Genomic DNA, 57,671 nt, shown 5'->3' with positions numbered 1-57,671 from the left:
CTGATGATATCGACATCATCCTGCGCCGTCGCATCCAGTCCTTTTTCATCAAAGGTTATGGCGCCTTTTTTCACTTCTAAAGCCGCTAATGCTCCCTCTTTATCAAACACCGGTTTCCCAGTCGATAAGGTGACCGCCGGGGTATTGATAAAGCCACAGCCATGACAGGTTATGCCGTTCGGGTTAGCGATGAAGACCGAAGCTCTTTGCCCCACCACTTCCAACAGGCCCTGTAGATCTGAGGCTAAAGTCCCCACCACTTCATTAATAATCAACTCAGCCGATTTACCGTTAAAATGAGGGTTTTCCCCAATTTGTCCCGCCAATACGGACTGGGTAGCATCGGTAGCGTTATTTAACACCAGCCCCGAAGCCCCAACATTAAACTCCCGATAACGGTTATGTGAAACCCCGCGGGAATTAGGGGCCGCAATATGGATAATAGGCAGGTTATTTCTCACGGCAATTCGCGCTCGTTTATCCGCAAGTTGAATCCCGGGTATTCCACCGGCTATTTCTGGGATATTGATTGCCAACTGGGGGGCATTGCCTAATGCGAGGTCAATCAACCCAGCAGTCACCGGGGTATATTTCCCGTCAGCTAAGTGCAACGCCGTGCTATTTTTGGCAACCGCGGTCGCCCCTTCTGCCGATAATGTCGTCTCCGTCATATTACCACCAGCAATCAAGGTTAAATTGTTGCCGGCGGTGACGTTACCAACATAAAGCGAGTTACCACTTGTCAGGCTAATATCTTTCCCAGCGGTCAGGGAAATGCCACCCAAATTTATCCCGCCACCAGCGTGAAGATCAATATTCTCATCCGCAGCCAAATGCTGATTAATACCAATCCACTCATTACTCGCCACAAAGATATTTTTTGCCCGGTTAATTAGCGTATCTGAAAGAGATATTCCGCGTTCAGACAGAATACGCAACGTATTAACCGCAGAAATAAGGGATAATGCCCGTGTGCCTTTCTGCGTGTCACTGCCGCCAGGTAAAACAGCAGTACTATAACCGTTGGAAATCAAGGTAATGTTAAGACCTGAGATATCCGTGCCACGCATCGTAAAACTGTTCTCGCCCTGTAGCAGGATATGGTTCCCGGCGTTGACATTTCCCCCATTTAAAGACAATGCTTTCGCTTTAATGGCGACATCGCCGGCGGCACGAATTCGTCCCTGATTCTGCAATGTATCGGTTGTCAATATCAGATGTTGACCGGCTTGCATATGGCTCTGTTTCGCCATTTCAATGCCTTTACCGCTCATGTTGATGTCCGTTTTGGCCTGCACATCCCCCAGAATAACCTTACCGTCGGCGGTCAAATTGATGTCGCCTTGCGTTGCCGTCAGGTTGGTGAGATTGACAACCTTACCCGGCTCGGTACTCACCAGACGAATTTTATTGGCATACATTCCCCCCAATGACCCGGTATCAATCGCTTCCCAGGGGGTATAACCTTCCCCTGTAATCGGAACAATCGTCCCGCGTTTTAAATCAATCTGGTTGGGGCCTTGTGTCAATGTCAGGTTTTTCGCCTGTAGTCTACCGTTAAGCTTAGTGGTCCGGCTGATAATATCGACATTATCCTGTGCCGTCGCATCCAGCCCTTTTTCACCCAAGATGATGACGCCTTTTTTCACGGCTAAGGCTTCTAATGCCCCGTCTTTATCAAACACCGGTTTACCTGTCGATAATGTGACAGCTGGGACATTGATAAAGCCGCAACCATTACAGGTTACGCCATTCGGGTTGACAATGAAGACAGGGGCTTTTTGCCCTACCACTTCCAACAGACCTTGCAGATTTGAGGCAAAAGTCCCTATCACTTCATTAATAATCAGTTCAGCCGATTGACCGTTGAAGTTCAGATTCGCGCCAATTTGCCCCGCCAGTAGAGACTGCGTATCATGGGTCGCGTTATTCAATACCAGTCCTGATGTCCCAACATTAAACGTCTGATAATGGTTATGTGAAACACCACGGGCGTTAGGTGCCGCAATATGAATAATAGGGCGATTGTTTTTCGAGGTGATCCGGGTTTGCTTATCCGCAAGTTTAATCCCCGGTACTTCTCCTTCTATTTCGGAGAAGTTCATTGTCAGTTCAGGACTATGCCTTAACGCACTTTCAATCAGCGCAGAAGTTACCGGCGTATACTTTCCTTCAACTGAATTATACTTTCCTTCAGGTGAGTGCAATTCTGCATTGTTCTTGGCAACTGTCGTTGTCCCTTTTGCCGACAACGTCGCCTCAGTGTCAATAATGTCACCGCCAGCATTCAGGGTTAAATTATTGCCGGCAGTAATGACACTTTTCGCTATTGGGAATTGAAATTGTGGGTAAGATTGTTCGTCTTCCTCGTTACTGGCATTTTCATATTCGTAATGTTTTTCATAACTATCTCCATGTTCATTTTCATATTCATAGGGGTCCTCTGCTGTTATTTTACTAATATCAAGCGTACCGCCACTGGTCAGAGTGATATCCTTCCCTGCCGTCAAGGAAATGCTTCTTAGATCGACAATCTTTCCTGCATGGATCTCAATATTTTCATCCGCTTGCAATTGACTGAGCTGGCGCAGACGCTGATTAATTAACTCTTGTTTAGCGTCGTCATTTAATGGGCTCTGCTCATCAGTTAAATCAGCAGATACATAAATCTCAAGCTTATCATTGGTTGCCAAAAAGATATTTTTCGCCCGGTTAATCAGGGTATCGACGATATTAATAGGACCATCGGCGATAATGCGTAATATGTTATCAGCAGAAAGCGTGGTTAATGCGCTTATTCCTTCCGGGGTATAGTCGTCTCCAGAGACAACAGAAAGAGGCCCCCGGCTAGCTAGCAAGGTGACATCACGACCGGAGATATCATAGCCATTCACATCAAGATGTGACCTTCCCTCCAGCATGACATGGTTCCCGGCTTTTAAATTCCCCTGGCCTAAATAGATTGTTTCTGCGTCAACGGTTAGGTTTTGTTCTGCCATCATTGACGCACGATTCGCTAAATCTCTGGCAGTGAGAGAAATGTTTTTCCCGGTGATTAAAGCCAGATCAGTGGGTTTCTTTCCCTCTTTAAAATGTTCTTTATCAAAATTAAAACTAAATCCATCTTTAAAGACAGCCGTCAGATCCCCGCCAGCACTCAGTTTACCGATGATATTCTCCTGACTGTCTTTTATCGCCTGCGTTGAAAAATTTTTGCCTGTCAGGGTGAGATTTTGTACCGCACTTAACTCTCCAACATTATTTATCTCGTTAGCGGTAATGTTGTTATTTTTATTCGCGGTAATAATCGGGTGACTTCGTCTGGTCGGGTTTACGTTATCAAGTTTAGTCGCTTTAATGGTGACATCACCACCCGCACGGATTTGGCCTTGATTCCGCAATGTTTCGGTGGTTAATTTCAGATGTTGACCCGCTTGCACATGGCTTTGTGCCGCCGTTTCAATGGTTTTGCTGTTGATATTAATGTCCGTCCTGGCCTGAACCTCCCCCAGGATAATTTTACCCTCAGCAGTTAAACTGATAGCATCTTGGGTTGTGGTTAAGTTGGTGAGATTAACCCCAACCCCCTCTTCAGTCGCTACCAGTCGGATTTTATTGGCATACATACCGCCTAAGGCTTTGGTATCAACCGCTAATTGCGGTTTTGCCCCTTCTCCTGCGATAGGTTTAACCGTGCCGTCTTTCAAGCTGATACGGTTAGCCCCCTGAGTCATCGACAGGGTGTTAGCCTGAATTTTTCCATTCAATTCCGTTGCGCGGCTGATGATATCGACATAATCCGTCGCCTTGCCGTCCAGCCCTTTGCCACCAATGGTAATCTGGCCTTTTTTCACTTCCAGTGCTTCCAGTGCACCCTGTTTATCAAATTGAGGTTTACCGGTGGTCAAAGTTGCGTTAGCGGTATTAATAAAACCACAGCCATCACAGGTAATGCCGTTAGGGTTGGCAATCATCACATTGGCTTTATTGCCAGCAATTTCCAACTGGCCTTGCAGGTCAGAGCGGCCGCTGCCAGTGACTTCGTTAATAATCAGTGCCGCCGCTTTTCCATGCAGGTTAGGGTTCGCGTTAAGTTGTCCTGCCAGTTGTGATTGAGCCGCCTGTGTCGCGTTATTGAGTACGGCCCCCTGAGTGGCAACATTGAACTCTTGATAGGTATTGTGAGATACCCCTGCGTCATTCGGCGTGGCGATATTCACCACCGGCACATTGCCCTGATTTTGTACCTGTGTACGGTTGTTATCCGGTGTTATGCCGACAGCCATAGCCGGGTGCAATGGCTGGATTGCCGTCAGGTAAATTAAAAGATAACTCGTAACCTTGGCCATTGAGTTGTAGCGTTTATCCATCGTACTGTCCCTTTTCCTAATTTAAGTGTGACAAAGTCAGTAATGCTGACTAATAAGCGATCACGTTATCCTCAGTCTGGCTTTGGTGATAAAATGGTCATCTTCCCACAGAGAATATTGATGATTTAATAGTGACAACATTAAACTATTCTAATTTGCAATTAATTGACCGTCTGAATAGGTAGCGCAAAATGTGATCATCATTCAATTTTTTAATCCTGATAATGGGGAATCTGTTATATTAAATGCTAGGAAATCGCGATAAGGCTGGAGATATTAAATGGCGCGGGGTATATACCCTATAGATTTCAAGATGCATCGCGGCGGCAAGGGAGCGAATCCCCGGGAGCATAGATAACGATGTGACCGGGGTGAGTGAGTGCAGCCAACAAAGAGGCAACTTGAAAGATGACGGGTATAAAAGGAAAAGAATCAATCTCGTACTACTCGCCGTGTTTCCCTTCTTCAACAGAAGAGACACTTATAGGAAAACTTAATTCATGAAATTTTTAAATATACAATAATAATAAAGTATTATATTAATAATAGTTTCAATTTTTTATTAATGAAATATCATTACCCATAAAAACTTATTTAAATAAAATATCAATAAAAACAATTTATTAAATAATAATAGCAATAATGAAAGGTACTGTTAGATTAGAAATAGAATGTAAAATTTGGAAGGAAAAGGCATTAAATATATAAAATAATTTTATATTTAAACCGACTTCGCCAATAAATATAAATAATAGCAACACCAGTTATTATACTGGTGTTGACTATTATATTAGTAATTATTGGTAATCACTGACAGGTGCACAAGAGCAGTGCAAATTACGATCACCGTAAACATCATCGAGACGTTTAACCGCAGGCCAATATTTATTGGCTTTGGTTTCTAAGGTTGGGAAAACCGCGGTTTCACGGCTGTAACTATGGCTCCAGTCAGAAACCAGTTCAGCTTGTACGTGAGGCGCATTGACCAATGGGTTATCTTCTAATGACCACTCACCTTGCGCCACTTTGCCAATTTCAGCACGAATTGCCAGCATAGCATCCACAAAGCGGTCAATTTCTACTTTACTTTCTGATTCTGTAGGCTCCACCATTAGCGTGCCAGCAACCGGGAATGACATAGTTGGTGCATGGAAACCATAGTCAATCAAGCGTTTGGCAATATCCATCTCGCTGATACCAAATGCTTCTTTCAACGGTCTAATATCCAGAATACACTCATGCGCCACATAACCGTTATGACCCGTATACAACACGTCATAATCATTCTTTAGGCGGGCAGCAATATAGTTAGCATTCAAAATCGCCGTCTGGCTTGCCTGTTTCAGCCCTTGCGAGCCCATCATACGGATATACATCCAGCTAATCGGCAGAATAGAAGCGCTACCAAATGGTGCCGCTGAGACGGCTCTCTGTTCAGTAATGGCATCCATTTGAACTACCGAGTGCCCCGGTAAGAATGGCGCCAAATGGGCTTTTACGCCAATTGGCCCCATTCCCGGGCCACCACCGCCATGTGGAATACAGAATGTTTTGTGAAGGTTGAGGTGTGAAACATCAGCGCCAATAAAACCCGGCGCGGTGATGCCAACCTGCGCGTTCATATTTGCACCATCAAGGTAAACCTGACCACCATACTGATGAATGATTTCACACACCTGACGGATAGTTTCTTCATATACGCCGTGGGTTGATGGGTAAGTCACCATGATGCAGGAAAGCTCACCACCTGATTCTTCCGCTTTTTCACGCAGATCTGCCAGATCAATGTTGCCCTCTTTATCGCAACTCACCACCACAACCGTCATACCCGCCATATGAGCAGAAGCTGGGTTAGTACCATGAGCAGAACTTGGGATTAAACAGATATGACGATGCCCTTCTCCACGACTTTCGTGGTAACGGCGAATAGCAAGCAGACCCGCATATTCACCCTGCGCACCGGAGTTTGGTTGCATACAAACGGCATCATAACCTGTCAGTTGCACCAGCCAGTGAGATAATTGGCTGATCATTTGCTGATAACCCTGTGCTTGCTCTGGCGGACAGAATGGGTGTAGTTCATTAAATTCAGGCCAAGAGATCGGTAACATTTCTGCCGCAGCATTAAGTTTCATAGTGCAAGAACCCAATGGGATCATTGCCTGATTCAGTGCCAAATCTCGGCGCTCAAGACGATGCATATAGCGCATCATATCCGTTTCGCTGTGATAACGGTTGAAATTTGCATGCAGAAGGATTTCATCACTGCGCAACATTGATGCAGGAATGGAGAGACTTTCCGTCATCAGCTCTTTATCCAGTGCTTCAACATCTAGCTTGTCATCCGTGCCTGTCAGCACAGAGAATAATTTGACCAGATCATCACGACCAGTAGCCTCACTCAATGTGATACCCACTGCGCCATAAATATCGGTACGCAAATTGATTTCAGCTTTCTCTGCCCAGGCTAATACTGCTGCTTTATCAGCAACTTCAACAGTCAGAGTATCAAACCAAGTTTTGTAACGTAGAGTAAATCCCGCTTTCTGTAACCCAACCGCCAGAATGTCAGTCAGACGATGAATACGGCTCGCAATGCGTTTCAGCCCCTTCGAACCATGATATACCGCATACATCGCCGCGATATTTGCCAACAACACCTGAGCAGTACAGATGTTGGAATTCGCTTTCTCACGACGGATATGCTGCTCACGGGTCTGCATTGCCATGCGCAGTGCCGTATTACCTGCCGCATCAAGGGAAACGCCGATAATACGTCCCGGCATAGAACGTTTGAATTCATCACGGCTGGCAAAAAATGCTGCGTGGGGACCGCCATAACCCATCGGTACCCCAAAGCGCTGGGCAGAACCAAACACAATGTCAGCTCCTTGTTTACCCGGCGCAGTTAACAGCACCAACGCCATCAAGTCAGCGGCAACACTGACAATGATTTTGCGCTGTTTCAGTTGTGTAATCAGATCAGCATAATCATGAACTTCACCTGTCGTGCCAACCTGTTGTAACAACACACCAAATACACCGTCCAGCTCCAAGACTTTTTCTGCTTTATCTACAATCACATCAAAGCCAAAGGTTTCCGCACGGGTACGAACAACGTCTAATGTTTGAGGATGGATATCATCAGCAACAAAGAAACGGTCAGCATTTTTCAGTTTGCTAGTACGTTTTGCCATTGCCATTGCTTCAGCCGCCGCGGTAGCTTCATCCAGCAAAGAAGCAGAAGCAATATCCAAACCCGTCAAATCGATCGTCACTTGTTGGAAATTCAACAGTGATTCAAGGCGACCTTGAGAAACTTCCGGTTGATAAGGTGTATAAGCGGTATACCAGCCAGGATTTTCTAATAAATTACGCAAAATAACCGGCGGAAGTACAGCAGGCACATATCCCATACCAATATAGGATTGGTAACGTTTATTTTGGCTGGCAATCGCTTTCAGTTCAGCTAGTGCTTGCTGTTCAGTTGCACCACCGCCAACATCGGGTGGCTCTGGTAACGCGATATCACGGGGAACAATTTTCTGTGTTAAATCATTAAGGGAATTTGCCCCCACTGTCGCCAGCATCTCTTTTTGCTGTTCGGCGGAAGAGCCTATATGACGGCGGATAAACTCACCCTGGTTCTCAAGTTGGCTTAATGTCTGGGTCATTTGTTACTAATTCCTGAAGCTGGCCAGAAATGGCATACAAATAAAAACGCCCTGTTCATCATGTGAGACAGGGCGGCGGTAAGCATATTATTCTTCTTCGTCCAGAAGTGCCTGATATCCTTCGGCATTCAGCAAACTCGAAAGTTCACTTTCATCAGAGGCTTTAATACGGAACAGCCAGCCTTCATTATAAGGCTCACTGTTAACCAATTCAGGCGCGTCATTTAGCGCTTCATTAACGGCAATAATTTCACCACTCAGTGGCGCATAGATATCAGAAGCCGCTTTTACTGATTCAACAACCGCGCAATCATCGCCAAGATTGATTTCATTACCTACTTCTGGCAAATCAACAAAGACCATATCGCCGAGCAGCTCCTGTGCATGCTCGGTAATACCTACCGTGTATTCACCATTACCTTCTGCACGAACCCACTCATGTGATTCAGCATATCTTAACTCTGCGGGTACATTACTCATTACCATTATCTCCTTCAATCCTAGAATTTACCCCTATCAAGCTATTTTGCGCTTCTGCACCAATCATGCCTACCGGGATAAATTGCTATTTACTCATCAAGTTATTATTCGATAAAAATGACTATACGAGAGGTTTACCCGCCCGTACAAAGCTAGGTTTGACTACCTGAACCGGCATTTCACGATTGCGGATTTGGACAACCGCCTGTTCACCAATCCCCTGTGGCACACGGGCAAGGGCAATGCTGAATCCTAATGTTGGAGAGAACGTACCACTGGTAATAACGCCAGAATGTAAGGCGCCCATCTCATCAGTAAAACTAACCGCTAAGCCACCGCGTAACACACCCTTTTCTCTCATCACCAAGCCAACCAATTGCTCAGTGCCCTTTTCACGCTGTTTTTCTAGCGCTTCACGGCCGATAAACTGGCGATCTTCGGGTTTCCAAGCGATTGTCCAGCCCATGTTAGCCGCAAGGGGAGAAATGGTTTCATCCATTTCCTGTCCATAGAGGTTCATACCGGCTTCAAGTCGCAACGTATCACGCGCACCTAATCCCGCGGGCTTAACGCCGACACTCAGTAATTTTTGCCAGAAATCCGCTGCTTGCGCTTTTGGTAATGCCACTTCATAACCCGCCTCACCGGTATAACCCGTTGTTGCGATAAACAGATCCCCCGCCTGGACACCAAAGAAAGGTTTAATTCCAGCAATAGTCTGTTTCTGTTCATCATTCAATAGAGACTGTACTTTTGCCTGAGCTTCAGGCCCCTGAACCGCAATTAATGCCAGATCATCACGAACCTGAATATCAACCGGGTAACTGGCTACATGTTCATCAATCCAAGCCAGATCTTTCTCACGAGTCGCAGAATTGACCACCAACCGATAAAAATCATTGCTAAGGTAATAAACAATCAGGTCATCAATTACACCACCAGAAGCATTAAGCATCCCGGTGTATAAGGCTTTACCCTTTTCTGTCAGTTTAGCAATGTCATTTGCCAACAAATAACGCAGGAAATCACGGCAACCAGTACCATGCAGATCCACAATCGTCATGTGGGAAACATCAAACATACCGGCATGAGTGCGGACAATATGATGTTCATCCATTTGTGAACCATAATGCAAAGGCATCATCCAGCCATGAAAATCTACCATACGTGCACCACAAGCCAGATGCTGGTCATACAATGGAGTTTGTTTTGCCATTATTTCCCTCTTTTCATTTCCTACATGAAAACATACCGCGTATTAACCGACAGATACTGTGAATCATGAACAAAAAGCGGCTAAAAAACGCGACGCAAACGATATCTTAAAATGAAAGTTATCACTGAAAACCCAAATGAACCATAAGTAAAAATAGGGTTCAATCCAGTGACATCAAAAAACGAGTTATAAGTATGCAGAATTTTCAACTATTAAAATGAGTCATAATACTCAAAATTAACAATTAACTTTAGAAAACACTCATTTTCTGTTACAAACCAACTGAAATATGAATAAAATCACCTATTCATATTTCAGCAAGGTATGAGAAAAAGTTATCGATAAGCAGAGGCTAAATTAGATTTTTTCAGCCGAATAGGATTTAGAAGAGAGCCAGTCCGGTAAGTCATTCAATCCCATTGCCTGACGAAGTAATTTAGGTTTAATTCCCGGTAAATTATCTGCCAGAGACAACCCGACATCCCGCAAAAGTTTTTTCGCCGGATTATTGCCATCAAATAATTGACGAAAACCTTGCATCCCGGCCAGCATCACAGCAGCACCATGTTTACGTCGGCGCTCATAGCGACGTAAATAAAAGTACTGACCAATATCTTTTCCCTGACCATGCAAACGACGCAATTCACCTATCAGCTCAGCGACATCCATAAAGCCCAAATTCACTCCCTGGCCAGCCAATGGGTGAATGGTATGAGCGGCATCTCCCAACAAGGCCAGACGATGAGCCGCAAAATTACGGGCATAACGACCGGTCAGTGGAATTGTCAGACGTTCACTCATCAGTTCACATTGACCAAGGCGCAGATCAAAATCTACCGCCAATTGCTGGTTGAAACGCTTATGATCAAATTGTTTATACTGTTCAGCAACTTCACCCGGTAGTGACCAGACGATAGAACACAAATGGGGATCGGCAAGGGGTAAAAACGCCAAAATACCATCACCATAAAAGACCTGACGGGCAACCCGGCCGTGCGGCTCTTCGGTGCGAATAGTGGCTACCAACGCATGATGTTCATAATCCCAGAATGTGAGAGGGATATCAGCATGCTGACGCAACCATGAGTGAGCGCCATCAGCACCAACAACTAAACGAGCCGTTAACATGCGACCATCGGATAAAGTCATAAAAGCTTCATTTTCACCCCAGGCAACCTGTTGCAAAGCCGCAGGCGCCAAAATAGTCACGTCAGATAAGCTGTCTGCTTTTTTCCATAATGTTTCACGGATAACCCAGTTTTCAATGATATGACCAAGATATTCCATCCCGTATTCAGCCGCGCTGAACTGAATACGGCCAAAGCTATCCCGCTCCCAAACCTCCATTTCTTGATAAGGACTAGTGCGCATATCCAGAATCTGTTGCCACACACCAAGATGCTGTAACAGGCGCTCACTGGCCGCATTAATCGCAGAAACCCGCAAAGCATACTCTTCTCCAGCAATAACGGGGTGAGTAGGCGGATAGCTCTCCACCACAGCCACCCGCAAACCACTGCCTTGTAAACCACAGGCAAGCGCCAAACCAACCATGCCGCCACCAGCGATAACCACATCAAATGATTGCATAATATAACGTCCTCTTATTTTGTCTGCTTTATCTGCGGTTATCTTTGGGCGACCCAACCCAGAGTCTGACGGGCCAGCATATCCCGCACAGGAGAGAATTTTTCCATTATCATCAAGCCCAAGTTACGCCCGATTTGTAATGGGAAATAACGATTGGCAAATATTCGTATCAATCCATCGGTAATATCGATGGTGTTTTCCCGATCTAAAATCCGTTGCTGTTGATAATTAGCCAAAACCTGATAAGTACCAATATCCTGACCAGCAGCAAAAGCCTCAGAAACAATCTGCGCCAGTGTCATAACATCTCGCATTCCAAGATTAAAACCCTGACCGGCAATTGGATGTAATGTTTGCGCGGCATTTCCCACCAGCGCCAATCGGTGGCTAATTTGTTGATTTGCAGTAGATAGTGTCAATGGATAGCTATGACGCTGGCCGGTTTCCAATATTTTCCCCAATCTCCAGCCAAATGCTCGCTGTAACTGCCTAAGAAATTGCGCATCACTCCAACCCGCTATCTCCTTTCTCCGCGCCAACTGATGGCACCATACCAGCGAGCTCCGCCCCTCAGACATTGGTAGCAAAGCCAGTGGACCATATTCCGTGAAACGCTCAAATGCACTGCCTCGCGGATGCTCTGAAGTCAGTACATTTGTAATCACGGCAACCTGTTCATAAGCGTGCCGTTGCCACTGAATATTACAGGTGTGACCAATGGCAGAATGGCTGCCATCAGCCGCTACCAGCAATTCACCTTGCAGTCGTTCTCCGCTGTCCAGAGTAACAGTTACCGATGACAGAGTTCTTTCAACAGCCATAACCCTGGATGGACAATACAGCGTTACACCAGGCGCATTTTTCAGTAATCCGAACAAACCCTGCCCTGCATCATACAATTCGACAACATGACCTAGAGCGGAAATGTTATATTCTTTTGCATAAAGGTTCACAAACCCTGCATGACCACGATCACTAACATGAACGTGAGTTATCGGTATCACATAATCTTCCAGAGCAGACCAAACGCCAATCTGTTGTAAACGCTGACAAGTACCGTAAGCCAGCGCTATCGCTCTGGCATCAAAGCCGGGATGTTTCTGCTCCGGCTCTGCTGCTTCAATCAGGGACACATGAATCTGCCCCTTACTCAGGGAAGATATCGCCAGCGCAAGCGTCGCGCCGGTCATGCCTCCACCAACGATAATCACGTTCATTCTTAACTTAACCCTGTTTTGCTTTCGCCATCAGAGCTTCAATCTCATCAGCTTCTTTAACGACACTGGCTGTCAGGTTTTCATTACCTGTTTCAGTGATCAAAATGTCATCTTCAATACGGATACCGATACCCCGATATTCCAACGGCACATCTGCATCCGGCGCAATATAAATCCCCGGTTCAACCGTCAATACCATTCCCGGTTGCAGAATACGATCGCGTTCTACACCATAATCACCGACATCGTGTACATCCAATCCTAACCAGTGACCGAGGCCATGCATAAAGAACTGACGATAGGCTTTAGTTTCGATTAAATGTTCAATTTCGCCGTGCATAATGCCTAGTTTCACCAGCTCTTCCACCATAATCCGCACGACATGTTCTGTAACTTTGTTGATGCTGGTGCCTGGCTTATACAATTCCAATGAAACATTTAATGTTTTCAGTACGATATTGTAAATTTCACGCTGAGCACGAGTAAACTTGCCATTGACAGGGAAAGTCCGGGTGATATCTCCGGCATACCCCAGATATTCACAACCTGCGTCAACCAACACCAAGTCACCTTCTTTCATCCTGCTTTCATTCTCGGTGTAGTGCAGAATACAGCTATTTTCACCGCTCCCTACAATCGTGTTGTAAGCAGGATGGCGAGTCCCTTGATGAGTAAATTCGTGATGAATTTCAGCTTCCAGTTGATATTCAAACATTCCTGGGCGGCAAATTTTCATCGCTCGCATATGGGCCTGAGCACTGATTCTACCCGCCCGGCGCATAGCCTCAATTTCTGCCTTAGATTTGAATAACCGCATTTCATGTACCCAAGGGCGCCAATCAATTATCGATAAAGGCGCTGAAAGATTACGGCGACCGCCTTTTCTTAATTTATCCAGCGCATGGAAGACAATTTCATCTGCGTAGGCAAATTCGCCTCGGGCGTGATAAACCACATCCAAACCATTCAGTAACAGGTAAAGCTCTTCTTTGATATCATCAAAAGGCAAAGCGCGATCAATACCCAGTTTTTCCGGTGCTGCTTCTTGCCCAAGACGACGCCCAAACCAAATTTCCGCAGTCAAGTCACTCGCTCGATTAAAAAGAACACTATGATTATGCGTATCATCACTCTTAATTAATATCAGCACCGCTTCCGGTTCATTAAACCCCGTCAAATAAAGAAAATCGCTATGCTGACGATAGGGATATTCATTATCTGAATTTCGTGGCGCAGGCGGGGCAGAAAAAATAATCGCTGCGCTGGCCGGAGCCATTTTTGCCAGTAAAGCCTGACGGCGGGATAAATATTCTTGTTTGATCATACCCTCTCCTGCGACTTAGTTAATTATACCCGTTATCTTTCAAGTTGCCTCTTTGTTGGCGGCACTCGCTCACCCCAGTCACATCGTTACCTATGCTCCCGGGGATTCACTCCCTTGCCGCCGCGATCCATCTTGAAATCCATAGGGTATATTTTGCGCTCAATAAACACCAATTAATGCAATGTTGGTTTATCATTTTTTGCGATTAAAACGGTTTTAGGTTCAGTAAAGGCAATATAGCAAAGCTGCGCAGCCACCCGCACATATTCAAGGACCTCTTCCAGTGCCTGAGCCAACTCTTCCTGATCATCACCTTCTTCATAACCAAGCAGACCGATATTGCGCAAATCACCAATAATCTCATTGATCTCTTTTTTATCCGCGAACTTCGGTTGAGCAACACCTAATCCCAGCAAAAAATGGTTAACCCATCCAGCTAATGCATCTGCTCGTTCATATACATTATCTTCCTCATCTGGCAGCAATAAACCAAATGCAAAATTACTGTCATCCAATGATTCGAATGTGATTTCACGTAATTCACGCAATTGTTGGGCTAATGGATGGGAAAAAGCTAGCCCATCATTAGCTAAGTCATGAACTAAGACCTGCCAACTACTGTCGCGATTACCGCCGCACAGCAGGCCGCTAATCAACCCATGCATCTCCGCTGCCGTCAGTGCCACTGACTGTTGATGCAATATTTCGTCAAAAGATTGATAATCTGGTAATGAATTCTGTATAGACATGTGTATTGGTCATCGTTGACGGTGTAAGTTCATGCTATGCTACCACCAAGGGGAGTCGCTATACCATACAACAACCTTCGCTAATTGTGAGTTGTCTGTTGGTATGGCGTTATAATGATTGGCGCCGGTTTCAATTCTATAATTCAGAATTAAAACCAGGGCGCAGCAATAAGTCAGGAAGGGGTCATGTCTGCACAACCGGTAGATATCCAGATTTTTGGGCGGTCACTACGTGTCAATTGTCCATCAGAGCAAAAAGAAGCATTGCTGGCTGCGGCTGTGGAACTTGAGCAACGTTTAGACGATTTAAAAGAGCGCACCAGAGTAACCAATACTGAACAACTGATTTTTATTGTGGCACTGAATATCTGTCACGAATTGGCACAAGAAAAAGTGAAAACCCGTGATTATGCCTATAATATGGAACAGAAAATAAAGATGCTTCAGCAGACTATAGAACAAGCATTAGTGGAACAAGGTCGCATCACTGAGAGCACAATTGCACCAACTAAATGAATTCTATTGATAAATCATGCATTAGTGAGTGAATCATTCGAGAATTAGTTGCTTTCTGTATTTAGTTTCATACAATAGGGTTCATAAAGTTGCTTAACAAGCGCTGAATAAATTTCTCTGAGATGTTCGTGAACGGGGAAAGTCCCCTGAGCCGATATTTCATACATTATAGAATGTGGTGCTCCGTAGTCTGGTGTGCATGCTCGGTCTGGCCGAGAAGCCTTAAAGCTGCGACACTATGTTCACCTTGAACCAAGGGTTCAAGGGTTACTACCTGTAACGACATCTTGGAGAATCTCAATTTTAATCGCTGCTGCTATCCACTGGCAGGTTCTATGCAATCAGAGTCCCTATTACCACTCAGACAAAGCATTAGAAAGAAAATACGCCAACAACGCCGTGAACTCACCCCTGAACAACAATCTCTTTTTGCAAGACGGGCTGCTAAGCGAGCAATCAACCACCCCAAAATTCACCAAGCCAGCAAAATCGCACTATTCCTTTCGTTTGATGGTGAACTCGATACCCGTCCACTGATTAACCAACTCTGGCAACAAAATAAACAGATCTATCTGCCGGTATTGCATCCTTTCCGTCATCACCATCTGCTATTTTTAAACTATCAACCCGATACCCCACTCATCAGAAATCGCTTCAATATAGAAGAACCACCGCTGAATGTTGAGCAGGTTCTACCATTATCAGAACTGGATATCATGATGATCCCGCTGGTTGCTTTTGACCGCACAGGGCAACGGCTTGGCATGGGTGGTGGCTTTTACGATCGTACATTGAGGCAATGGCGACAAAAAAATTTCTATCCGATAGGTCTGGCGCATAACTGTCAGTTAGTCGATACACTGCCCATAGCCGAATGGGATATCCCATTACCCGAAATCATCACACCTGAAAAAATCTGGCAATGGCAGTAAAAAATGGGCGCCTTACACAAAGCACCCATTTTTGATATATCAAAATAATCAGTAAAGCAGGCGAGAACGGATAGTACCCGGCAATGCTTTCAGTTTCTGAAATACCATTTCAGCTTGAGCAGGATTTTCAGTCACAATATCAATAACCACATAACCCATATCCCCACTGGTACGCAGATACTGAGCAGCAATATTGATATCCTGTTCAGCAAACACTTGGTTAATACTGTTCAATATACCGGGACGATTTTCATGAATATGTAAAAACCGGTTGGTATCATCAGCATGAACAGGAAGAGACACTTCTGGGAAGTTTACTGCGGATAAGGTAGAACCATTATCAGAATATTTCGCTAACTTTCCTCCGACTTCATAACCAATGTTTTCCTGCGCTTCCTGGGTAGAACCACCAATATGTGGGGTCAGCAACACGTTATCAAATTTACGTAACGGTGACTCAAATGGATCATTATTGGTTGCCGGTTCAACAGGGAACACATCCACAGCCGCCCCTGACAGATGTTCACTTTCCAATGCATCACATAATGCCGGGATATCCACCACCGTCCCGCGTGAAGCATTAATCAGGATAGAACCCGGTTTCATCAGAGTCAGTTCAGTTGCACCAATCATATTTTTAGTTGATGGCGTTTCTGGTACATGCAAACTAACCACATCACTCATATTTAGTAATTCTGACAAATGACGTACCTGATGAGCGTTACCTAACGGCAATTTGTTTTCAATATCGTAAAAGTAGACATCCATACCAATATTTTCAGCCAGAATACCAAGCTGAGTGCCAATATGACCGTAACCGATAATGCCCAGTTTTTTACCACGGACTTCATAGCAGCCTTTAGCCTGCTTATCCCACACTCCACGATGAGCTTTCGCATTCGCCAAAGGGATACGACGCAGCAATAACAACAACTCACCAAGGACCATTTCAGCAACAGAACGGGTATTAGAAAATGGCGCATTAAAGACAGGGATACCACGTTTTGCAGCCGCTTTCAGATCAACCTGATTGGTACCAATACAAAAACAGCCTACAGCAACCAATTTTTCAGCTGCCTGAAAAATGTCTTCAGTCAGTTGTGTGCGGGAACGGATACCAACAAAATGGGTATCACGAATTGCCTCTTTTAACTCTTTGGAATCTAATGCTCCCTTATGATATTCGATATTGCTATAACCGGCTGCTCGTAGATTTTCTACCGTGCTCTGATGCACACCTTCTAATAGCAAAAATTTAATCTTATCTTTTTCCAGAGATACCTTAACCATTTATCCTGCCTATTGTTACGCTTCGTTACATTTAAGATTCATTCTCTCAACATAACAAAAAAAACGAACACAGCAATATAAACGATTGCTATTCCCGTCACATAAGTCTTAATAAAGTAGTTATTATGTGGAATAAAATGATCTGAAAAAGAACAAAATTAGGATTTAGATTAAATAACAATCAGAGATATGAAATATATCACTAAATTCTCCACCTATTTTAAAAGTGAAAAAATTTTTAAGGGCGAAAAACTCCGCCCCTGTAAATAATATTATTGAGTGATGGTTTCCACTCCATCAAGTGTTCCCATCAATACAATATCCGCGCCACGGTTAGCAAATAGGCCCACAGTCACCACACCTGAGATACGATTAATTTTATTCTCTAACTCAACAGGATCGAGTATGGCTAGATTATGCACATCAAGAATCACATTGCCGTTATCAGTCACAACATTCTGACGATATTTTGGTACTCCTCCCAATTTAACCAACTCACGAGCAACATAAGTCCGAGCCATTGGAATCACTTCAACCGGCAGAGGGAATTTACCCAATACATCAACTTTTTTAGAGGCATCAACAATACAAACGAATTTTTTTGCTATTGCAGCAATGATTTTTTCACGCGTCAATGCAGCACCACCGCCTTTAATCATCTGCATATTGCCATTGATTTCATCCGCACCATCAACGTAGATATCAAGGGAATCCACTTCATTACAATCGAATACAGGAATTCCCAAACTTTTTAACTTCTCAGTAGAAGCCTCAGAGCTGGATACTGCCCCTTCAATCTGATCTTTAATGGAACCAAGGGCATCAATAAAGTGTGAAGCCGTTGAACCTGTCCCCACACCCACAACTGTTCCTGGTGTAACAAATTCGAGTGCTGCCCAACCTACTGCTTTTTTTAGTTCGTCCTGAGTCATATCAATTCATTGCCTATATCAGTTACAAGGAAAGCCTGTCGACTAGTATAAACCTTGATAGCAACAAAGAAACCGCAATTAAGTTGAGTGAAATGAATCATGAAAAATTAAGAGTGAATGATGTGAAAAACCCGCCATACTAGCGGGCTACAATAAAGAGTGATGTCTATGCAGCCTCTTTGTTACGACGACGACCTTGCTTTTCTTGGCTTGGTGCCTGTGCATGATCTTCCAAAACCGGACCTACTTTCATGAGAAAATCTAAGATCTCTCCAGCTTTTTTATAAGTTTGAATGGTATCGAACATCGGTTCTTTTTGTGTTCTCATAGCAACACCTCTAAAACGACTTCACATTACTGAACTGATTTAGTCATACAGGACAAAAAATTCCCGACAAAATCTCTCTGTTATGGCCATAGCAACAAATTTAGTAAGATTTCACCTTCAACAAATCTAAATGAACAAAATAACTATCCCACTTGGTCTACCAGGATACTATAACATGCATATAAATGCCGAGAGGTCAAAGAACTAACTCCTTAGACCGACGCTTCAACTTTGCCGTTAATGTCTTAATATCACATGACATTACATATCCACAACGTTCTAGCTCAAAACCAAACGAACGATAGTAAGCTATTTTATCCTTAACGGGTTCATGAATCCTGACGTCTTCACCATCAGCCACATTCATGAAAATCAATGTTGCATACAGAGTATACAAAAGCATCTTTCTATGCAACGGATGATTTTCTATATCCTTCACAAAATTTTCCAATACATGGATGTTAAAACTCTTATCGTTCAAATCATATGTGGATAAAGCGACTCCAGCCGGAGCAGATTCAATTTGGAGATTTTCCCTTGATATGACAAATTTTATACATAAGCTGAAGCAATCATGTCGATTACCGACCTCTGTAATATAATATTCCCAGTTAAGCTCACCATACGCTTTTGTTAGCGTGTTTGCATCGCTGTCAGAGATAGGACCAACCGCCAAATCTATTCCTCTCTGATCCATGTATAACTGCAAAGTATTATATGTTAATTGTGCAACATGTTTCAGTGACAGCATAAAAAGCAACCTTACTTACATTGTTATTAAATAGCCAAAATGACAATTGTTTAACAATTTTATTGAAAGACTACACTTAAGTGAAACATGCAAACAATCTTTAGCCAGATCAAAAATTCATCATCAAGCTATCAAAAACAGCTTCACCCAGTGCTTTCTCCTGAGCATATCGCCTATTCAACCACGTCAACACACTCAACCTTCAAAAATGGAACCCCCTTCCCAAAGGTGACCAACCAACAAAAATTTATCCAAATTGGGTATAACATGCGTAATTTCTGAAAGGTAGGATTTTACGGCCCACCAGACAAATTGCCTCATACATCAGAAAAATATGGCATAGTGATATTCAGAAAAATAAATGGAGAATCTTTCTATAATGAAACGCCCTGACTACCGAACACTACAAGCTCTGGATGCGGTGATCCGAGAACGCGGCTTCGAGCGTGCTGCTCAGAAACTCTGTATCACTCAATCCGCGGTTTCTCAACGTATCAAACAGTTGGAAAATCTGTTTGGTCAGCCTCTATTAGTGCGCACCGTTCCTCCGCGCCCCACCGAACAAGGACAAAAACTACTGGCACTATTACATCAGGTAGAGTTGTTGGAAGAACAATGGCTAGGCGATGAACAGGGGACCGATACCCCATTGCTGCTTTCATTAGCAGTCAACGCTGACAGCTTAGCAACCTGGCTATTACCGGCTCTACACCCGGTACTCGCTGATTTACCTATCCGACTCAATATTCAAGTTGAAGATGAAACTCGGACTCAAGAACAGTTAAGGAGAGGTGAAGTCGTTGGCGCAGTCAGTATTCAACCACAACCTTTACCCAGTTGTCTGATTGATAAACTAGGCGCACTGGATTATCTGTTTGTCGCCTCACCAGAATTTGCTACCCGCTATTTCCCAAATGGGGTTACCCGTTCAGCGTTACTAAAAGCCCCAGCGGTTGCATTCGACCATCTGGATGATATGCATCAGGTATTTTTACAACAGAACTTCGAGTTGTCACCGGGCAGCGTTCCATGTCATATCGTCAATTCATCTGAAGCCTTTGTACAACTGGCAAAACAGGGTTCCACTTGTTGTATGATCCCACATTTACAGATTGATCAAGAATTGAAAAATGGTGAACTGATCGACCTGACACCGGGTTTATGTCAACGCCGGATGCTCTATTGGCATCGTTTTGCACCGGAAAGCAGGACCATGAAAAAAGTGACTGACGCCCTGTTGAAACTTGGGCGTCAGATGTTAAGACAAGATGACATTAATTAAGGTCTTAGCTCAAAAACCACATCAACCTGATCACTGAAATTGATGCTATCCTGCTGGTAAGTTTCACCCACTCCAGCAGCAGCACCTCCCGACATCATCACATCAGTATTGCGATACTTCATGTGATCAATCGCCTCTGGTGCTCGGTAATTGATACTGTATATCGAACCAACTTTGCTACTAAAGCCTTTCGCCAGTGCATCAGCTTGTTCAATTGCATTCTCAATCGCTTTCTGGCGGGCTTCATCACGATATTTTTGCGGATTGTCCACACCAAACTGAACAGATACGATTTCGTTCAAACCCGCTTTTAATGCACCATCTAGCAGATCATTAAGTTGATCTAACTTACGGACCTTCACCTCCACTGAACGGATCGCACGATAGCCTTTCAGCACCGATTTGCCAGACACATTATCGTACTCATAATCAGGCTGAGTACGCAAATTCGCTGCATCAATATCTTTCTTTTCAATACCGTGATTTTTCAGAAAATCAAAATATTTAGCAACCAGCTCATCAACCTGCTTTTTAGCCCCAGAAGCATCTTTAGCAGAAATATTGACGTTAATCATCAATGTTGCTATATCCGGTTCTGCTTTCACTACCGCATTACCAGAAGTAATAACATGAGGGACTCCGGGTAAATCAGCAGCCTGTGCAGCAAGTGGCACCCCGGCACTTAACATGGCGGCCAACCCTAATGATTTCAATTTCACACAACCTCCGAAGAAAACCTGTTACAGAAAATGTTCATCCCACGGAAAAACCGAAATATACATGGGATAAATGAAACACTAACACAGAGACTGTATGCAAAGAAGTGTTCAGCTTAATCAGAAATTAGCAATCCCTGCTTAGCAAGTTGCCATGCGATATACCACATTATGATACAAATAAACCCATTAATAATCCGTTGAGAAAGCGGCTTACTTAGCACAGGGGAAAACCATGCAGCTAGTAATGACAGAGAGAAAAACCAACTAACAGAAGCAGTTGCCGCCCCAAAAGTAAACCAAGGTCTGAGTTCTGAAGATAACTGACCACCAATACTACCCAGAACAACAATGGTATCTAAATAAACATGCGGATTTAACCAAGTGACCGCAAAGATGATCGCAATTACCCGCCAACGGTTTTTTACTGAATTATTTACCTGTGCCAGTTCAACATTAGCAAACAAAACCACACGTAAGGCCCCCCATCCATACCAGAATAAAAAAGCAACACCTCCCCAGGTGACGAATTGTAAGAGTAAAGTTGACTGACTAAGTAATGCACTACCACCAAATACACCGACACCAATCAAAAAACCATCACTGATCGCGCACAAAGTTGCACTCATTAGATGAAATTGTCTCCTACTGCCTTGCTGCATAACAAAGGCATTTTGTGGGCCAAGAGGCAAAATCATTGCTGCGCTAAGAAAAAAACCCTGCACAAATGTCGATAACATAAAAAAATTCCTCAATAATTATTCACTTTGCTATTTCAATGTTCAGAATATTAAGAAGAATAGCTCATTAGAGGAAATAAATGCTTCTAATCGATCATAAGAAATTTTAATAACCAACCAAAAAGCAGATTTTTACAGGAAAATTATTTGATTAATTCAAAGAAAATCAAGCTAATACACACTAAAAGTATTAATGAATCTATCAATTCTATGAAAAATAAGAGGAAGGGGTTATTTTGAAAAAAATTATGGGTTTCATGCTACTAGTCATCATTATTATTGCTGCTCTTACTGTCAGAAACTACTATTTGCTTCGAAATGATGTTGAAGAGACATTAAACCACTATGAAATAATTGAATACTATATTGGTACAGCCAATATTACAGATGTAGATCTCAGTAATTATCAGCCTTTCTTATGTAAAAAAGGCTGTGAACGTTTCATTCTTAAAATACAGGGTGAAAAAGGTGATGGGATAGTCACTGCTGATATTAATTTCCATACTTCAGATGTTTCATCCGCTGTCCTTTGCTTATCAGATAACAAGAAAATAGCACTGACAGAAGATATCAACGATGATTTTATTAAAAACAACTTTAATACCTTATGTCAATAAAGTAGACTTGGGGAATAGAGCGCCCGCGCTATTGACAGCGCGGCGCTGATTTACTGGTAAAAATTTACGGTTTATTCACATAATCAGAAGGTTATTATCCAATCCCTCTGATTAATCACTCATTTTATTCCGCGCCATAGCTTGATTCTGATGCAAATAAACATCCATTTGTGGATAAGGAATACTGATATTGTGTTTATCCAATGTGCGTTTAAAGTTCTCCATCAAATCCCAATAAACCTCCCAAGCATCACCATTGGTGGTCCATACACGCACAATAAAATTCAGTGAAGAAGGTGCCATTTCATGCAAACGAATCGTCACGCCTTTATCATGCTGAATACGATTGTCTGCGGCAATAACATCACCTAATACTTTTTTAACTTCGTCAATATCCGCATTATACGCAACACCGACCATGATCTGGGTTCGACGATTCGGTTCACGGCTGGTATTAATAACATTATCTGCAATAATTTTCCCATTCGGGATCACGATAATTCTGTCATCTGCTGTACGCAATGTAGTAGAAAAAATCTGCACCTGAACAACAGTGCCTTCAACCGCGCCGAGAATAACATATTCACCCGCACGGATTGGACGAAAAGCCACCAGCAATACCCCTGCGGCAAAGTTGGACAAAGAACCCTGTAAAGCTAAACCAACAGCTAAACCAGCAGCACCGATAACCGCAATGACGGAAGCCGTCTGAACACCTAATTTGCCCAAAACTGCAATAATAGTGAACGCAATAATCAAATAACGAACAACAGCAGCCAGGAAATCCGATACCGTTACATCAATGCCACGCAATGACATAACTCTTTTCACGCCCTTACTAATGAGTTTCGCCGCCATTAATCCCAGAACAAGAATGAGAATAGCAGCAACAGTATTGACCAGATATTGAATGATTAAATCCTGATGATTAATGAGCCAGCTTGTAGCTTCATTAATGCCACCAGACAGATTGATATCTTCCATTAAAACCACCTTGATTCTTTAGCTACTTAAACTATCATTGAGTAAAATTACTCGATGATTATCCTTCATAGCAACCATTAACAGTAAGAAAAAGCCTATCGTGCCAGAGAATTATTTCTGTCTATATACAGCTTCTTACCAATCGTACTTTTGTAAAATAAAATCCCGATAATCGGCCAACATATCAATAAAATCCTTGGTACCGCAAAAAGCCAGGCTCTCATTATCGTAATAACTCATGCCCTCCTCCATCGAATCAGTTTCAAACTCAAGCTGATTGGCGCGAACCATAACTTCTTCGTCATCCATTAACAGCGTATATTCATGACCTACAAGTTGCCATTGACGTTCACTACCTTTAATTTCGGCCAACGCTGAGGCAATCTTATCTATCACCGCCAAATCACCTTTAACTTCTTCATTCAGCCACTGACCAATAGCTTCGTGATCCATTGAGAACCGGCTAGTCACCAGTCCAGTGACATCCAGCAAAAATTCGTATTCCATCATTACCTCCGGTGCGTTCTTTCCATTTTAATATTTCCTAGCAATTCCGCCCCAGAATCAGCCCACAAACTGCCAAGAAGTGGGAGATTAAAGCCTCTATGCTGACACAACGGTATAGTTTTCACCTAGATAACCGAAATATACACCCCCAAGTTATTCTTGAGGTTTGTGTCCGCTACGGCTTTCATCGGAGGAGAGTTCAGCCTCAGTGCAAATATAGACAAATACACTATAATTAATAGTATCTCAGAGAAACAAAAACAGCAAAATCGAACATACATCCACTAATTGATGAGATATATTCAAGGATCTTGCAATAGAACAATTTATTTTCTATTTTGTCAGCAAAAACAAAGACACCTTTCAGGAACCATTATGATACGCCATATTCTTTTGCTAAAATTCACATCCGAGATAAAACAACAACAATTAACGACGATAAGAGATACCGCTATTTCCATGCAGCATCAGATCAAAGGTATTTCTTCTATCGAATTGGGAAATAATGAAAACAAAAATAAAGGTTTTACATATGCTATCACCATGACATTTGATGATCATAAAGCTATTTAAAACTATTTGTCTCACTCAGCGCATGACGAATTAAAAGATCTCCTTATAGATTATGTCAACGATATCATCGTATTTGATTATGAAGTGTAATTTTCATTTCTGGGGAATAATCATCTATTAACCAATATTCAACATAACGAATATTATCGGCGCACCTGAGAATAATTAGACACGCCGATTATCGGTAGAAATATGTTTATACCCGTCATCTTTCAAGTTGCCTCTTTGTTGGCTGCACTCGCTCACCCCGGTCACATCGTTATCTATGCTCCCGGGGATTCTCTCCCTTGCCGTCGCGATGCATCTTGAAATCCATTGGGTATATATGAATTATCGTGAAAAATCCAAATATTTAACCAATAATTAAATACTATATAAAAACTTTTTAACCTTGCTTATTTGCTAATAATTTTATTTAAAATCATGTGGTTGGGGGTTTTTATAGCGATAATTAAGTTTCTTCTATTTTGATTTTTTTAGGTTTAAAACCAGAAAGAGTAACAGCTCTGTTAATATTATTAAAACCAAAATCCATTTTTTAATAGTTTTTAATGCCACTAACCGTTTTTTTACTACTAATTTTTTAATACGGTTAACAGCGTTATTTTGTCACCTTATTAACCAATTTAAAATCCGTTTTTCCTAATGTTTTATCTTTTAATGTCAGTTATAACATCGAAATTTTCACTCACTTTAAAAAATTCTTAATCATTACTTTTTACCTTTAATGATTAAAGTTTTTATCTTTTTTTTCATTATACGTTTGCCTTTTCTCCAGATTTTAAAACCACACTAACAGGAAAAAAACGACTTTTCTTAACTAACACTTGTTTTATCATTGATAAAAACTCAACAGTGATAGTCGAAACACTAAAAGCCAGCAATCTAATATGGGAGGTTTTTACCTCCCATTCGTTCATATTGCAATATACCCGTTATCTTTCAAGTTGCCTCTTTGTTGGCTGCACTCGCTCACCCCGGTCACATCGTTACCTATGCTCCCGGGGATTCACTCCCTTGCCGTCGCGATGCATCTTGAAATCCATTGGGTATATATCGGAATTACACCGCAGTTTGGAAAATCACATCATCCGCTTTTTCAGTGTATTGGTTCAGTTGATCAAAATTGAGATAACGGTAAGTATCTTCCGCAGTCTCATCAACTTTAGCCATAAATTGCTGATACTCTTCTGGCGTAGGCAGACGTCCCAACAGAGAAGCTACAGCCGCCAGTTCAGCCGATGCCAGGTAAACATTCGCACCCGTCCCCAAACGATTTGGGAAGTTACGAGTCGAAGTGGAGACCACAGTTACACCGTCAGCAACGCGTGCTTGGTTACCCATGCACAAGGAACAACCAGGAATTTCAACCCGTGCTCCACTCTTGCCAAAGATGCTGTAATAACCTTCCTCTGTGAGTTGAGCCGCATCCATTTTCGTTGGCGGAGCAACCCATAAACGAGTCGGTAATTGACCTTTATGTTGATCCAATAACTTACCGGCTGCACGGAAATGACCAATGTTAGTCATACAAGAACCGATAAAAACCTCATCGATCTTACTGTTAGCCACATCAGACAGTAAACGGGCATCATCTGGATCATTCGGCGCGCATAGAATAGGCTCTTTAATTTCAGCCAGATCGATTTCGATAACTGCGGCATATTCTGCATCAGCATCAGCTTCCAACAATTGAGGATCTTTCAGCCAATTCTCCATGCCTGTTACACGACGTTCTAAAGTACGGCGATCACCATAACCTTCAGCAATCATCCATTTCAGCAGTACAATATTGGATTGCAGATATTCAATAATCGGTGCTTTATCCAATTTAATGGTACAACCCGCCGCAGAGCGCTCCGCAGAAGCATCCGCCAGCTCAAATGCCTGCTCGACTTTCAGATCTGGCAAACCTTCAATTTCGAGGATACGGCCAGAGAAGATGTTTTTCTTACCTTTCTTTTCAACCGTCAGAAGGCCTTGCTGAATCGCATAGTAAGGAATCGCATGAACCAAATCACGCAAAGTAATACCGGGCTGCATCTGCCCTTTAAAACGAACCAGCACAGATTCTGGCATATCCAAAGGCATCACCCCCGTCGCAGCAGCAAACGCTACCAGACCAGAACCAGCCGGGAAGGAAATACCAATCGGGAAACGCGTATGAGAATCACCGCCCGTACCAACGGTATCAGGCAACAGCATACGGTTCAGCCATGAGTGAATAATGCCATCACCCGGACGCAGAGAAACCCCACCACGATTCATGATGAAGTCAGGCAAGGTATGGTGAGTGGTGACGTCAACTGGCTTAGGATAAGCCGCCGTATGGCAGAATGACTGCATTACCAGATCCGCAGAGAAACCCAAACACGCCAGATCTTTCAGTTCGTCACGGGTCATGGGGCCAGTTGTATCCTGAGAACCAACAGAGGTCATTTTAGGTTCACAGTATTCACCAGGGCGAATACCCACCGTGCCACATGCCCGACCGACCATTTTCTGAGCCAGGGAGAAACCGCGACTACTTTCTTCAACCGCTTTCGCCTGACGGAAGACATCACTGGGTGGTAAACCAAGAGACTCACGCGCCTTACTGGTCAAACCACGGCCGATAATCAGTGGAATACGGCCACCCGCACGCACTTCATCCAACAATACATCTGTTTTCAGTTCAAATTCAGCCAGTAACTCATTGGTTTCGTGGTGACGTACTTCCCCTTTATATGGGTAGATATCAATTACCTCCCCCATATTTAATTTGTTCACATCCAGCTCAATTGGCAGCGCACCGGCATCTTCCATCGTATTGAAGAAGATTGGTGCAATTTTACCGCCCAGAACAACACCACCACCACGTTTGTTTGGCACAAATGGAATATCATCGCCCATAAACCATAACACTGAGTTAGTGGCTGATTTGCGGGAAGAACCTGTACCAACCACATCACCGACATAAGCCAGCGGATAGCCTTTCTTATTCAGCTCTTCAATCTGTTTGATTGGGCCAATAACACCAGCTTGATCCGGGACAATCCCTTCGCGGGCATTTTTCAACATAGCCAGAGCATGCAGAGGAATATCAGGGCGTGACCATGCATCCTGCGCAGGAGATAAGTCGTCAGTGTTTGTTTCACCCGTCACTTTAAATACTGTGACTGTAATTTTTTCTGCCAATTCAGGGCGTTCCAGATACCACTGCGCATCAGCCCAAGATTGCATAATTTGTTTGGCTTGTGGATTACCTGCTCTTGCTTTTTCTTCTACATCATAGAAGTTGTCAAACATCAACAAAGTATGAGAGAGCGCTTTAGCTGCAATTGGAGCCAGTTTTTCATTATCCAGAGCATCAATCAAAGGATGAATATTATAACCACCTTGCATCGTTCCAAGCAGTTCAACCGCCTTTTCTGGCGCGATTAGCGGTGAAATGGTTTCATCTTTCGCAATGGCGGCAAGAAAACCGGCTTTTACATAGGCCGCTTCATCAACGCCAGGGGGAATACGGTTAATCAGCAGATCTAACAGGAAATCTTCTTCACCTTTTGGTGGGCTCTTCAGTAACTCAACCAGCGCCGCCGCTTGTGTCGCGTCCAATGGTTTAGGGACAACACCTTGGGTTGCACGCTCGGCTACGTGCTTGCGGTATTCTTCTAGCACGACTTTCTCCTCGCTCTCATTGTCATTTTATCTACCCGGCTCTGCACCCGCCTTAGAACCTGCCTCACCAGACTATCGTCTTTGCGCAACAATATGTGTTTTCGCAACAAATAGCCCCTCCTGGGACAGGTTGTTAGTTATGGTTCCGGGTGCCAGGTCAGAGGATTGCCGACATAACTTAACAAGTACAAATCAAGTTATGCCCAGCTTCGGGTGCTCAGCATACCAAAATTTGAATGCGATGTTAATTCGTTCACATAAAAGTAACATTAACTGATAGTAATATTCTGAATTAACAGCAGACAAAGCTATTAAAACAGATTATTCCGCTGATTTTTGCCAATAGCACCTACAAAAGCCATACTTTTTATACTGTACTTTCCCAAACAGGTCATACCAGATAAAAAAACGGCTTTCAATAAATGAAAGCCGCTTCGGTGAATCACATTAATACATTAATCGATTTAAGAAATTACTTCTTTTTCTTTGCCTTCGCATTCGGCAAATCAGTAATACTGCCTTCAAAGACTTCAGCAGCCAGACCTACCGATTCATGCAATGTTGGGTGAGCATGGATGGTCAATGCGATATCTTCCGCATCACAACCCATTTCAATTGCCAGACCGATTTCACCCAACAATTCACCACCGTTAGTACCCACAATAGCACCACCGATAATACGATTACTTTCTTTATCGAAAATCAGTTTGGTCATACCGTCAGCACAATCAGAAGCAATTGCGCGGCCAGAAGCTGCCCACGGGAAAGTAGCCGTTTCATAGCTAATGCCTTTCTCTTTCGCTTCTTTCTCAGTCAGGCCAACCCATGCAACTTCGGGTTCAGTGTAAGCAATGGATGGAATCACTTTTGGATCAAAGTAGTGTTTCTTACCAGAAATAACTTCCGCCGCAACGTGACCTTCATGAACACCTTTATGCGCCAACATAGGCTGACCAACGATGTCACCAATAGCAAAGATGTGCGGTACATTGGTGCGCATTTGCTTATCAACGTGGATAAAGCCGCGGTCGTCAACGTCAACACCAGCTTTACCTGCATCCAGCATTTTACCGTTAGGTACACGACCGATAGCAACCAGAACCGCGTCATAACGCTGTGGTTCTGTCGGTGCGTTTTTGCCTTCCATCGTGACGTAGATACCATCTTCTTTGGCTTCTACTACGGTAACTTTGGTTTCCAGCATCAGATTGAATTGTTTGCTGATACGTTTGGTAAAGACTTTCACCACATCTTTATCAGCCGCAGGAATAACCTGATCCAACATTTCAACAACATCAATCTGAGAACCCAGAGCGTGGTAAACGGTTCCCATTTCCAGACCGATAATACCACCGCCCATGACCAACAAGCGGCCAGGAACGGTTGTCAGCGCCAAAGCATCGGTAGAATCCCAAACGCGCGGGTCATCATGAGGAATAAATGGCAATTGGATAGGACGGGAGCCCGCTGCAATAATGGCGTTATCAAAATTAATCGTTGTTGCGCCACCTTCACCTTCAACAACCAGCGTGTTCGCCCCTGTAAACTTACCAACACCATTAACCACTTTAACTTTACGGCCTTTAGCCATACCAGCCAAACCACCGGTTAGCTGATTAATAACTTTTTCTTTCCAAACACGGACTTTTTCGATGTCAGTTTTGGGTTCACCAAAAACGATGCCATGATCTGCCAGCGCTTTAGCTTCCTCAATAACTTTTGCTACATGCAGCAATGCCTTGGAAGGGATACAACCAACGTTAAGACAAACACCACCTAAGGTAGAGTAACGTTCCACCAGAACGGTTTCCAAACCTAAATCCGCGCAACGAAAAGCAGCAGAATACCCTGCTGGACCTGCCCCAAGTACCACTACTTGGGCTTTAATTTCAGTACTCATCATGACCTCTTAATTGTTTGTCCGGCGGGTCAGGCGCCAAAAACGATATATTCCACCGGGACCTACACACCGCGAGCAGTTTACAGAATTGTTAATAACCTGAAAAGCGCGTTAACGTGACAGAACTCGCAACAAACTCACCAGATGTAAGCTGTCTCTCTGTCACCGCAATAACAATCAGGCCGGCACATGGCCGGCCTTTGAGATTACATCACCAGACGGCGGATATCGCTCATCGCATGATTAATAAATGTGATGAAACGCGCACCATCAGCACCATCGATCACACGGTGATCGAAAGAGAGTGACAGAGGTAGCATCAGGCGTGGAACAAACTCTTTACCATTCCATACCGGCTTCATTGATGAGCGGGATACGCCCAGGATAGCCACTTCTGGTGCATTAACGATTGGCGTAAATGCTGTGCCACCGATACCACCCAGGCTTGAAATAGTGAAGCATCCCCCCTGCATATCAGATGCAGTCAGTTTGCCTGCACGCGCTTTCTTAGACATCTCAGTCAGCTCGCGGGACAATTCGATGATGCCCTTATTATTAACATCACGGAACACTGGAACCACCAGACCATTAGGTGTATCCACTGCCACACCAATGTTGATGTATTTTTTCAACGTCAGTTTCTGACCATCTTCCGAGATAGAGCTGTTAAAGCGCGGCATCTCTTCCAGCGCTTTTGCTACCGCTTTCATGATGAATACCAATGGCGTGATCTTCACACCAAGCTGTTTCTTCTCAGCTTCCTGATTCTGCTGCTTACGGAAGTTTTCAACTTCAGTAATATCCGTTTCGTCGAACTGTGTAACATGTGGGATCATCACCCAGTTACGGCTCAGGTTAGCACCAGAGATTTTCTGAATACGACCCAGTTCAACTTCTTCAATTTCACCAAATTTACTGAAATCCACTTTCGGCCAAGGCAACATACCCGGCAGACCACCACCGGCTGATGCAGGAGTAGACTCTGCACGTTTAACCGCGTCTTTCACGTAAGCCTGAACATCTTCACGCAGAACACGGCCTTTACGCCCTGTACCTTTCACTTTAGCCAGGTTAACGCCGAATTCACGCGCCAGACGACGGATCACCGGCGTTGCATGAACATAAGCACTATTTTCAGCGAAATCATTTTTGTCTTCTTCTGCGAAGCTTCTGCTAGCAATAACCGGTGCTGCCGCTTTCTCTGGTTCAGCCGCTGGCGCTGGCGCAGAGGCAGCCGGAGCAGCAGGCGCTGCACCCGCAACTTCAAATACCATAATCATAGAATCGGTTTTCACTTTATCACCGACCTTGATTTGAATTTCTTTAACGATACCTGCGAATGGCGCGGGGACTTCCATAGAGGCTTTATCACCTTCTACGGTGATCAGCGATTGTTCAGCTTCCACCGCATCGCCAACTTTCACCATCACTTCGGTAACTTCGACTTCATCACCACCGATATCCGGTACATGAACATTCATAGCCGCAGAAGCTACTGGTTCTGCCTCTGCCATACGCGAAGACAATGTTATCGCTGCCGGCTCTTCCGCTGGCGCAGCTTCTACAGCACCTTCCGCAGAATCAAAAATCATAATCAGTTTGTCGGTTTCAACTTTATCGCCAACCGCAATGATGATCTCTTTAACGACACCCGTCTGAGGGGATGGAACTTCCATAGAAGCCTTATCACCTTCCACGGTGATCAGCGATTGTTCAGCTTCCACTGTATCGCCAACTTTCACCATGATTTCGGTGACTTCAACTTCATCCGCACCGATATCCGGTACCTTAATTTCGATAGCCATTGATTCTTTACCTCTTATGCCAGACGCGGGTTAACTTTTTCTGGGTTAATGTTGTATTTCTTGATTGCTTCTTCCACAACACTCACATCGATTTCGCCGCGCTTAGCCAATTCACCCAAAGCAGCAACCACCACGTAAGAAGCATCAACTTCAAAATGATGACGCAGGTTTTCACGGCTATCGGAACGACCGAAACCGTCAGTACCCAATACGCGGAATTCGCTTGCAGGGATGAAGTTACGAATTTGTTCTGCGAACAACTTCATATAATCAGTAGAAGCCACTGCCGGTGCTTCATTCATGATCTGAGCAACATAAGGTACACGTGGCGTTTCTGTTGGATGCAACATGTTCCAACGTTCACAATCCTGACCATCACGAGCCAGTTCAGTGAATGAAGTCACGCTGTACACATCAGAACCCACACCATAATCGTTAGCCAGAATCTGCGCTGCTTCACGCACATGACGCAGAATAGAACCTGAACCTAATAGCTGAACTTTACCTTTGCTACCTTCCAAGCTTTCCAGCTTGTAGATACCTTTACGGATACCTTCTTCCGCGCCTTGTGGCATCGCCGGCATGTGGTAGTTTTCGTTCAACGTGGTGATGTAGTAGTAAATATTCTCTTGTTTCTCACCATACATACGCTCCAAACCATCATGCATAATCACAGCAACTTCATAAGCAAATGCCGGATCATAAGAGATGCAGTTAGGGATAGTCAGAGACTGAATATGGCTGTGACCATCTTCGTGTTGCAGACCTTCGCCATTCAGGGTTGTACGACCAGAAGTACCACCAATCAGGAAGCCACGAGCCTGTTGGTCGCCAGCTGCCCAGCACAGGTCGCCAATACGTTGGAACCCGAACATAGAGTAGTAGATGTAGAACGGAATCATTGGCAGGTTATTGGTGCTATAAGACGTTGCCGCCGCCAGCCATGATGAACCGGCACCCAGTTCATTGATACCTTCTTGTAGAATCTGACCTTTGGCGTCTTCTTTATAGTAAGCAACCTGCTCACGGTCTTGCGGAGTATATTGCTGGCCGTTAGGGCTGTAGATGCCGATTTGACGGAACAGACCTTCCATACCAAAAGTACGCGCTTCATCGGCAATGATTGGAACCAGACGATCTTTGATTGACTTGTTTTTCAACATCACGTTCAAAGCACGAACGAAAGCAATAGTAGTAGAAATTTCTTTGTTTTGTTCTTCCAGCAACGCACCAAAATCTTCCAGCGTTGGCAGTTCCAGTTTCTCTTCAAAATGAGTACGACGGCTTGGCAAATAGCCACCAAGCGCTGCACGACGCTCATGCAGGTATTTGTATTCTTCAGAATCTTTATCGAAAGTCACATATGGCAGGTTTTCGATTTGCTCATCAGCAACAGGGACATTGAAACGATCACGGAAATGGCGAACGCCTTCCATATTCATCTTCTTAACCTGATGAGCAATATTTTTACCTTCCGCCGTATCACCCATACCGTAACCTTTGATAGTCTGAGCCAGGATAACCGTTGGTTTGCCGGTAGTTTCTTGCGCTTTTTTCAAAGCAGCAAAGACTTTCTTAGGATCATGACCACCACGGTTCAACGCCCAAATCTGGTCATCGGTCATATCTTTGACTAATTCAGCGGTCTCTGGGTAACGACCAAAGAAATGCTGACGCACATAAGCGCCATCTTTGGATTTGAACGTCTGGTAATCACCGTCCAGCGTTTCGTTCATCAGTTGGATCAATTTACCGCTGGTATCTTTACGCAACAGTTCATCCCAACGATCGCCCCAAAGCACTTTAATAACCTGCCAACCTGCGCCATCAAAAATGCCTTCCAGCTCATTAACGATTTTGCCATTACCCGTAACTGGACCATCCAGACGTTGCAAGTTACAGTTGATAACAAATACCAAATTATCCAGTTTCTCGCGGGTTGCGATAGTAATCGCACCTTTGGATTCTGGCTCATCCATTTCACCGTCGCCCAAGAAGGCATAAACGGTCTGCTTGGAGGTATCTTTCAGACCACGGTGTTCCAGATATTTCAGGAATTTAGCCTGATAAATCGCACCGATTGGCCCCAATCCCATTGAAACGGTTGGGAACTGCCAGAATTCAGGCATCAATTTTGGATGCGGATAAGAAGAGAGACCGTTGCCATGAATTTCCTGACGGAAATTATTCATCTGCTCTTCAGTTAAACGACCTTCAAGGAAAGCACGAGCGTAGACGCCTGGAGAGATGTGGCCTTGGAAATAAACCAAGTCACCGCCGTCATTTTCATTACGGGCACGGAAGAAATGGTTGAAACAAACTTCATACATGGTTGCTGAAGACTGGAATGAAGCCATGTGACCACCCAATTCCAGATCTTTTTTGGATGCCCGCAACACGGTCATCACAGCATTCCAACGAATAGCAGAGCGAATACGGCGCTCCAAATCCAGATTGCCAGGGTAAGCAGGCTCATCCTCAACAGCAATGGTATTGATATAATCGCGGTTAGCAGCACCGGCTGCAACATTCACGCCACCTTTACGTGCTTCGTTCAGTACCTGATCAATCAAGAACTGGGCACGATCAACACCCTCTTCACGGATGACCGATTCGATCGCCTGTAACCAGTCGCGAGTTTCGATCGGATCCACGTCATTTTTCAAAATGTCTGACATGGTGTATTCCTTATCTGTTATCTGTTTCTAATGATTGTTTTGGAGCCTACCTTCCCGTCATACCCTTTGACGTTCAGCCGGTCATGACTGGAAGATAGGCCCTCACTGTTGTTGCCGCTAGCGCCCTCAGTAAAGGGACTCAACTTAGCTGTGCAAACGCAGCAAACTTCAAGATCTACACAGCTAATTTTATTCCTGATGCTGTTGAAGACGTCGTAATGATCGCTCACGGCGAGTGTGCTCGCGGCTGAGATCCAATAAGACATCTTCGATAAAAGCTAAATGGCGATGGGAGGCCTCACGGGCTTTCTCTGGTTGCCTCGCCATTATTGCTTCAAAAATCTTCGCCCGATGATCGCTGACAGCCGTTAGCATTTCCCGGCGGGTATACAAAAACTCAAAATTCTGCCGGATATTTTGTTCCAGCATAGGTGCCATACAACGTAATAAATGAAGGAGAACCACATTATGCGCGGCTTCAGCAACGACAAGCTGATATTGCAAAACAGCTTCGGATTCAGCATTGACATCACCACTTTCCTGAGCTTGTTGAATAACAAGGTGATATTGCCGAATACGCTCAAAATCTTCGTCAGTTCCACGCAGTGCCGCGTAATAGGCAGCAACACCTTCCAAAGCATGGCGGGTTTCAAGGAGGTCAAATTGAGATTCTGGGTGACCAGCCAGTAATTGTGCCAGCGGATCACTGAAACTTTGCCAGAGGTTACTCTGAACAAACGTTCCCCCACCCTGACGGCGAAAAAGAAAACCTTTAGCTTCTAACCGTTGAATGGCTTCGCGCAGTGAAGGACGTGACACATCAAACTGTTTCGCCAACTCACGTTCAGGCGGCAACTTCTCCCCTGGACGCACGGATCCTTCAAGGATGAGATGCTCAAGACGCTGCTCAATGACATCTGATAGTTTTGGTTGGCGGATTTTACTATAAGCCATATTTATTATAAGCCAGTTAGAACCTATCTCATGAGGCTATTTTGTTTGTTGTTTCGGTCTTTGCCGAAGTCAATTGGTAATACCAATTTAAACCACCGGGCCATAAAAGTAACAAAGTATTCATCAACTGTCTATAAAGACCTTTTGCTAAATCATAAAAACCTGCAAATTTTGACAATTTTTTTTAAAAATTAGTAAAAGCTGATAACCAGTAGGTTAATAAACATCCTAAGATAATATTTTAACCAACCTGTTTTAAACATATAAATGGGTATATTGAATCGTTACAGCAATAAAATAGTTGAATCTTTATTAAAAAGATATAGCTACCAAATCATCACCTGTTGATTTTAAATACAAATGTATACCATCAGGTTATAAATGTAGCTCAAATCAATAAAACCGAGAGGCTAAAACCAACGATTAGAAAGGAATAATGACAAAATGTGAGGAACCACCAGCAACAGCTCCACATAACTCCTGCTGATGGAAAAAATGAACTATACCCTATAGATTTCAAGATGCATCGCGGCGGCAAGGGAGCGAATCCCCGGGAGCATAGATAACGATGTGACCGGGGTGAGTGAGTGCAGCCAACAAAGAGGCAACTTGAAAGATGACGGGTATATATTAAAACCAATAGCGCGTCTCTTCATGCCACCCTTTTTTATACATACAGGATGAAATTATCCAACGCCTTGACGATTCATTTTTATCCCAACGCTTAACTTCAGTTTTCGGCACAGTAATATAATGATTACAGGATTTATCTTCGTCCTTGTCTTTATCTTTGCAGGAAAAACGTTTTGTCTCGAAAGAATGAACAACTTCGCTGGTCCAGTCTGATGGTAATTGAGAATAACCCAATGCTTTACATTCAGCATAATCCCTATCTCTTTCATACTGAGTTGCGCCTGGTTTTTCCCATGATGTACAACCCGCCAATACAGTAAATAAGGTAAATAAAGGGATAACAGCTATTTTTCTTATAAAATTCATATAACAATACCTTAATTAAAAATAAAGAAATAACTAAAGAAATTAAATTAGAATTTAAAAGTCCCCCCAATACGGTAACTCTTATCTTCAAAAGATGGCTGTCCACCAGACTGTATAATTTGTCTATCTTGGTTTGAGATATCTCTGTAAATATCAGGAATAGAATGTATATTATCTACTTTAACTTCACTGCCTGAAACTATATCCTTGACATTACATTCAAAATAACCACAGGTTGAAATATAGCTATCAGTAAGCCGTGGCATGGAACATCCCGTAACTACAAATATTGATAATAAAGCAATGAGAAATTTATTCATTCTTAATATCCTTAAATTACTGTATATTTTATAAAAATTTAACTTAAATGAAAAACCATATAAAAAGAGAGATCATTTCTTATGATCGAGTAAATAATATCTACATATGCATTTTATCTTTCTGGCATTCCACGGAATATCAGAACAATATCCCCCCAGAGAGAAATATATATTCTTATCGCTAGGAAAAACCTGCTTTATTGGTGAACCATTAACACCAAAGAGTAACAGGCTAGATAAAAAACATGAAATAATTAATATTTTCATGTAGTTAAAACTGGCTAATGAATATAAAGTTCTATCTTATAAGATACCAAAAGACATACAATGACTTTATTTGTTATATTAACGGCTATCCTCTCCATCTTCCACATATTCCAATATATCTCCAGGTTGACACTGCAAATGCCTACAAATTTTTTCCAGCGTCTCGATACGGATACCTTTTATTTTGCCATTTTTCAGTAATGATAAATTTTGCTCAGTAATACCAATAATGGCAGCTAATTCTTTAGACTTTACTTTCCTTTTCGCTAAGATCACATCCAACCTTATTATAATACTCATGATGATTCTCAGATAAAATAACGTTGCTCATCGCTTATCTTCTTAGATTCACGCATAATTAAGCTAAATATCAAAAGGAATACACCAAACATAATAATAAACAGAGATTCTGAATTAACTCCAAACGAAAAACTAAATACCCGTTGCCCTTTCACTAAATCCACAGATAACGCCATTCCTTGTAACATATTAATCACAGGGTAGAGAAGTTGCTCTAGAATCATCAGGAAACCAATAATAAATGAAGCGGAAATATTACGGTTACTCCATATTTCACCTTTAGCAAACCGGAAAAACAGAATGCCAATTAATATATAAGATGACGTTGATATAATCCGAGGTATCGTATCCAACGAGATATAAAGCACCTGACTTAATAAAGATTGCTTAAATCCTTTTGCAGTCAATGCCGGCATAAGATCGCTATACGCCTGAAGAACAGCCTGGCGAGTGGCATCATGCCATAACGACCAAGACGCAATATGGAACCCAATATCACCAATTACCATAATGGAAGCAATAATAATAGCCAGAAAGCTGAGTAGCTTGATTCTGGGATTAGTTACAAACTCCTGTTTATCACACATCTTGTGTCATTCCATATACATGTTTAACTAAACTGTCGCTAAAGTACTTTAAAAGTTATCGTATGACAATAATTTTTTATCACTAAATAGACAGAATATGATTCAGGGTAATTTGAAAACTGTCATTAATTTATTGATAGAAAAAGAAAAAAATCATCATTTACCTGAATATCTTCAAACAGTATATGTTACTTGGTCACTGTTCTATCATCCTGCCATCACATGGTTTACCGCGATAGTTTGTTGTGAAGATTGTATGACAAATACAGAACGGCCTACTCCGGGTACCTTTCAAAGCCCACGCAATGCCGGTCAATTTCAATATAGAGTGAATCGAAAATAATAGCTCAAAATGAACCTGATATCAGGTTTTAACCAATCCCCTCAACACTGAAAATCAATAAGAATAATTGATGTAATGCTTTTACGATTCTGGAGATTCGTGTTTCTGCGCAACGGTAAGAAAGTGTAATCGCGAGGAAAAGCGTTACTCGAAGTAACGGTGTGGCTTTCAATGACATCAGTTTCTGATACGGGACATAAAACCGAACATTTAGAGTTAGAATGACTAGTAAACGCACCGCCTTGGCGGTCCGATTGTTTAACCTGTCATGGTGTTGTTTTAGGCAAAATGTATGTAAATAGATGTAGATAAGGAATAGATGAGATGAAATGAAAAAACAAATTTTAAAAACCAGCGTATTAGCCGCAGTGCTCCTGAGCATGGGGATGGGTATGGCACATGCTTCAAGTGGTACTACGGTAAACGTGATGGCTACCATAGGCCAAGCGACTTGTGAACTCAATGTTGAAGGTGATGTTACTGGTAGTAACGGTTCCTACCAATTAGATATGGGAAACGTTCAATCATTAGACGTTAAAACCCTACAACCTTCTGCCCCCACATCAGCAAAAAATATAGAGGTCAAACTAGTTAAGTGTGGCTCTCAATATGGAAACACAGCAAGCAACAAATTCACTCCTAGTGCTGCAATTGAGATGAATGTTTTTGGACAGACCATTGATACAGCTAAGAAGATATTTAATGCCAACTCTGCCGCTACCGCAGGAGTGGCTGTGTATCACAATGGTACTGCCATTACTAGCGGAGAGAAGATTAATCTCACTGGTACTAAAGAAATTGATTTCGCAAAAGCACTAACCGAAGGCGAAGGCATGGCAGCATTTAAAGTGGCTCTGGCTTCCAAGTCAGGCGCAGCAGCTTCTCAAGAGGTAATAGCCCCAGTAACATTCCAAGTAGTTTATAAATAATCAACGCCATCAAGTGCTAAGGGCATCATAGCAATCGAATTGGACAGGGAAGTTTGTTGTGGTCAACGAAAATTGGTCACCGCCTGAGAGTTTTTCCAAAATAAATTTTCTGATTCATTCGGTGTCAACCCATTGTTATACCAATGGGGACGAAGTTGGCTGTAATAGCCCGTTATATAACTGATGATGGAGCGCGTGGCTTCCTCCGCATTTCGATACCCTGTCAATGGGAGCCATTCGCTCTTCAGACTCCTGAAGAAACGCTCCATTGGCTCATTATCCCAACAGCTCAGGCTTTGCTTGATCGGGTAATGACTCAATAATTTCCTGAACGCTTTACTGGTATAATGACTGCCCTGATCACTATGAAACAGAACACCCTGTGGTTTTCCTCTTGATTCATAAGCCATTTTGAGCGCCTTTTTGGTTAACGCTGAATCCGGTGAGCAAGACATTGCCCAGCCGACAGGTTTCCGGGCAAACAGATCAATCACCACCGTCAGATAAACCCAGCCTTCCCCTGTCCACACAAATGTCACGTCGCCACACCAGACCTGATTGGGTTCGGTGACCGCAAATTGACGTCCAAGGTGATTAGGAATATCAATGTGTTCTGGTGTTCCCCGCGGGTACTTATGCCGTGATGGCTGGCGACTGACCAGCCCCATTTCAGCCATTAATTTGCCCGCCAGCCAACGCCCTAATGGCCGGCCTTTCGCAGTGACCATCGACGCCATAGTCCGGACTCCCGCAGAGCCGTGGCTTTCCTGAAAAGCTTCGCGAATTAAGCTCTTTAGTTGGACATGTTCGGGGTCTGGCGATTTTTTTCGGGTTCGCCAGGCTTGATAACTGCTGCGATGTATGCCGAAGAGTTGGCAAAGCAAAACGACGGGGTAATGCACTCTGAATCGTTCAATTAACGCAAATTGTTCAGGGAGTCCGAGATCAAGAGTGCCGTAGCCTTTTTTATGATTTCATTTTCCATTTCCAGGCGTTGCAGTTTTTTCTTTAATTCACGGATTTCAAGCTGCTCCGGTGTGATTGGCGTTGCCTTTGGTGAGAGTCCCAGTCGCTCATCCCTTAACTGATTAACCCACTTACCCATGGCAGATTTACTGACATTCATGACTCTGGCTGCCTCGGCGATAGAATAGTTGTGTTCAAGCACCAGTAGTGCGGATTCCAGTTTGAATTCTGAACTAAAACGTCTTTGCATAATGTCACCTATTTTTTATTGAGGTAAAAATATCACCTCTGTAATGGTGACCAAAATTAGTGTGCCACATCAAACCTGAGTTATAACATTTCTCGTATAAAGGGCGAGGGCCACTGGCCGGAAAACCGTCAAGTGTCATTCAATATGCAGGTCCCGCTGAGTCTCTTTGGATCATCGCCGGCATTACGGGGCGTTTACGCCCGCTATACCGCCTCACGCGACTCACAAGGTAACCTCTCTCAACAGACCGGCATCAGTGGCATGTTATGGGATAACCGCCTGAGTTATAACCTCCAGCAAGGTTGGGGGCACAGCGGCCAGCAAAACAGTCGAGCTTTGTCGCTGGGTTATCAGGGCAGCCAGGGAAGCGTCAATCTTGGCTACAATGACAACGCAGACAGTCAGCATTTTACCTATGGCACTTCCGGTGCCCTTCTGGTCCACCCTTACGGAATAACGCTGTCACGCTCGCTGGGAGATACCGCGGTATTAGTTCGCGCCCCCGGTGCGAAAGGGGTGACAATCAGCAACGGTAACGTACAGACCGACTGGCGTGGCTACGCCGTACTGCCGGGCGGATCGGTCTACCACAAAAACACCATCAATCTGGACCCGTCCACCCTGCCGGAAGGGGTGGATATTGACCAGACCAGCCGCAACGTTTACCCGACCAAAGGGGCGGTGACACTAGCCAATTATCAGGTTCGGCTGGGCAGCCAGTTGCTGTTGACCTTAATACATCATGGCAAACCCGTGCCCTTTGGCGCCACCGCGACGCTGGCAGGAAACGCAACTCAAGCCGGCAGCGGCATTGTGGGCGATAACGGCCGGGTTTATCTGAGTGGCATGCCGTCCGCCGGTCATGTGAAAGTCAAGTGGGGAAACGAGGCAAATCAGCAATGCACCACCCGTTATCAGGTGTCGTCCGATACCCCCGGGAAACTGGTGCAGGCCGATGCCGTGTGTCTATAAGCGTAACCTTCATATGGGCAACCTGACCGGTGTGCCCGATGAGATATCACCTGTCTCGCTTTTACGTCCGGGGCGCCACCAAAAGCGAAGTTAGCCCCGACAGTGAAAGAGCGATGTGAACAGATGAGTAATTTGGAGAGAGAAGGATGTTAAACACTGAACGTTTGTGGGGCGGTCATACAGAAAACCCCGTCCCAACCATCATGGGGCTAGGGGCGCCACTGCTCTTTTTATTGACCGCATTACCCCTCCAGGCGGCCGAGACTTATCAGGATTGCGAAACTGAACTGGTGAATAAGGTTAGCAATATTACCGTCACCGGCTATGCCATGATGCCGAACAACAAAGATAAGCGTGATTATTCACGGGATGAAATAGTGGGATATACCACCAGCGGCCCTCTTGACTGGTCGACAACTTGCCGCGTCCCCACCGGGACCCAGTTTATGGCCTACACCGTAGGATCGGGGACCAACTCATTGATCTCTTCGTCATCACCGGGTAGTGTCCGGGTAGGAAAGGCTGGCGACTTTATGGTTGATATCGGGCAATCTTCACTCTCTTGCCAGATGCATGGTTCACCCGGAACCTATCAATCGACCAGTCTGGTCAAAGGGAATACCAGCGTTAACCTTCCCTGCGTCCCGGATGCCAACGGTCTGGTTGATATCAGTGTCCGCTCGGTGACCGGGGCCATTTACCCGGACAGTGACGGCAATTTCAATGCGAAACCGGGTGGAAGTCATTTGTCCGTGGGCTCTATCGGCTGGACTTCAACAGCCGTATCGGGTTCCAGCAGCATACCGAACCCCCTGTGGACCACGGTTATCCTTTCACCGGTCAAAAAGCCGTCCACCTGTGCGGTTGTTCTTACTCCGTCATCGGTGGATTGGGGAACAGTGAAAAGAGCCGGCAAACAGGTGGGAGATCCACTTGAGTTAGCAAGGCAGATAGGGATAAGCAGCACCTGTTCCGGCGATGACGCGGTATTCCAAAATTCACGCCTGCTTTACCGAATCGATGGGCCGTTTGTGCCGGGGAAACCGAATGCCTTGGCCTCGTCAATAGAAGATGTCGCCTTCGCGTTTACTGATGCGGCCAACAAACCCTTATCACTCAGTACCGGGCACCGAGGTGAAGGGCCAAATGCAAGATACGTTAAGCAAGGGGACGATAGTTATACGGCATCAACACAACTGTCTGTGGTACCGATTCTGTTGAAGACAGACGGTGCCGGCGGGCAAGCCAGAGCCGTCGCGGTCATTTCCGTATGGTCGGATGTTAACTTCGTCGACCCATCGGTTTAGTTATTACTCTTGTTGCAGCGCCTACTGGCGCTGCAACAAGCTAGCCGACAATCCCAGATAAGTTAAATGACTCCTTATATACCCGTCATCTTTCAAGTTGCCTCTTTGTTAGCTGCACTCACTCACCCCGGTCACATAGTTATCTATGCTCCCGGGGATTCATTCCCTTGCCGCCGCGATGCATCTTGAAATCCATAGGGTATAGAGTGATTAATTTGATGAAGCTTGGACAAATCAGAGTCATTAAGACAACGAATCAAACCAATGCCCCATAAATCGTCAGTAAAGCAACGACAACAATGATAGAAAAAGTCACCTTTTTCGCCAATATCACCGCTGCAACAGGCGTTTGAATTGAATCAAGATGAGGCCCGCGACTTAATGAAAACTGAGCAAGCTGACAAAGCACTTTATATTGTGAAGTTCTTAAATCACTAAGAGAAGCAACCCACGCCGGTAAAGCCCGTTCACCATGCCCTAATAAAGCATAGGCAACGCCAGCCAGACGAGCAGGAACCCAATCCAACCAATGCAACAAGCTGTCAACACCAGATTGCGCTCGCTGAACCGAAGTACCATATAGCGCTAACCATCCCTGATAAGCTCTCAAAAAGCCATATCCCATCAAAATAACCGGACCTAATTTACCCGCTATAATCAACCAAAAAATCGGTGCCAGATAATAGCGAAAATTTATCCATAGCAACGCATTTTGTATCTCTCGCAACATATTCTCTTTGCTAGCATCAGAGGGTAAACCATGAATAATTGCGAGACGCGTAAGATATTCCCTTTGTTGTTCCCTATCATCCTGATGAACAGTACGAAAATATTCACGATAATCATGCCGTAAGCGCCCCGCTCCGATGCACAGCAAACAAATAAACACCCATAACACCAGTTCAAAAATGCCGAACATAAAATCATTTAATATTTCAATCAATACCCATGTAATTAGCATGACTACTAACGTCATTAAAAGGCTTTTCCATAACGAAAAGGATTTCATACCGGTAAATAATGGCTCAAGACGGTGCTCCAATTGCCAATGGTCACCCATTTTAAAAACTCGTTCCCACGCCAACACTAACAACAGTATAAAGAGAGTCATTCTTTCTGCTCCTGTAACAATTGCTGGTAATGTATCCAATCGAAATAAAGTCCCAGATCAATTTTTCTTCCCAGAACAACATTATTATAGCTAGTGATATGTTCTTTTATATCCAGCCCTTCCTATATACCCGTTATCTTTCAAGTTGCCTCTTTGTTGGCTGCACTCACTCACCCCAGTCACATAGTTCCCGGGGATTCGCTCCCTTGCCGTCGCGATGCATCTTGAAATCCATGGGGTATAAATCATTATGTCAGTACAACAAAATTTTCCTGGAGATAAACTATTTTCCTGGAGACAAACTAATACGATGAATAACCAATAAAACGGTTGCTCACCCTGTGGGCACAAATCGTGTGAAAGAAATTTTCTAACTCAATTCATCATGCAACCACATTTTTTCCTTTCCTTAATCTAGATGATAAAACCAAGATAGTAGTTGTTCACTACACAACAGGATAGCATGTTAAGATCATTAATATTGTTATCACCTCTGGAGCTTTTTAATGACAAAACAAAATTACAATGTAGATCAGCGCCGTGCGGTTCTTATGGAACACTTGCAGAATGACATTCCTGCCAGTGTAACCCTCGCACTAAAAGAAGATCTGGGCGGAAATACAAATTTCACCTCTGATATTACCGGCCAATTAATTCCCGCAGATAAACAAGCCACCGCTGTCATTATCACTCGGGAAGATGGCATTTTCTGTGGACAACAATGGTTGAATGAAGTTTTTACTCAATTAGGCGACCAAATCTCCATTGAATGGTTAGTCAAAGATAGTGATACGATTACAGCTAATCAAAAACTTTGCATATTACGAGGCCCAGCACAGATATTACTGACCGGTGAACGCACCGCCCTTAACTTTATTCAAACTCTCTCTGGCGTTGCAACGGAAGTCAGTCATTATGTTCACCGTCTTACCGGTTTAAAAACTCAATTACTTGATACACGCAAAACGCTACCAGGACTACGCACAGCCTTAAAATATGCCGTACTTTGCGGAGGTGGTAATAATCACCGCCTCGGATTATTCGATGCTTTCCTTATTAAAGAAAACCATATTATTGCCAATGGCTCTATTAAACAGGCAGTAGATAAAGCTCGTTATTCTCACCCTGATGTCCCTGTTGAAGTCGAAGTAGAAACGCTAGATGAACTCATTCTGGCACTCAAGGCTAATGTTGATATTATTATGCTAGATAATTTTACTATCCCAATGATGAAAGAAGCCGTCGCTATCACATCAGGAAAAGTCGCTTTAGAAGTATCCGGTAATATCACCCTAGATACTCTGCGCAGCTATGCTGAAACAGGTATCGATTTTATCTCTGTTGGAGCACTCACCAAACATATTAGAGCATTAGATCTCTCAATGCGCTTTCAGTAATTATACCCGTTATCTTTCAAGTTGCCTCTTTGTTGGCTGCACTCACTCACCCCGGTCACATCGTTATCTATGCTCCCGGGGATTCGCTCCCTTGCCGTCGCGATCCATCTTGAAATCCATTGGGTATAGCAATAATGATATTGATGGTGGTGCAAATCAGCAATTAGTTACTCACAAATTTGCGAACACCACCGTAAATATTTTTGCAAACCTTGCAATTCAGAAATTCTTTTTCGAGTCAATTCCATAACCTTTATACATCCTGTTTCATTTTTTCCTCTTTCCTTCATTCTCTATATCGCAATACCACAACACGGAGAAAGAATATGAAACAACAAGGATTTACTTTAATGGAGATCATGGTTGCTATTGCTATCATTTCCATCTTAAGTGCCATTGGTATTCCTAGTTATCAGGGATATATTCAGAAAGCCGCTTTAACAGATATGCTACAAACTATTGTGCCTTACAAATCAGGTATAGAGCTTTGCAGTTTTGAAGCTGAAAATTTCATAGGTTGCAATACAGGAATACCATCAATTCCCAAAGGTCATAACAGCAGATATATCGGGAGTATTTCAGTTAAAAATGGAGAAGTGATCATTAACGGGCAACAGAGTCTTAAAAATCTCAGCGTTACATTAAAGCCGATACAAAATACACAAACAGGTACAATTAAATGGAATAATAAATGTGAATCAACAAATAGTTCATTAAAGAGCCGTTGTCAGGAAATATTTGAATTTTAATTCATTACCCTTATCAATACATATTTACACAGGAAGCAATCAATAATGAACTCACTTTCAACGGCAGAAAACACATTGATGGAAAGAGAAATTCATGATATTTGTCAACGCCACCAATCTGTTGTAATAAAAAAAGATGATAATACGATAACAATTGCCAGCAGCGAATTACCCAATGATGATTTATTATCAGCATTACGTTTTATTTCCGGATGTATTGTTAATGTGGAAATTTGGCCACTGGCAAGGATCGAATCAGTATTACATCAAAATATTTCACTGAATCATGTACCAGAGGAAAAATCCTCTCTATTACCACTTAAAGCTGATATCAATACAGATGAAAATGATGCCCCCGTCATTCAACTTATTAATCAAACTTTATTAACTGCAATTCAGCGGCGTGCATCCGATATTCATTTTGAACCCTTCCAACAGGGTTATCGTATCCGTATCCGGGTCGATGGCGCATTACACCTCTTGTCTTCGCCATCTCATCAAATGAATGCAAGCATTGCCGCACGCCTTAAAATAATGGCGAAATTGAATATTGCTGAAAAACGGTTACCTCAAGATGGACAATTTGATTGGTCTGACACCCGACACAACTATGCTATCCGTATGGCGACTTTGCCAACCATACACGGAGAAAAAGTTGTGCTTAGAATATTAAATACAATGCAGCAATTATCGTTAGATCAATTAGGTATTCCTGACCCATTATTGAATCAGCTCCGACAAAAACTCGCATTACCACAAGGAATGATTTTAGTGACTGGTCCAACGGGTAGTGGAAAAACCGTAACTTTATATAGCTGCTTACAATATCTGGATCAGAATAAAAAGAATATTTGTAGTGTAGAAGATCCCGTCGAGATCCCACTGAATGGCATTAATCAGACACAAACTAATAGCAAAATCGAGCTCAATTTTGCCAAAGTATTACGGGCACTATTACGCCAAGATCCTGATGTCATTATGGTAGGAGAAATACGTGATGGCGAAACAGCCGAAATTTCAGTAAAAGCGGCACAAACAGGTCATTTGGTTCTTTCTACATTACATACTAATTCAACCATAGATACATTATCGCGCCTACAAAATCTGGGTATTTCAGGTTATATGGCTGCTTCTTGTATCAAATTAATTATCGCCCAACGACTTGTCAGAAAATTATGTCTTCATTGCCGCAAGCAACAAACAGAAGAAACCATTATTAATATTGAAAATAATTCTCTATTTATTAAGCAATGGTTAGCAGTTGGTTGTGAGCATTGTTTCTCCGGTTATTATGGCCGAACGGCTATTTATGAATTCTTAGAAATAACTTATGATATTCAACAAATATTATCAGAACAGAATCCTAAAAATGTGCAAAAAACCATTATGGCTCAAAGAAAAGACACTTTACTTTCATCAGGTGTTTTATTAGTGGAACAAGGTATCACGACATTAGAAGAAATTTATCAAGTCACAGGTCAGGAATAATAATGAAAATTCATTATCTTTATAATTGGCAAGCAGTGAACAACAAAGGCGAAATATCAAAAGGGAAATCACTATGTGATAACAGGAAAGTTTTATATCATCAGCTTATTCATTCTGGATTGCAACCTTATAATATAAAATGTGAAAAATTGATATTTTATCATCAACAACAAATTGCCTACCGTTTGAATTTCATTCGTCAATTGGCAACACTATTATCATCAGGAATGCCATTACTGAATTGCCTCAACATTCTTATTCGAGAATGTGCTCATCCATTATGGCACTGTGTATTATTAGATATTAGCAAGAAAATTACCCGTGGAGAATCATTTTCATCCTCATTAAAAAATTATCCATTTCTATTCCCACCTTTATTTTGTCAACTTATTTCTGTTGGTGAATTAACCGGGCAATTAGAAGTCTGCTGTCAATTATTGGTTAAACAACAGGAGCAACAAGATAAGTTACAGAAGAAAATAGCAAAAGCACTACGTTATCCTCTGATTATTACCATTGTTGCCAGCATCATTATTTTATTGATGCTTATTTTTGTTTTACCTGAATTTGAACATATTTATCATTCATTTGATGCACAACTTCCTCTGCTCACCCGCAGTTTATTAATCACTTCCAACTGGCTGATTCAATACGGTGGCTATGGTGTTACTGGATTAATTATACTGTTCCTATTTTATCTACAATTACGTCAACGCCATACAATATGGATTACTCGTGAAAAAAATCTAATGTTACGTTTACCCGTTATTGCAAAATTAATTAGTTGTCAGCAATTAGGACAACTTTTCCATATTCTGTTTATGACACAAAAAGCCGGCCTAACACTCACCGCAGGGTTAGACAGTGCTATTGCATCAATAAATCATCCGGTATTTCTGCAAGCGACTAAATTCTTACGATCTCAAATTAATCAAGGGGTACCAATGAGCGAAACACTGAAACAACAATCTTGTTTTCCTGCTCTGTGTCAGCAGTTTGTCAGTGTTGGTGAAGAATCTGGCAATCTGGAGCTATTATTAGGCAATCTCGCTAATTGGTACCAACAACAAGCATTGGAGATTTCTGATAATATGACCCAGTTACTAGAACCAATACTTATAGTCATAATAGCAATTATTGTCGGTACGCTATTGCTCGCAATGTATTTACCCATTTTTCAACTGGGTACAATACTCACCTAAAGCAAAAATGATTCTGTCGCTTTGTCTCTAGGTCATCTGCCCCCTTTCGGTTACAATCCCGAAATAGTATCAAGTAATATTAAGGGATAGGATGACTTATATTATTGCACTCACAGGTGGGATTGGCAGCGGTAAAACCACCATCGCCAATGCTTTTGCAGCGCTTGGTGTTCCTCTTGTTGACGCAGATATTATTGCCAGAGAAGTCGTTGCTCCTGGAACGCCTGCCTTACAAACCATTTCAGAACACTTTGGTCATGACATATTGACACCCGATGGTAACCTTAACAGAGCACTGTTACGCCAGAAAATATTCACAAACAATCAAGAAAAACAGTGGGTTAATCAACTTCTTCACCCTCTAATACATCAAGAAACCCGACGGCAATTAGAACAGATAACGGCACCTTATGTTATTTGGGTTATTCCATTATTAGTCGAAAATAATTTAAGGCATTTGGCAGATCGGATTTTAGTCGTTGACGTTTCACCTGAATTACAAATCAGCCGGGTAGCCACTCGTGATGGTATTAGCAACCAACAGGTTGAAAATATTTTGGCTGCCCAGGCATCCCGTAGCGAGAGGCTGGCTTATGCCGATGACATTATCTCAAATCATGATAACGTACAGGCAATTGCTCCTCGTGTTGCCGAACTACATCAACAATATTTAAAGTTAGCTGGATCAGCCAGGCAGGATAATCATGATGAGTGACACAACTTCTACAATCATTTTTGAACACCCACTGAATGAAAAAATGCGGGCATGGTTGAGAATTGAATCTTCTCTGCAACAACTCACCAGTCAACGCCATCTAGACTCACTAGCAAGCAGCCTCGCCTTCTTCCGCACTGTGACTGAGCTACTTGAAGTGCTAGAACGAGGGGAAGTACGTTCTGAATTGCTAAAAGAGTTAGAACGCCAACAGGCAAAATTAAAACAATGGGCTGAAATACCCGATGTTGATATTAATATCGTCAATAGTTTCAGATTAAAATTGAAAGAGCGAGCTATCGCATTAAGTAAAGCTCCACGGCTGGGGCAATTCCTCAAAGAAGATAAAATTATCAGCCTGGTGCGCCAGCGTCTCAGTATTCCCAGTGGCTGTTGTGGTTTTGATCTACCCACCTTACATCTATGGCTTCACTTACCACAATCACAAAGAGATAAAATGGTCGCATTCTGGATTGATAGTTTGCTACCTCTCCAACAAGCCCTGGAAAGTATTTTAGAACTCATCCGCCAATCTGCTATTTTTCGTTCAGAAATCAGTAAAAACGGTTTCCATCAGAATACAGCAGAAGGCGCAGATTTACTAAGATTACGTTTGCCATTAACACCTTTATTGTTTCCCCAAATTTCCGGTCATAAGACCCGCTTTGCTATTCGTTTTTTACCATTAGATAGTGAAAAAGGCTCCGTGCCAGCTCATTTACCATTTGAATTGGCATGCTGTTAATATTACGAACTAATTATCAGGAAAATTATTATGTCTGAATTACTCACGATTGAATGTCCAACATGCGGTAAGACTGTGGTTTGGGGAGAAATAAGCCCATATCGCCCATTTTGCAGTAAACGCTGTCAATTAATTGACTTAGGCCAGTGGGCAAATGAAGAGAAACGGATACCAAGCCAAAGTGAAAACTCCGATAGTGATGATTGGAGTGGACAACCTGAGCAATAATAAATAGCCGCGTTATTAATAATGCGGCTATTGACAACTCAAGAAGTAAGTAATGCAACAATGCTGCGATTAGCAGGCGGGAATTCATCAGCAATTAAATCTTTCTGTAATACCCACCGAGAAAGTTGCTCTTCTTTACCGAAAGGTTCATTTTCCCATTCATCCACCAAGAAGAAATACAGAGTAATCAACCTGTCAGGAAAATCATGTTCAACCGTTTTTACCAGCTCATAATGAGTAACTGTAATACCAATTTCTTCCTGTAACTCACGTACTAAAGCCTGTTCAGGCGTTTCTTCTTTCTCAACTTTCCCACCAGGGAATTCCCAGAAACCACCCATATGGGCATCAGCATGACGCTGAGTAATAAAAATTTCATGTTGCGTATTTCTGATAATCCCAGCGGCTATATGCAGGTGTTTCTTTTCCATATTACCCTTACTTCTTCATCTATTTTTTTGATTGCTCAACAACTAAATGCTATATCCAACGTTGCTCACTTAAAACTAACAGTAAAAAGGCGGTTTCCCGCCTTTCAGACCGTTGACAAACCTCGCTGAAAATCACGAGGTTTGTTTCTTTCATGATGAAGGATCATGCCACACCTCATTTATCCGGTTTTATCGCCCGGCAAGGGGGGTATTTGGGCTCATGCTGCATTGACTCTGCTCGTCTTCCAGAGATAAAAACAACATAGCATGGCAACCAGCAAGGCTATCTTCTTGATATTTTGGGCCGTTGCCGCCAAAAGACACTGTATTTGCACTTTCAGCACCCCCCGAAAACGGGCATAACGGTGCCCATGATGCTGCTTCGCATCCGCAAAACTGCGTTCTATCGTCTCCTTTCGCCGGTTGTAGGTCTTTTTACCCCACGGCGTTAGCCGGTTTTCCCTGGCCTGCTCCTTACTGTTCTCCCTGACATGACGGGTGATCGTTTTGCCCCCTTTGGCCTGCGTACAGGACGCGCGTTTCGGGCAATACTCGCAGATATCCGTCGCAGCTTGATAATGCCGATATCCCTCCCGGCCGGTCGTTTTATAAATCAACTTTTCGCCCTGGGGACACACATAGCAGTCCTGCTGCTTGTCATAGGTAAAATGCTTCTTCTGGAAGACGTTCGGCCCCTTATTCGGGCGGCTATAACAACCATAAAATGACACTAGCATCATAATGTGGGCCTAACAACCATTCTTAAACAATGGTAAAAAATAGTCAAGATGAAACCATAGAAACCACTTATATTTTTTACATATGAAGCCACAGCGATTGATAGCTGCACGAAAAGCGCGAAAAATGTCTCAACGAGAAGTAGGGGAAGCATTGGGAATCATTGATTCAGAACAAGCACGAAAAAAAATCAGCAGATATGAAAAAGGAACTGTATTTCCCCCATATGAAATAGCATGTCAGATAGCTAAAATATTAGATGTACCAGAATGTTATTTCTATATTGACGATGATTTTTTCGCCGAACAAGTTTTAATGTTATACAAACATAACTTTTCTAATGAGTTTGAGAATAATCTAATCATTACCTTAAAAGAAAAAAATCAGGAATATGAACAAGCATTAAAGGATATAAAACGCACTATAAATTCTCTAAAAACCCTCTGATGTCGCAGACAGTTTTACCAAGGCTTAATTTTCTGAGGTACACTGGAAAAAAGGGAAATATTCTACGTTAAGGATATTTTTTGTACTTATTAATGTCTACCAGCCATGATCTGTCAGATTAATTTGATTTGTATTTCAACGTAAACCGGGAAATCGGCCCCTATAGATAGTATTTTATCCACAGAAACAGTGGATAAGTGGACAAATTCGGTAGAGTTGGCAGGCTCTAGACCTCCATTTCAGCTTCGGCTACACTCTCAGAACTTGCTCGCAAGGCGGCATAGAGGGCGGTCTTCCCAATCTTATTGTACCTGCCAGAGAAAGCGGCGTGAGTTCCGGGCCAATGTAATTGGTTTTTTGCGCGGGGCCGTGGAAGAGATCCGGCGTTCAACCAGAGAGCGACGCGAAGTTGAGCGAAGCAACGAGTCAACTGAACTGGGAGGCCTTGACGAGCTCCAGTCTGGTGAAGGAAGAGAGCCAGAAGTGATCAGCTCCTCCTCTGACTCGGAAGAGCATGACACTTCCAAGCGAGACAAGAGAAAAATCATTCTGGATTGAAGATGGAAGAAATCAGAAAAGGCCTAACCCTCGAATACGCTAAAGAGAAGCGTGAGAAGCTCCTAGCTGAGCTCAAATCAGATGAACACTACGACCAGACTGAGACGTCAGCACCGGCTTGTTTGTTCTGTTATCGCAGCCTTACTCATCTGTGCAGGTATATATGGGATCGTTGTACGTTTAGGATTCGTGCTGATGACGCCATTGTTTGTTGTTGCCTTGGGATTGTTGGTTGATGCGTTCCTGCCGAAGGTAAGTTGGTTCTTCTGTGTGCGGGACGTAAGAGACATCTTTAGGTGGCGAAATTGAAGGTGTATGGTGGGATCACTTATGGACCTGAGGGACAGCTAAGAACTGTCGTTGCCGCCACAAGTAAGAGCAAGGCTGCGTCCATTCTCAATCTTAGTGTTGCTGGTGCTGCCAACAGGGTCTACTGGGTCAACAGCGAAGGTTTGAGCCAAGGGTCAATGTTATCCACCTGGGTTGAAGACAAGTTTGGCCTGGACCTCGGTGAAATGTGCCGTTACGACAAACCCCAGCATGTTGAGTTCAAAGTCCTGCCTGATCAAACAATCCAGTTCCGCTGCTCTTGGTTTAACGGGGGTGGGTTAACCTAGTGGCCCTTCTACACCGAGCATGATGTAAAGAGCTCTGAAGCGACAGCGGTATTCAACGACATTTTCCAGAGCGCGGAGGGGCATGATGAGTAACCAGTTGGAGCTCTTTCATGTCTAGGAAGCATATGTGAGGGCAGATAAGCCGCTATCCAACGAAGAGCTTTACGACTCTGTGGCCGAGCTGGCGGGGATTCCTAAAAGCGCTCTGGACGAACAAAGTGAAATTGGTAAGGCGAATGGGCTTGGTTCAGCGAAACAATTGCGCTGACAGCACAAATCTTATGAATACGCGGCCTCTATGGCCGTTTTTTTGTTTCAAGTTTGTTTTAATAGAACCATAATTAGATATTGCAGTATCATTTTATGATCGCTACAAACTTTCACATGTGAAAGTTTGGGGGTGGTCTGGATCACCTGCGAGAAACCAAAATAGAAGTGGGTATGGCAAAAGTAATCAGCTTCGCCAACCAGAAAGGCGGAGTGGGTAAGAGTACCCTCTGTATCCAGCAAGCCTTTTATCTGGCGTTACAGAAGAAAAAGAAAGTGCTGGTCTTGGATATGGATGGTCAGGGGAATACATCCTCTCGACTGGCCCCAGACGAGAGCTGGAGGATGGTGACTACGAGCCCATCCTCACCGGAACCAAAACCGCAGAGCTGTTCGCTTACGAGCTGGACGGCATTGAGGTCATGCACTGCCCTTGCAGGGCAGATCTCATTCACACACCGAAGAACGACCCGGATCTGTTTGAAATGGAGGCAGTGCCTCTCGACCAGGCTATGAACCCGGCTCGCCATTTGGCTGATCTGTTTGAGAACTATGACTACGTGCTGATTGACTGTCCGCCTAGCCTCGGCAGAAAGCTGGTGGCTGCGTTGGTGATGTCTACCCATGTGGCATGTCCTGTAAAGCTCTCTGGCTTCGCTGTGGATGGTGTAGAAGGCCTCCTGAATTACGATCATTGGTGTGCGCGAGGCGTACAACCAAGACTTGGAGATTCTGGGTATTGTGATCAACGACATGGACCGCTCTGTCAATCATGACAAAGCGCTCAAGTCGCTGGAGAACGCAGTTCCGGACCTCCTGTTTGAGAACAAGATTATGCACCGGCCTCCGCTCGATACTGCGACCACCGATGGCATCCCTGTATGGGAGTTGCGTTATGGGCATGTTGCGGCCAAAGAAGTTGAGGCGGTGTTGGAAGAACTTTTAGAAAAGGTGGGCTAAGCGATGGCATTGAATAATTTAAAAGACCTGTCCGAACTTGCAAAAGCCGCCAAAGGCAAGAAAGGCAAAGAGGTTCTTACTGTACCTGTTGACGACGTTGTATCCAAAGTCCAGGTTCGTAAGCGCTTCCGTAACATTGAAGAACTGGCGGCAACTCTGCTGACCGAAGGGCAGCAGTCTCCGATTATTGTGTTCCCTAAGAACGAAGAAGGCAAATTCGTCATTCAGAAAGGGGAACGTCGTTGGAGAGCGTGTAAACATGTCGGTATTGAAACCATCGACCTGGTTGTCAACGATAAGGTCCAAAATGACTTGGACGAAACTGCTAGCGAGTTGATCGAGAACATCCAACGGGACGACTTGACGCCGGTTGAAATTGCCGAGGCTCTGAACAAGTTCATCGAAGATGGCTGGAAGCAAAAAGACATTGCTGATCGCCTCGGGAAAAATATCACGTTCGTATCTACGCATCTGTCTTTACTCAAGCTGCATGATTGTGTGCGCGAGTTGTACGATAATGAAGTATGTTCTGATACAGAAACCCTGAATAATCTTCGTCTTCTGTTCGATCTGAACGAAGAGAGATGCCGCGCTGTCTGTGCTGTGGCTATGTCTGACGGGATCACCCGTAAGCAAAGCCGTGAGCTTCTGAATGATGCCAAACGTATCAAAGAAGAAATGGAAAAAGGCCCTCTGACTGGTACCGATCAGAGTGAGGAGCCTGGTGCTGGAAATACCGATGACCAAACCCTGAACTCAGGTGGGGATGGTACGTCGGAACAAGTCGGAAATGGGGAGCAAAACCCTGACCAGAAGGAACTGGAAGACTCTGATCCTGATGGGCAGAACGACGATGACAAGGACCCTTCGCGTGACGAAGATGAAGAGGACAAAGCTCCTGCCCAGCAGCAAAATAACAGCGGCAAGAACAAAGATGATGAAGGGAGCGACGCTCTTCCTCCTATGCCGAAGGATAAGGAATGGAAGAACGTCCGGGCCGACAGTTTGATTTTTGCTGTCAATGTTAACCTAGACGGTGAGACGAAACGCGGAGTTATCATGACAGATCGTGTTGCTCTGGTCCCGTCTACTGTCTGGGTCAAAACGCTCGATAGCGAAGGCAAGGAAAAGCATGTTCATGTGCCTGTGTCAGACATTGAACTCCTGAGTGTCAAAGGCTAACAAAGGAGGCCCAGCCAGAAAGAGGGTGGGCCTGTCAAGAACAGGTGAATATGAAGATCTCACAGGACATGAAAAGAAAATTTGCTTTGGTGAATGCCCTGTCTAAAATGGAGAAGCCAAGTCTCCAGGACCTTCACAAGGCGACAAAAATTCCTGAATCAACGATCAAGAGACAGTTGTCTGCTCTGCGTGATGAGTTCGGAATGAACATCTTGTTCGTCAGGGAGTCAACCGGCGAACGGGGTGCCACCGGCTACTACATGCTGACGGACTGGGGGATCTTAGACAGGTCTTCGTTCTTGAACCGATACGGAAAGCTGTAAGGTGTCATAGAGCCGCGTATTGAACAGAAAACCCGCCAGATTGAAGTGAACCCCGGAATGTTGCTGCGGATGCAGGGGGGTTTTCGGTGTAGTAGGCGATGTTCTTGGTTCGTCTGCTCAGCGTGTCTATATCAACTATGCTCAGCGTTTTAGGCGTGGTATCGCGGGACTCAAAATAGTGGAAGAGTTGGAGCATACAACACTTCACCATCAATGGATCGATGTCCTCCAAGTAGATTGAGGTTTCGCTCAAGTCCTCAGGGCCTTTATTCTCGATCTGGTTTTCCATCCAGTGAATGGCATTAATGCCAGACCCACTACAGGGCTCATAGAAGTCTGCCGTAGATTCTGAGCCCACAAGGAGTGACAGTAGGCAGCCAAGCTTTGGTAGGGTGGGGAAGTAGTTGGTGCCTTTCTTGTGGAAGCCAGACATGTTCAGGACGTAGCATTATCCGGTGGTTATTGCCGTGAAAATGAGTCTTTTCAAACTGTGTTTTACAGTAACAAACTCTTGAGGAAGGAATATGTTTTTTGATAGCAATGATAGTTTTCATTCGCTCGTGATGGGAACTAGCGGAAAGGGCAAGTCTGTTCTGTCCGAACAAGTACGGGAAAATGCGAGGCAGCGAGGTCATCTGCTTGTAGACACTGAGATGTACCGCGAAGGCCGAGGGTTAAAACCATACGAACATGAGTACGCCCGGCGATTGGTTCTTGGGCTTGATGGCCTGTTGCCGCGTGAACTGCGTGGCAAGCCAGTGACGATTATCTCCGATATATCCAGGCCGAAAAAGGTTAAGCGACAGCCCAAGGATGTTGTTAAGACAGCCAATGGGGCCACTTTTGAACGCAAGCTGGTGGCCGAGGCTAGGGATCAGTTGGAAATGCAAACGGGTATTTGGCTTAAACAGCCGCAACTCATCGAGCTCATGGAAGAATCGGGCATTGATGAGACTCTGGCAGAGTTTGGTGAAGCTGAAACGCAGAGATCAGAGAAATGCTGGCGGATGCGTTAGCCATGAAGCTGGTGGGGCGCTCATGGCCACAATATGGAGCCCTCTACAACGCGGCAGATAAAGCCGACATCAATTTTGTTTCTGAGCTCGATGCTGCGGCCAAAGAAGCTGGATACACGGTTCGTTAACTCATGAGGCTGGCTTGAAAGTAGCGATGTCCCCGTTCATTGCCTCTATCTAATGGCAACTGATAAGAGCTCTCTCGAAAAGGCGTGGGTTGCTAGAATTGATAATACATGGCACCAAGATTCCTTTGCTGAAAAATTGGCTAGGCAGCAATTTACAAAGAAAACCTTTGATTATTGGTGGAATGCTAACTCATCTGTTGTTTTCTCAGAACTAAGTAAATGGTCTGGATTGACGTAAGCGTCAACTAAACCCCACCTTGCTTTTTCCATGGCAGCAGTTTTTCCAGATCCGGGGCGGGCTGGCATAACTCATCCAGACAAGTCATGACATAATCGAAGGGGAT

At 43.7% G+C, this 57,671-nt stretch carries 51 protein-coding genes, 1 other RNA gene and 3 pseudogenes (1 of these 55 running past the window's edge); 26 read left to right on the top strand and 29 right to left on the bottom strand.

Annotated features, from left to right (window positions below):
- From ACGF5R_RS15570 to ACGF5R_RS15535, 8 genes and pseudogenes are all read right to left on the bottom strand, one after another.
- Positions 1-4,370, bottom strand: a pseudogene (locus tag ACGF5R_RS15570) (filamentous hemagglutinin N-terminal domain-containing protein); its annotated part reaches 1,990 nt to the left of the window's first position; the annotation flags it as partial.
- A 797-nt stretch (positions 4,371-5,167) separates the two neighbouring features.
- Positions 5,168-8,044: an aminomethyl-transferring glycine dehydrogenase gene (gene gcvP, locus ACGF5R_RS15565; RefSeq protein WP_387691643.1), complete on the bottom strand. Its 2,877-nt coding sequence runs from the start codon at positions 8,042-8,044 to the stop codon at positions 5,168-5,170.
- Between the two features lie 87 nt (positions 8,045-8,131).
- Entirely contained in the window at positions 8,132-8,524 is a 393-nt protein-coding gene (gene gcvH, locus ACGF5R_RS15560; RefSeq protein ID WP_112876739.1) for a glycine cleavage system protein GcvH, read from the bottom strand.
- Between the two features lie 121 nt (positions 8,525-8,645).
- Entirely contained in the window at positions 8,646-9,740 is a 1,095-nt protein-coding gene (gene gcvT, locus ACGF5R_RS15555) for a glycine cleavage system aminomethyltransferase GcvT (protein WP_387691641.1), read from the bottom strand.
- A gap of 357 nt (positions 9,741-10,097) precedes the next feature.
- Positions 10,098-11,330 (bottom strand): FAD-dependent 2-octaprenylphenol hydroxylase, encoded by a 1,233-nt coding sequence (gene ubiI, locus ACGF5R_RS15550; RefSeq protein ID WP_112876741.1) that lies wholly within the window; start codon positions 11,328-11,330, stop codon positions 10,098-10,100.
- Between the two features lie 38 nt (positions 11,331-11,368).
- The gene (gene ubiH, locus ACGF5R_RS15545; RefSeq protein ID WP_112876742.1) at positions 11,369-12,547 is read right to left on the bottom strand and encodes a 2-octaprenyl-6-methoxyphenyl hydroxylase; all 1,179 of its coding nucleotides are present in this window, start codon (positions 12,545-12,547) and stop codon (positions 11,369-11,371) included.
- A gap of 7 nt (positions 12,548-12,554) precedes the next feature.
- Positions 12,555-13,871, bottom strand: a complete 1,317-nt coding sequence (gene pepP / locus ACGF5R_RS15540) for a Xaa-Pro aminopeptidase (RefSeq protein WP_262981144.1) — start codon at positions 13,869-13,871, stop codon at positions 12,555-12,557.
- 173 nt (positions 13,872-14,044) lie between these two features.
- Positions 14,045-14,620: a YecA family protein gene (locus ACGF5R_RS15535; RefSeq protein ID WP_112894387.1), complete on the bottom strand. Its 576-nt coding sequence runs from the start codon at positions 14,618-14,620 to the stop codon at positions 14,045-14,047.
- 186 nt (positions 14,621-14,806) lie between these two features.
- Here ACGF5R_RS15535 and zapA point away from each other — a divergent pair, with 186 nt between their 5' ends.
- The 3 genes from zapA to ACGF5R_RS15520 all read left to right on the top strand — a co-directional run bounded on the left by zapA (position 14,807) and on the right by ACGF5R_RS15520 (position 16,068).
- Positions 14,807-15,136, top strand: a complete 330-nt coding sequence (gene zapA, locus ACGF5R_RS15530) for a cell division protein ZapA (protein WP_112876745.1) — start codon at positions 14,807-14,809, stop codon at positions 15,134-15,136.
- A 111-nt stretch (positions 15,137-15,247) separates the two neighbouring features.
- Positions 15,248-15,434: non-coding RNA, 6S RNA (gene ssrS / locus ACGF5R_RS15525), on the top strand.
- 37 nt (positions 15,435-15,471) lie between these two features.
- Complete coding sequence (locus ACGF5R_RS15520; protein WP_112876746.1) at positions 15,472-16,068, top strand: 5-formyltetrahydrofolate cyclo-ligase; 597 nt, start codon at positions 15,472-15,474, stop codon at positions 16,066-16,068.
- A gap of 48 nt (positions 16,069-16,116) precedes the next feature.
- Here ACGF5R_RS15520 and serA read toward each other — a convergent pair whose 3' ends face one another.
- The 4 genes from serA to ACGF5R_RS15500 form a co-directional block, all read right to left on the bottom strand.
- Positions 16,117-17,358: a phosphoglycerate dehydrogenase gene (gene serA / locus ACGF5R_RS15515; protein ID WP_262981146.1), complete on the bottom strand. Its 1,242-nt coding sequence runs from the start codon at positions 17,356-17,358 to the stop codon at positions 16,117-16,119.
- 272 nt (positions 17,359-17,630) lie between these two features.
- Entirely contained in the window at positions 17,631-18,290 is a 660-nt protein-coding gene (rpiA, locus tag ACGF5R_RS15510) for a ribose-5-phosphate isomerase RpiA (RefSeq protein WP_262981147.1), read from the bottom strand.
- A gap of 166 nt (positions 18,291-18,456) precedes the next feature.
- A complete protein-coding gene (locus ACGF5R_RS15505) occupies positions 18,457-18,618 on the bottom strand; it encodes a hypothetical protein (protein ID WP_192880990.1) in 162 nt (53 codons plus the stop codon).
- A 196-nt stretch (positions 18,619-18,814) separates the two neighbouring features.
- The gene (locus ACGF5R_RS15500) at positions 18,815-19,369 is read right to left on the bottom strand and encodes a hypothetical protein (protein ID WP_112876749.1); all 555 of its coding nucleotides are present in this window, start codon (positions 19,367-19,369) and stop codon (positions 18,815-18,817) included.
- Positions 19,370-19,748: 379 nt separating this feature from the next.
- On the opposite strand from ACGF5R_RS15500, the gene ACGF5R_RS15495 reads away from it, so the two are divergent.
- The gene (locus ACGF5R_RS15495) at positions 19,749-20,651 is read left to right on the top strand and encodes a LysR family transcriptional regulator ArgP (protein WP_112876750.1); all 903 of its coding nucleotides are present in this window, start codon (positions 19,749-19,751) and stop codon (positions 20,649-20,651) included.
- Here the strand turns inward: ACGF5R_RS15495 and ACGF5R_RS15490 are convergent.
- Both ACGF5R_RS15490 and argO read right to left on the bottom strand, forming a co-directional pair.
- Complete coding sequence (locus ACGF5R_RS15490) at positions 20,648-21,370, bottom strand: oxidative stress defense protein (RefSeq protein WP_112876751.1); 723 nt, start codon at positions 21,368-21,370, stop codon at positions 20,648-20,650. The genes ACGF5R_RS15495 and ACGF5R_RS15490 overlap by 4 nt on opposite strands.
- A gap of 113 nt (positions 21,371-21,483) precedes the next feature.
- Entirely contained in the window at positions 21,484-22,107 is a 624-nt protein-coding gene (gene argO, locus ACGF5R_RS15485; protein ID WP_112876752.1) for an arginine exporter ArgO, read from the bottom strand.
- Positions 22,108-22,343: 236 nt separating this feature from the next.
- Between argO and ACGF5R_RS15480 the strand changes: the two genes are divergently transcribed.
- Positions 22,344-22,724: a hypothetical protein gene (locus ACGF5R_RS15480; protein WP_112876753.1), complete on the top strand. Its 381-nt coding sequence runs from the start codon at positions 22,344-22,346 to the stop codon at positions 22,722-22,724.
- Positions 22,725-22,835: 111 nt separating this feature from the next.
- Here ACGF5R_RS15480 and mscS read toward each other — a convergent pair whose 3' ends face one another.
- The gene (mscS, locus tag ACGF5R_RS15475; protein ID WP_112876754.1) at positions 22,836-23,708 is read right to left on the bottom strand and encodes a small-conductance mechanosensitive channel MscS; all 873 of its coding nucleotides are present in this window, start codon (positions 23,706-23,708) and stop codon (positions 22,836-22,838) included.
- A 135-nt stretch (positions 23,709-23,843) separates the two neighbouring features.
- Complete coding sequence (locus tag ACGF5R_RS15470) at positions 23,844-24,215, bottom strand: YacL family protein (RefSeq protein WP_112876755.1); 372 nt, start codon at positions 24,213-24,215, stop codon at positions 23,844-23,846.
- A 375-nt stretch (positions 24,216-24,590) separates the two neighbouring features.
- On the opposite strand from ACGF5R_RS15470, the gene ACGF5R_RS15465 reads away from it, so the two are divergent.
- Positions 24,591-24,788, top strand: a complete 198-nt coding sequence (locus tag ACGF5R_RS15465) for a Dabb family protein (RefSeq protein ID WP_158537753.1) — start codon at positions 24,591-24,593, stop codon at positions 24,786-24,788.
- Between the two features lie 1,062 nt (positions 24,789-25,850).
- On the opposite strand, the gene acnB is transcribed toward ACGF5R_RS15465, so the two are convergent.
- The 9 genes from acnB to ACGF5R_RS15420 all read right to left on the bottom strand — a co-directional run bounded on the left by acnB (position 25,851) and on the right by ACGF5R_RS15420 (position 38,258).
- Positions 25,851-28,448 carry a bifunctional aconitate hydratase 2/2-methylisocitrate dehydratase gene (gene acnB / locus ACGF5R_RS15460; protein WP_387691637.1) on the bottom strand — a complete coding sequence of 866 codons (2,598 nt, stop codon included), beginning with the start codon at positions 28,446-28,448 and terminating at the stop codon, positions 25,851-25,853.
- A gap of 472 nt (positions 28,449-28,920) precedes the next feature.
- On the bottom strand, positions 28,921-30,348 hold the full coding sequence (gene lpdA, locus ACGF5R_RS15455; protein ID WP_112876758.1) for a dihydrolipoyl dehydrogenase: 1,428 nt from the start codon (positions 30,346-30,348) through the stop codon (positions 28,921-28,923).
- Between the two features lie 206 nt (positions 30,349-30,554).
- Positions 30,555-32,153, bottom strand: a complete 1,599-nt coding sequence (aceF, locus tag ACGF5R_RS15450; protein WP_112876759.1) for a pyruvate dehydrogenase complex dihydrolipoyllysine-residue acetyltransferase — start codon at positions 32,151-32,153, stop codon at positions 30,555-30,557.
- Positions 32,154-32,167: 14 nt separating this feature from the next.
- Positions 32,168-34,831, bottom strand: a complete 2,664-nt coding sequence (gene aceE / locus ACGF5R_RS15445; RefSeq protein WP_112876760.1) for a pyruvate dehydrogenase (acetyl-transferring), homodimeric type — start codon at positions 34,829-34,831, stop codon at positions 32,168-32,170.
- 189 nt (positions 34,832-35,020) lie between these two features.
- A complete protein-coding gene (gene pdhR / locus ACGF5R_RS15440) occupies positions 35,021-35,785 on the bottom strand; it encodes a pyruvate dehydrogenase complex transcriptional repressor PdhR (protein ID WP_036777528.1) in 765 nt (254 codons plus the stop codon).
- A gap of 630 nt (positions 35,786-36,415) precedes the next feature.
- Complete coding sequence (locus ACGF5R_RS15435) at positions 36,416-36,784, bottom strand: hypothetical protein (protein WP_112876761.1); 369 nt, start codon at positions 36,782-36,784, stop codon at positions 36,416-36,418.
- A gap of 47 nt (positions 36,785-36,831) precedes the next feature.
- Positions 36,832-37,104, bottom strand: a complete 273-nt coding sequence (locus ACGF5R_RS15430; protein ID WP_112876762.1) for a lipoprotein — start codon at positions 37,102-37,104, stop codon at positions 36,832-36,834.
- A gap of 345 nt (positions 37,105-37,449) precedes the next feature.
- Positions 37,450-37,671, bottom strand: coding sequence for a helix-turn-helix transcriptional regulator (locus tag ACGF5R_RS15425; protein WP_112876763.1), 222 nt, complete (start codon positions 37,669-37,671; stop codon positions 37,450-37,452).
- 8 nt (positions 37,672-37,679) lie between these two features.
- Positions 37,680-38,258, bottom strand: coding sequence for a hypothetical protein (locus ACGF5R_RS15420; protein WP_112876764.1), 579 nt, complete (start codon positions 38,256-38,258; stop codon positions 37,680-37,682).
- 672 nt (positions 38,259-38,930) lie between these two features.
- On the opposite strand from ACGF5R_RS15420, the gene ACGF5R_RS15415 reads away from it, so the two are divergent.
- Entirely contained in the window at positions 38,931-39,530 is a 600-nt protein-coding gene (locus tag ACGF5R_RS15415; RefSeq protein ID WP_387691635.1) for a fimbrial protein, read from the top strand.
- Positions 39,531-39,592: 62 nt separating this feature from the next.
- On the opposite strand, the gene ACGF5R_RS15410 is transcribed toward ACGF5R_RS15415, so the two are convergent.
- A protein-coding gene (locus ACGF5R_RS15410; RefSeq protein ID WP_387691634.1) for an IS3 family transposase occupies positions 39,593-40,746 on the bottom strand; the annotation gives its coding sequence in 2 pieces (ribosomal slippage) (positions 39,593-40,500 and positions 40,500-40,746; 1,155 coding nt in all).
- A 75-nt stretch (positions 40,747-40,821) separates the two neighbouring features.
- On the opposite strand from ACGF5R_RS15410, the gene ACGF5R_RS15405 reads away from it, so the two are divergent.
- Positions 40,822-41,718, top strand: a complete 897-nt coding sequence (locus ACGF5R_RS15405) for a fimbria/pilus outer membrane usher protein (protein WP_387691647.1) — start codon at positions 40,822-40,824, stop codon at positions 41,716-41,718.
- A 146-nt stretch (positions 41,719-41,864) separates the two neighbouring features.
- On the top strand, positions 41,865-43,025 hold the full coding sequence (locus ACGF5R_RS15400) for a hypothetical protein (RefSeq protein WP_387691632.1): 1,161 nt from the start codon (positions 41,865-41,867) through the stop codon (positions 43,023-43,025).
- 256 nt (positions 43,026-43,281) lie between these two features.
- On the opposite strand, the gene ampE is transcribed toward ACGF5R_RS15400, so the two are convergent.
- A complete protein-coding gene (gene ampE / locus ACGF5R_RS15395; protein WP_112878531.1) occupies positions 43,282-44,136 on the bottom strand; it encodes a beta-lactamase regulator AmpE in 855 nt (284 codons plus the stop codon).
- Between the two features lie 506 nt (positions 44,137-44,642).
- Here ampE and nadC point away from each other — a divergent pair.
- The 7 genes from nadC to yacG all read left to right on the top strand — a co-directional run bounded on the left by nadC (position 44,643) and on the right by yacG (position 50,660).
- Entirely contained in the window at positions 44,643-45,533 is an 891-nt protein-coding gene (gene nadC, locus ACGF5R_RS15390; RefSeq protein WP_387691630.1) for a carboxylating nicotinate-nucleotide diphosphorylase, read from the top strand.
- Between the two features lie 326 nt (positions 45,534-45,859).
- Positions 45,860-46,282, top strand: coding sequence for a prepilin peptidase-dependent pilin (gene ppdD / locus ACGF5R_RS15385; protein ID WP_387691628.1), 423 nt, complete (start codon positions 45,860-45,862; stop codon positions 46,280-46,282).
- A gap of 45 nt (positions 46,283-46,327) precedes the next feature.
- A complete protein-coding gene (gene gspE, locus ACGF5R_RS15380; protein WP_112878534.1) occupies positions 46,328-47,770 on the top strand; it encodes a type II secretion system protein GspE in 1,443 nt (480 codons plus the stop codon).
- Positions 47,771-47,772: 2 nt separating this feature from the next.
- Positions 47,773-48,972, top strand: a complete 1,200-nt coding sequence (gene hofC, locus ACGF5R_RS15375) for a protein transport protein HofC (protein WP_112878535.1) — start codon at positions 47,773-47,775, stop codon at positions 48,970-48,972.
- Between the two features lie 91 nt (positions 48,973-49,063).
- Positions 49,064-49,687, top strand: coding sequence for a dephospho-CoA kinase (gene coaE / locus ACGF5R_RS15370; RefSeq protein ID WP_112878536.1), 624 nt, complete (start codon positions 49,064-49,066; stop codon positions 49,685-49,687).
- Positions 49,680-50,432, top strand: a complete 753-nt coding sequence (gene zapD / locus ACGF5R_RS15365; protein ID WP_112878537.1) for a cell division protein ZapD — start codon at positions 49,680-49,682, stop codon at positions 50,430-50,432. The genes coaE and zapD overlap by 8 nt, the downstream gene beginning before the upstream one ends.
- A 30-nt stretch (positions 50,433-50,462) precedes the next feature.
- Positions 50,463-50,660: a DNA gyrase inhibitor YacG gene (gene yacG / locus ACGF5R_RS15360; protein ID WP_011147806.1), complete on the top strand. Its 198-nt coding sequence runs from the start codon at positions 50,463-50,465 to the stop codon at positions 50,658-50,660.
- A 38-nt stretch (positions 50,661-50,698) separates the two neighbouring features.
- Here the strand turns inward: yacG and mutT are convergent, their stop codons facing one another.
- Both mutT and ACGF5R_RS15350 read right to left on the bottom strand, forming a co-directional pair.
- The gene (gene mutT, locus ACGF5R_RS15355) at positions 50,699-51,091 is read right to left on the bottom strand and encodes an 8-oxo-dGTP diphosphatase MutT (protein ID WP_387691626.1); all 393 of its coding nucleotides are present in this window, start codon (positions 51,089-51,091) and stop codon (positions 50,699-50,701) included.
- Between the two features lie 218 nt (positions 51,092-51,309).
- Positions 51,310-51,804: pseudogene (locus ACGF5R_RS15350) on the bottom strand (transposase); the annotation flags it as partial.
- A 151-nt stretch (positions 51,805-51,955) separates the two neighbouring features.
- Here ACGF5R_RS15350 and ACGF5R_RS15345 point away from each other — a divergent pair.
- The 10 genes and pseudogenes from ACGF5R_RS15345 to ACGF5R_RS15300 all read left to right on the top strand — a co-directional run bounded on the left by ACGF5R_RS15345 (position 51,956) and on the right by ACGF5R_RS15300 (position 57,327).
- Positions 51,956-52,276, top strand: a complete 321-nt coding sequence (locus ACGF5R_RS15345; RefSeq protein WP_387691624.1) for a helix-turn-helix domain-containing protein — start codon at positions 51,956-51,958, stop codon at positions 52,274-52,276.
- A gap of 357 nt (positions 52,277-52,633) precedes the next feature.
- Positions 52,634-52,834, top strand: coding sequence for a hypothetical protein (locus ACGF5R_RS15340; RefSeq protein ID WP_387691622.1), 201 nt, complete (start codon positions 52,634-52,636; stop codon positions 52,832-52,834).
- Between the two features lie 81 nt (positions 52,835-52,915).
- Positions 52,916-53,143 (top strand): hypothetical protein, encoded by a 228-nt coding sequence (locus tag ACGF5R_RS15335; RefSeq protein ID WP_387691620.1) that lies wholly within the window; start codon positions 52,916-52,918, stop codon positions 53,141-53,143.
- Positions 53,131-53,451 carry a hypothetical protein gene (locus ACGF5R_RS15330; protein ID WP_387691619.1) on the top strand — a complete coding sequence of 107 codons (321 nt, stop codon included), beginning with the start codon at positions 53,131-53,133 and terminating at the stop codon, positions 53,449-53,451. Before ACGF5R_RS15335 ends, ACGF5R_RS15330 begins: the two co-directional genes overlap by 13 nt.
- Positions 53,452-53,578: 127 nt before the next feature.
- On the top strand, positions 53,579-53,719 hold the full coding sequence (locus ACGF5R_RS15325; RefSeq protein ID WP_387691617.1) for a hypothetical protein: 141 nt from the start codon (positions 53,579-53,581) through the stop codon (positions 53,717-53,719).
- A 173-nt stretch (positions 53,720-53,892) separates the two neighbouring features.
- Positions 53,893-54,678: pseudogene (locus ACGF5R_RS15320) on the top strand (ParA family protein).
- 3 nt (positions 54,679-54,681) lie between these two features.
- The gene (locus tag ACGF5R_RS15315; protein WP_387691615.1) at positions 54,682-55,860 is read left to right on the top strand and encodes a KorB domain-containing protein; all 1,179 of its coding nucleotides are present in this window, start codon (positions 54,682-54,684) and stop codon (positions 55,858-55,860) included.
- A gap of 50 nt (positions 55,861-55,910) precedes the next feature.
- On the top strand, positions 55,911-56,183 hold the full coding sequence (locus ACGF5R_RS15310; protein ID WP_387691613.1) for a helix-turn-helix domain-containing protein: 273 nt from the start codon (positions 55,911-55,913) through the stop codon (positions 56,181-56,183).
- A 563-nt stretch (positions 56,184-56,746) separates the two neighbouring features.
- The gene (locus tag ACGF5R_RS15305) at positions 56,747-57,199 is read left to right on the top strand and encodes a phage head-tail adapter protein (RefSeq protein WP_387691611.1); all 453 of its coding nucleotides are present in this window, start codon (positions 56,747-56,749) and stop codon (positions 57,197-57,199) included.
- Positions 57,181-57,327 (top strand): hypothetical protein, encoded by a 147-nt coding sequence (locus ACGF5R_RS15300; protein ID WP_387691609.1) that lies wholly within the window; start codon positions 57,181-57,183, stop codon positions 57,325-57,327. Before ACGF5R_RS15305 ends, ACGF5R_RS15300 begins: the two co-directional genes overlap by 19 nt.
- Positions 57,328-57,671: the final 344 nt, after the last annotated feature.

This window comes from Photorhabdus sp. RM71S, from assembly GCF_042879355.1.
In the GTDB taxonomy this organism is placed as follows: domain Bacteria; phylum Pseudomonadota; class Gammaproteobacteria; order Enterobacterales; family Enterobacteriaceae; genus Photorhabdus; species Photorhabdus kayaii.
This window is presented reverse-complemented; position numbering and strand designations above follow the sequence as displayed.

Bases quoted from the DNA above. Each gene is read 5' to 3' on its own strand.
- gcvP (WP_387691643.1), bottom strand. From the start codon at position 8,044: ATGACCCAGACATTAAGCCAACTTGAGAACCAGGGTGAGTTTATCCGC.
- gcvH (WP_112876739.1), bottom strand. From the start codon at position 8,524: ATGAGTAATGTACCCGCAGAGTTAAGATATGCTGAATCACATGAGTGG.
- gcvT (WP_387691641.1), bottom strand. From the start codon at position 9,740: ATGGCAAAACAAACTCCATTGTATGACCAGCATCTGGCTTGTGGTGCA.
- ubiI (WP_112876741.1), bottom strand. From the start codon at position 11,330: ATGCAATCATTTGATGTGGTTATCGCTGGTGGCGGCATGGTTGGTTTG.
- ubiH (WP_112876742.1), bottom strand. From the start codon at position 12,547: ATGAACGTGATTATCGTTGGTGGAGGCATGACCGGCGCGACGCTTGCG.
- pepP (WP_262981144.1), bottom strand. From the start codon at position 13,871: ATGATCAAACAAGAATATTTATCCCGCCGTCAGGCTTTACTGGCAAAA.
- ACGF5R_RS15535 (WP_112894387.1), bottom strand. From the start codon at position 14,620: ATGTCTATACAGAATTCATTACCAGATTATCAATCTTTTGACGAAATA.
- zapA (WP_112876745.1), top strand. From the start codon at position 14,807: ATGTCTGCACAACCGGTAGATATCCAGATTTTTGGGCGGTCACTACGT.
- ACGF5R_RS15520 (WP_112876746.1), top strand. From the start codon at position 15,472: ATGCAATCAGAGTCCCTATTACCACTCAGACAAAGCATTAGAAAGAAA.
- serA (WP_262981146.1), bottom strand. From the start codon at position 17,358: ATGGTTAAGGTATCTCTGGAAAAAGATAAGATTAAATTTTTGCTATTA.
- rpiA (WP_262981147.1), bottom strand. From the start codon at position 18,290: ATGACTCAGGACGAACTAAAAAAAGCAGTAGGTTGGGCAGCACTCGAA.
- ACGF5R_RS15505 (WP_192880990.1), bottom strand. From the start codon at position 18,618: ATGAGAACACAAAAAGAACCGATGTTCGATACCATTCAAACTTATAAA.
- ACGF5R_RS15500 (WP_112876749.1), bottom strand. From the start codon at position 19,369: ATGCTGTCACTGAAACATGTTGCACAATTAACATATAATACTTTGCAG.
- ACGF5R_RS15495 (WP_112876750.1), top strand. From the start codon at position 19,749: ATGAAACGCCCTGACTACCGAACACTACAAGCTCTGGATGCGGTGATC.
- argO (WP_112876752.1), bottom strand. From the start codon at position 22,107: ATGTTATCGACATTTGTGCAGGGTTTTTTTCTTAGCGCAGCAATGATT.
- mscS (WP_112876754.1), bottom strand. From the start codon at position 23,708: ATGGAAGATATCAATCTGTCTGGTGGCATTAATGAAGCTACAAGCTGG.
- ACGF5R_RS15470 (WP_112876755.1), bottom strand. From the start codon at position 24,215: ATGGAATACGAATTTTTGCTGGATGTCACTGGACTGGTGACTAGCCGG.
- ACGF5R_RS15465 (WP_158537753.1), top strand. From the start codon at position 24,591: ATGATACGCCATATTCTTTTGCTAAAATTCACATCCGAGATAAAACAA.
- lpdA (WP_112876758.1), bottom strand. From the start codon at position 30,348: ATGAGTACTGAAATTAAAGCCCAAGTAGTGGTACTTGGGGCAGGTCCA.
- aceF (WP_112876759.1), bottom strand. From the start codon at position 32,153: ATGGCTATCGAAATTAAGGTACCGGATATCGGTGCGGATGAAGTTGAA.
- aceE (WP_112876760.1), bottom strand. From the start codon at position 34,831: ATGTCAGACATTTTGAAAAATGACGTGGATCCGATCGAAACTCGCGAC.
- pdhR (WP_036777528.1), bottom strand. From the start codon at position 35,785: ATGGCTTATAGTAAAATCCGCCAACCAAAACTATCAGATGTCATTGAG.
- ACGF5R_RS15435 (WP_112876761.1), bottom strand. From the start codon at position 36,784: ATGAATTTTATAAGAAAAATAGCTGTTATCCCTTTATTTACCTTATTT.
- ACGF5R_RS15430 (WP_112876762.1), bottom strand. From the start codon at position 37,104: ATGAATAAATTTCTCATTGCTTTATTATCAATATTTGTAGTTACGGGA.
- ACGF5R_RS15425 (WP_112876763.1), bottom strand. From the start codon at position 37,671: ATGAGTATTATAATAAGGTTGGATGTGATCTTAGCGAAAAGGAAAGTA.
- ACGF5R_RS15420 (WP_112876764.1), bottom strand. From the start codon at position 38,258: ATGTGTGATAAACAGGAGTTTGTAACTAATCCCAGAATCAAGCTACTC.
- ACGF5R_RS15415 (WP_387691635.1), top strand. From the start codon at position 38,931: ATGAAAAAACAAATTTTAAAAACCAGCGTATTAGCCGCAGTGCTCCTG.
- ACGF5R_RS15400 (WP_387691632.1), top strand. From the start codon at position 41,865: ATGTTAAACACTGAACGTTTGTGGGGCGGTCATACAGAAAACCCCGTC.
- ampE (WP_112878531.1), bottom strand. From the start codon at position 44,136: ATGACTCTCTTTATACTGTTGTTAGTGTTGGCGTGGGAACGAGTTTTT.
- nadC (WP_387691630.1), top strand. From the start codon at position 44,643: ATGACAAAACAAAATTACAATGTAGATCAGCGCCGTGCGGTTCTTATG.
- ppdD (WP_387691628.1), top strand. From the start codon at position 45,860: ATGAAACAACAAGGATTTACTTTAATGGAGATCATGGTTGCTATTGCT.
- gspE (WP_112878534.1), top strand. From the start codon at position 46,328: ATGAACTCACTTTCAACGGCAGAAAACACATTGATGGAAAGAGAAATT.
- hofC (WP_112878535.1), top strand. From the start codon at position 47,773: ATGAAAATTCATTATCTTTATAATTGGCAAGCAGTGAACAACAAAGGC.
- coaE (WP_112878536.1), top strand. From the start codon at position 49,064: ATGACTTATATTATTGCACTCACAGGTGGGATTGGCAGCGGTAAAACC.
- zapD (WP_112878537.1), top strand. From the start codon at position 49,680: ATGAGTGACACAACTTCTACAATCATTTTTGAACACCCACTGAATGAA.
- yacG (WP_011147806.1), top strand. From the start codon at position 50,463: ATGTCTGAATTACTCACGATTGAATGTCCAACATGCGGTAAGACTGTG.
- mutT (WP_387691626.1), bottom strand. From the start codon at position 51,091: ATGGAAAAGAAACACCTGCATATAGCCGCTGGGATTATCAGAAATACG.
- ACGF5R_RS15345 (WP_387691624.1), top strand. From the start codon at position 51,956: ATGTCTCAACGAGAAGTAGGGGAAGCATTGGGAATCATTGATTCAGAA.
- ACGF5R_RS15335 (WP_387691620.1), top strand. From the start codon at position 52,916: ATGAACACTACGACCAGACTGAGACGTCAGCACCGGCTTGTTTGTTCT.
- ACGF5R_RS15315 (WP_387691615.1), top strand. From the start codon at position 54,682: ATGGCATTGAATAATTTAAAAGACCTGTCCGAACTTGCAAAAGCCGCC.
- ACGF5R_RS15310 (WP_387691613.1), top strand. From the start codon at position 55,911: ATGAAGATCTCACAGGACATGAAAAGAAAATTTGCTTTGGTGAATGCC.
- ACGF5R_RS15305 (WP_387691611.1), top strand. From the start codon at position 56,747: ATGGGAACTAGCGGAAAGGGCAAGTCTGTTCTGTCCGAACAAGTACGG.
- ACGF5R_RS15300 (WP_387691609.1), top strand. From the start codon at position 57,181: ATGCTGGCGGATGCGTTAGCCATGAAGCTGGTGGGGCGCTCATGGCCA.